This window comes from Limnohabitans sp. MMS-10A-178 (genome assembly GCF_003063375.1).
In the GTDB taxonomy this organism is placed as follows: domain Bacteria; phylum Pseudomonadota; class Gammaproteobacteria; order Burkholderiales; family Burkholderiaceae_C; genus Limnohabitans_A.
Window position 1 is genome coordinate 114,843 of sequence record NZ_NERY01000003.1, and the last position, 57,378, is coordinate 172,220.

The window sequence follows — 57,378 nt, forward strand, 5'->3', positions numbered from 1 at the left end:
CAAAAAGGCCAAAGCCTTGGTGGGTCGTTTTGAAACCATGCACGCGTCTTTGTTGCGCGACACTCCCAGTCTTTGCGCCCATGCGATCGAAACGCTTGTCAAAGCCTGAGCAAGTGAGCTTGGCCTGGAATGCGCCCGGTTTGTTGGCCGGCGTGGACGAAGCTGGGCGTGGCCCTTTGGCTGGCCCTGTGGTTGCGGCCGCTGTCATATTGGATGATCTCAAACCCATCAAAGGTTTGGCTGACTCCAAAAAATTGACCGCCAAAACACGCGACCGTTTGTTTGACGAAATACGTGCAAAAGCTTTGTGTTTTGCAATTGCCGAGGCTAGTGTTGAAGAGATCGACTCACTGAATATTTTGCAAGCAACGATGCTGGCCATGCAAAGGGCTGTGGAGTCATTGCGATTGAAGCCTACCTTGGTGTACGTGGACGGCAATCGATTGCCCATCTTGGATGTGCGCGCGGAAGCCATCGTGAAGGGCGACGAAAAAGTGCAGGAAATTTCGGCAGCCTCTATCTTGGCCAAGGTGCACCGCGACCGCATGTGCGAAGAAATGCACCGCCAGTATCCAGACTATGGATTTGATTCACACAAAGGCTACGGTACGGCGGTTCACCTGAAGGCGTTGCAATCCTTGGGGCCAACTCCCTTGCATCGCAAAACCTTTGCGCCAGTCACGCAGGCTATTCTGGCTTTGCAAAAATCATGAAGCTCATTACCTCCAAAGACAACCCTCGGCTTAAATCCATTCGCCGTTTGGCGCAAGACTCACAGGCTTATCGCAAATTGGGCTTGGTTTGGCTAGAGGGAGATCACCTTTGCCGGGCTGCACTTGCGCATGGAGTGAAGCCCGAACTGGCTATCTTTTCAGAATCCATTTGGCAAGCTTCTGAATTTGAGTGGTCGCAATGCGCCTCCGAAGTGTGGACAGTACCCGATGATTTGTTTGCAGGTTTGAGTGGGCTTGAGTCGCCAGCCAAAATGGGCTTCTTGTTGACGCTCCCTCTGGCGCCCAATTTAGACCCTCAAGCGGCTACCGTCGTTTTAGACCGGCTGCAAGATGCCGGCAATGTGGGCGCCATTTTGCGCAGTGCCTCCGCCTTTGGTTTCAAGCAAGTGCTGGCCATCAAAGGCACTGCGGGTTTGTGGTCGCCCAAGGTTTTGCGCGCTGGAATGGGCGCGCATTTTGGTCTAAGCCTGATCGAGGCAGCCAGATTGCAAGATTTGCAATCACTTCAGGTGCCTTTGCTTGGAACCGACGTCCATGAAGGCCCTTTCTTGCACGAATTGGTTCAGCAGGGCCTGTTGCCACAAAAGTGCGCTTGGGTCTTGGGCCACGAAGGGCAGGGCGTTTCACCAGATTTGATGGCCATCGTGCAGCAAAAGGTTCGCATCGCTCAGCCGGGTGGTGAGGAATCTTTGAATGTAGCCACTGCTGCTGCCATCTGCCTACACGCCAGCGCCACAGCCAAGCTTTGAGCCTCAGAACAGCTCGGTCTTTAGTACTGAAAAAATCGGCGGCTTCAAGCTCGGGTTAGGGAATACTCGCGGCTATAATGAGAGGCTTTCCCGCATCAACCTGTACGCACCCGCTCACAACAAGCCATTTCCCTTCAAAAGCAGCCAAAAAGCCAACCTTTCAAGGTAGAGCTTGAGCGTGCTGGGGCGTACCCGAACCATACCGGAGAACCCAGTGCTTTTGTCTCTTCAGGGAACCTTCCCCTTAGCCATTTTGGCGCTTGCAGACGGCACAGTCTTTGTCGGCAATTCCATTGGAGCCCCAGGCTCCACAGTGGGCGAGGTGGTTTTCAACACCTCTCTCACTGGCTATCAAGAAATCCTCACAGACCCCAGCTACTGCCAGCAGATCGTCACCCTCACGTATCCGCACATTGGCAACTACGGCGTCAACCCCGAGGATGTCGAATCCGACAAAGTCCACGCCGCTGGCTTGATCATCAAAGATCTGCCCATGGTTGCAAGCAATTTCCGCTCAACCGAAACGCTGTCGGCTTATTTGTCACGCAGTGGCACCGTAGCCATTGCCAACATCGATACTCGCAAGCTCACACGCCTTTTGCGCACCCATGGCGCCCAAAACGGCGCCATTGTGGCCCTGGCTGCTGGTCAAGCTGTCACGCCCGAACTTACCGCCCAAGCGGTGCAAGCTGCCAAAGCCGCGCCAGCCATGACGGGTTTGGATTTGGCTCAAAAAGTCACTGTCTCTGCCGCATACCCTTGGACCGAATCCGAATGGAAGCTGGGCAGCGGCTACGGCCAACAAACTGCCCCTCGTTTCCACGTGGTGGCTTACGACTTTGGCGTGAAGAAAAACATTTTGCGCATGCTGGCCGAGCGCGGCTGCAAAGTCACAGTGGTTCCGGCCAAAACGCCAGCCGCCGAAGTGCTCAAGCACAAGCCCGATGGCATCTTCTTGTCCAACGGCCCTGGCGACCCGCAGCCTTGCGACTACGCCATTGCAGCCGCCCAAGAATTGATCGAAACCGGCATTCCAACATTTGGTATTTGCTTGGGTCACCAAATCATGGCCTTGGCCAGCGGTGCTAAAACTTTCAAAATGAAGTTTGGTCACCATGGTGCCAACCACCCAGTCAAAGACCTCGACTCGGGTCGTGTGTCCATCACCAGTCAAAACCACGGTTTTGCGGTGGACGAAAAATCTTTGCCTGCCAACTTGCGCGCTACGCACGTGTCTTTGTTCGACGGCACCTTGCAAGGCTTGGCCCGCACCGACAAGCCAGCGTTCTGTTTCCAGGGTCACCCTGAGGCCTCACCGGGCCCTCACGACATTGCCTATCTCTACGATCGCTTCATCAACCTGATGGAGACCAAATAACATGCCAAAGCGCTCCGACCTAAAAAGCATTCTCATCATTGGCGCTGGCCCCATCATCATTGGCCAGGCCTGTGAGTTCGACTACTCCGGCGTGCAAGCTTGTAAAGCTTTGCGCGAAGAGGGCTACAAAGTCATCTTGATCAACAGCAACCCTGCCACGATCATGACCGACCCCGCCACAGCGGATGTCACCTACATCGAGCCCATCACATGGCAAACGGTTGAAAAGATCATTGCCAAAGAACGCCCCGATGCCATCCTGCCCACCATGGGTGGCCAAACAGCGCTCAACTGTGCGCTCGATTTGTGGCACCACGGCGTGCTCGACAAGTACAAAGTGGAGCTCATTGGGGCCACACCCGAAGCCATTGACAAAGCCGAAGACCGCTTGAAGTTCAAAGACGCCATGACCAAAATTGGTCTGGGCTCAGCTCGCTCAGGCATTGCGCACAGCATGGACGAAGCGTGGGCAGTTCAACGCACAGTGGGTTTCCCCACAGTCATTCGTCCCAGCTTTACATTGGGCGGCACAGGCGGCGGTATTGCCTACAACCCTGAAGAATTCGAGACCATTTGCAAGCGCGGCTTGGAAGCGTCTCCCACCAACGAACTCCTCATTGAAGAGTCACTGCTTGGTTGGAAAGAATACGAGATGGAAGTGGTTCGCGACAAAGCAGACAACTGCATCATTGTTTGCTCTATCGAAAACTTAGATCCGATGGGCGTGCACACCGGCGATTCCATCACGGTGGCGCCAGCACAAACCCTCACCGACAAAGAATACCAAATCATGCGCAATGCCAGCTTGGCTGTGTTGCGTGAAATTGGTGTTGATACGGGTGGCTCTAACGTTCAGTTCTCCATCAATCCTCAAGACGGCCGCATGGTGGTCATTGAGATGAACCCGCGTGTTTCGCGTTCTTCTGCGTTGGCGTCTAAAGCCACTGGTTTTCCCATTGCCAAAGTGGCAGCCAAATTGGCTGTGGGTTACACGCTCGATGAGTTGCGCAACGAAATCACGGGCGGTGCTACACCGGCCAGTTTCGAGCCCAGCATCGACTATGTGGTTACCAAAATTCCACGCTTTGCCTTCGAAAAATTCCCCACCGCCGATAGCCGTCTCACTACTCAGATGAAGTCGGTGGGTGAGGTCATGGCCATGGGCCGCACCTTCCAAGAATCCTTCCAGAAAGCCTTGCGCGGTTTGGAAGTGGGCGTAGATGGCTTGAACGAAAAAACACAAGACCGCGAAGTTCTCGAAAAAGAACTGGGCGAGCCAGGTCCCGACCGCATTTGGTATGTGGGCGATGCGTTTGCCATGGGACTGAGTGTGGATGAAGTGTTTGAACTCACCAAAATTGACCGCTGGTTCTTGGTGCAAATTGAAGACATCGTCAAGATTGAACTTGAACTCGAAACCACCAACCTCAAAGCCATCACAGCCGACGAGTTGCGCGCTTTGAAGAAAAAAGGTTTCTCAGACCGTCGTTTGGCCAAGTTGCTCAAAACAACAGAGCACGAAGTGCGCGCTCAGCGCCACGCCATGAATGTCCGCCCCGTTTACAAACGGGTGGACACTTGTGCGGCCGAGTTTTCTACCGACACCGCCTACATGTATTCCACTTATGAAGATGAGTGCGAAGCAGAACCCACCACCAACAAAAAGATCATGGTCTTGGGTGGCGGCCCGAACCGAATTGGTCAGGGCATTGAGTTTGACTACTGCTGTGTGCATGCGGCTTTGGCCATGCGCGAAGACGGTTACGAAACCATCATGGTCAACTGCAACCCCGAAACGGTTTCAACCGACTACGACACCTCCGATCGTTTGTATTTCGAGCCCCTTACCTTAGAAGACGTGCTCGAAATTGTCGACAAAGAAAAGCCAACCGGCGTGATCGTTCAATACGGTGGCCAAACACCTTTGAAATTGGCCCTCGGTTTGGAAGCCGCTGGTGTGCCCATCATCGGTACCAGCCCCGACATGATTGACGCCGCTGAAGACCGCGAGCGTTTTCAAAAGTTGTTGCACGAGTTGGGCTTGCGTCAGCCGCCCAACGCCACAGCCCGCACAGAGCCCGAAGCTTTGGAAAAAGCCGCTGCCTTGGGTTACCCCTTGGTGGTTCGCCCCAGTTACGTGCTGGGTGGTCGGGCCATGGAAATTGTTCACGAGCAACGCGACCTCGAGCGCTACATGCGCGAAGCGGTCAAGGTCAGCAACGATTCACCCGTGCTGCTCGATCGTTTCTTGAACGATGCCATTGAGTGCGATGTCGATTGTTTGCGCGATCCCGAAGGCAAAACCTTCATCGGTGGTGTGATGGAGCACATCGAACAAGCGGGCGTGCACAGTGGCGACTCAGCTTGCTCCTTGCCCCCTTACAGCTTGAGTGCTGCCACCGTAGACGAACTCAAGCGTCAATCAGCGGCCATGGCTGGTGCTCTCAATGTGGTCGGTTTGATGAACGTGCAGTTTGCCATTCAACACGTCGACGGCAAGGACGTTATTTACGTGCTCGAAGTAAACCCCCGCGCTTCGCGCACGGTGCCTTACGTATCCAAAGCCACTGGCATTCAATTGGCCAAAGTGGCGGCCCGTTGCATGGCCGGACAAACCCTGGCATCGCAAGGCATTACCAAAGAAGTGACACCCCCATATTTCAGCGTGAAAGAAGCGGTGTTCCCATTTGTCAAATTCCCTGGCGTTGACACCATCTTGGGCCCAGAAATGAAGTCCACCGGTGAAGTGATGGGCGTAGGAAAAACCTTTGGCGAAGCCTTTGTGAAGAGTCAAATGGGTGCTGGCACCAAGTTACCCCGTGAAGGCAATGTCTTCTTGACCGTTAAAAATAGCGACAAGCCACGCGCTGTGAAAGTGGCGCGCGATTTGGTGGCCATGGGTTTCAAAGTGTTTGCCACCAAGGGCACCGCAGCTGCCATTGCCGCAGAGGGCGTGGCCGTTCAAGCCATCAACAAAGTCACTGAGGGTCGCCCCCACATTGTGGACATGATCAAGAACAATGAAATTGCCTTGGTCATCAATACAGTGGAGGAGCGACGCAATGCCATTGCCGACTCGCGCGCTATCAGAACCTCGGCGCTCTTGGCGCGAGTGACCACCTTCACTACAATTGCTGGCGCTGAAGCGGCGGTTGAAGGTATGAAATATTTGGACAAACTGGATGTCATTTCTGTTCAAGAAATGCATGCCATGTTGACCGCCTAAAAGAAACTCGGAGACACCCACGTGGCAACCATTCCCATTACCCTTCGCGGTGCTGAAAAGCTGAAGGCCGAACTTCACCAATTGAAAACGGTGGAGCGACCCTCAGTGATCAATGCCATCGCTGAAGCTCGCGCCCAAGGCGATTTGAGCGAGAACGCAGAATACGATGCGGCCAAAGACCGTCAGGGGTTTGTAGAAGGTCGTATTCAAGAAATTGAAGGCAAACTTTCTGCCGCTCAAGTTATCGATCCCGCTTCAGTAGATGCGGGTGGCAAAGTGGTGTTTGGCACCACCGTTGAGTTGGAAGAGGAAAGCACCGGTGAGCAGGTCAAGTACCAAATCGTAGGCGAAGACGAAGCCGATCTCAAGTTGGGTTTGATCAATATCAGCAGCCCCATTGCGCGCGCACTCATTGGCAAGGAAGAGGGCGATGTGGCAGTGGTGCAAGCACCGGGTGGTGAGAAGCGCTACGAAATTGTGGCGGTCTCTTACATCTAACGCCTTTTTTATTCTTTCCAGTGCTCTGCCACCCAGAGTGCTGGTTTGATGAATCTGAATTTTCGATTTCGCTTGCCAGCCAAAGCGTCGGGTGGATTGCACTCGCCGTGAAAAATCACAATGCGTGCATCTTGTGGAATTTGTGGCGCATTCCAATAGTTGGTGGGCCATGCGGGAATGCTGTGGTACTTGAAACTGGGGCACCACGCCGCTGGCCAATATGCCAGCTTGCCTTGGCGGTGTAAAAAGTCAGAAAGGTAAGCCTGTTCGTTTCTGAACTGCTTGCGAATGGTATCGAAGTTATTGCGAAAATATTCCAACACTTCGGGGTGCGCGCCCAATTGATATCGATAAACCGAAGAGTTGCCGGTGATGCGCCATGGCCTTTTGTAATCGTGAATGATCATGAAGTCGCCAGGGGCTTCAAAGAAGCCATCCATGTTGCCCACAATGACCACGTCCACATCCAAGAACAAAGCGGTGCCACGCAGGCCATGCAGGTCTTGCGCAAATGAGGCCAACTTGGTCCAGCCTCGCTCAGGAATGCCTTGTGGCAAGTCCAAGGGCGGAATAGGCAAGCACTGAACTTCGCTCCTAATGCCATCGCTGTTGTCGGTAAGGCAAACCATGTTGAACTCACCCGTGAGGTGTCTGCGAACCATGGCATACAAGCGATTGACATACTCGGGGCCATATTTGGTACCCCACTTCATGCAAATGATGTGACGTTGGCTTGACTGCATGCTCACGGTAACCCGTTAGGCTTGATTGCGTTTCTTAATGGACTTTTGCTTCACTTTGGCGCGCTTGACTTGACCGCCCGATGTGAGGCGCTGGTTGCCCAAAACACGCAAAGTTTTCACTTCGGGACGCTGGCCGCCACGGCTGCTGTATTTCAAGACCTTAAAATCGCGGGGTCCGGCCATGCGATCTTCGGAAACGGTTTTTTCCTTTTCAGGCACAGGGCGCCAAAGCACCAGCAATTTGCCGATGTGCTGAATGGGGGCGGCGCTCAGGTCGTCGGCCAATTGGTTGAACATGGCTTCGCGGGCAACGCGGTCGTCCCCCAGAACACGAATTTTGATCAAACCGTGCGCCTTGAGGGCCGCGTCGGTTTCTTTGACAACGGCAGGCGTGAGGCCATCGTTGCCAACCATGACAACGGGATCGAGGTGGTGCGCTTCGGCTCTGTGAACCTTGCGTTGGGCGGGAGTCAATTGAATTTGAGGCATGGCGCTATTATCCCTGCTTGAACGGAAGAGCATGAAAGTAAAAACCAAAAGTAAAAAAGTCAACAAGTCGTGGTTGAACGACCACGTCAATGACCCCTACGTCAAATTGGCCAAAAAAGAGGGCTACAGGGCGAGGGCTGCCTACAAATTGAAGGAGATTGACGAAACCTTTGGTCTCATCAAGCCGGGCAATTTGGTGGTCGACTTGGGCTCAGCGCCGGGGGCGTGGAGCCAATATGTGCGGCGCAGGTTATCGCCTCAGGGAGCAGCAGCCGGCGATTTGAACGGCACCATTCTGGCTGTTGATCTGCTGCCCATGGAGCCCGTGGAGGGCGTTCACTTCATTCAAGGCGACTTCACGGAAGCAGATGTGTTGGCCCAACTTCAAGCCATTGTGGGCGATCGCCCTGTGGACGTGGTGGTGTCAGACATGGCGCCCAACCTGTCGGGCATTGATTCTGTGGATGCCGCTCGTATTTCGCATCTGATTGAATTGGCGGTTGAATTTGCCCAGATGCACCTCAAACCCCAGGGGGCCTTGGTGGTCAAGGTGTTCCATGGCAGCGGCTACAGCCAGTTGGTGAAGCTCTTCAAGGAGTCTTTCAAGGTGGTCAAGCCCATCAAGCCCAAAGCTTCGCGCGACAAATCTTCAGAGCAGTTTTTGGTTGGAATTGAACCCAAAAACAGGCCTGCCTTGCTTTGACTGTTGCGATAAAGGCTCTTGAGACCAAATTTCCCTGCAGATTTAAGGCCAAGTCAAGAAATTTTTAGCCCGATGGGCTTTCAAAAGCCTAGAATGAATACCAATTAGACGTTTAGATGGGAGCTCTTCTTGAACAACCCCTGGTTTTCCAAGATTGCCGTATGGCTTGTGATTGGCATGGTGCTTTTCACTGTATTCAAACAATTTGACAACCGCTCAAGTGTGGGGTCTGGCTTTATGGGTTACTCCGACTTCCTAGAAGAAGTCCGAAGCAACCGCATCAAAACCGCCACCATTCAAGAAGGTCAGGGCGGTACAGAAATTGTGGCTGTCACCACAGACGACCGCCGCATCAGAACCACGGCCACTTACCTCGATCGTGGTTTGGTGGGCGACCTCATTGCCAATGGCGTGAAGTTCGACGTCAAGCCTCGCGAAGAAGGCTCGCTCCTCATGAGCCTGCTGGTCAGCTGGGGCCCCATGCTCTTGCTCATAGGTGTCTGGATTTATTTCATGCGCCAAATGCAGGGCGGTGGCAAAGGCGGTGCCTTTAGCTTCGGAAAAAGCAAAGCCCGCATGCTTGACGAAAACGCCAATCAAGTTACCTTTGCCGATGTGGCAGGTTGCGACGAAGCCAAAGAAGAAGTGAAAGAGGTGGTCGACTTCTTGAAAGACCCCCAGCGTTTCCAAAAACTTGGCGGCAGAATTCCCAGAGGCTTGTTGTTGGTAGGCCCACCTGGTACCGGTAAAACATTGCTGGCCAAGAGCATTGCTGGCGAGGCCAAGGTGCCTTTCTTCAGTATTTCTGGTTCTGATTTCGTAGAAATGTTTGTGGGTGTGGGTGCTGCCCGTGTTCGCGACATGTTCGAGAACGCCAAGAAAAATGCGCCTTGCATTATTTTCATCGACGAAATCGACGCCGTAGGCCGCCAGCGCGGTGCTGGCTTGGGCGGCGGCAACGACGAACGCGAGCAAACTCTCAACCAGATGCTGGTCGAGATGGACGGCTTCGAAACCAATTTGGGCGTGATTGTGGTGGCTGCCACCAACCGTCCCGACATTTTGGATGCCGCTTTGTTGCGCCCAGGTCGTTTCGATCGCCAGGTTTATGTCACATTGCCCGACATTCGCGGCCGCGAACAAATCTTGGCTGTGCACATGCGCAAAATTCCAATTGGCCAAGACATGAACCCCGGCGTCATTGCCCGCGGTACACCTGGCATGAGCGGTGCCGACTTGGCCAACTTGTGCAACGAAGCTGCCCTCATGGCAGCTCGCCGCAACGCCCGCGTTGTGGAAATGCAAGACTTCGAAAAAGCCAAAGACAAAATTCTGATGGGCCCAGAGCGCAAGAGCATGGTCATGCCCGAAGAAGAGCGTCGCAACACGGCTTATCACGAGTCGGGCCACGCCCTCATTGGCAAACTTTTGCCCAAGTGCGACCCTGTTCACAAGGTCACCATCATTCCTCGCGGCCGTGCCTTGGGTGTCACCATGAGCCTGCCCGAAAAAGACCGCTACAGCTACGACAGCGAATACATGTTGAACCAAATCAGCATGTTGTTTGGTGGCCGTATTGCCGAAGAAGTGTTCATGAAGCAAATGACCACGGGTGCCAGCAACGACTTTGAGCGTGCCACCCAAATTGCCCGCGACATGGTCATGCGTTATGGCATGACCACGGCCTTGGGCCCCATGGTCTACGCTGAAAACGAAGGCGAAGTGTTCTTGGGTCGTTCTGTTACCAAGACCACCAACATGTCTGAGTCCACCATGCAAAAGGTTGATTCTGAAGTGCGCCGCATCATCGATGAGCAGTACAACTTGGCGCGTCGTTTGATTGAAGAAAACAGCGACAAGATGCACGCCATGGCCAAGGCCTTGCTAGAGTGGGAAACCATTGATGTCACGCAGTTGGACGACATCATGGCCGGCCGCGAACCCAAAGCACCCAAAGATTGGACCCCCCGCATTCCACCTTCCGGCAGCGACGATGCGGGTGCTCCACCTGCCGTCAAAGTAGATCCTGAGCCCAACGCGGCTTGATACTAAACACACACGGGGCTTCGGCCCCGTTGTTCATTTTCAAAGCCATGTCCCAGCCCATTTGGCAAACTTCCCGTTTCAAGATTGACTTGTCTCAACCCAAGGTCATGGCCATCGTCAATCTCACGCCCGACTCATTTTCCGATGGGGGTCGCCACAGTGCGCTGTCCTTGGCGCTTGAAAATGCACAAGCCCTGTTGGCGCAGGGTGCTGATATTTTGGACATTGGCGGCGAATCTTCACGTCCAGGAGCGGCACCAGTGAGTTTGGAGGAGGAGTTGAGCCGTGTCTTGCCCTTTTTGCGGGAGGCCGTCACTTGGCATGTTCCCATCTCGATCGACACCTACAAAAGCGAGGTGATGCAAGCCGCATTGGACTTGGGGGTCGACATCGTCAACGACATTTGGGCATTGCGGCAAGCTGGGTCTAGGCAAGTGGTAGCCCAACATGGCCAATGTGGAGTTTGCTTGATGCACATGCACCGAGACCCCCAAACCATGCTTGAGCAACCCATGGCGGGCGATGTGCTTGAACCCATTAAAAACTTCTTGTCGCAGCAAGTTTCTGCCTTGATGGATTGTGGTGTGCAAACCAGTCGCATAGTTTTGGATCCTGGTGTGGGCTTTGGCAAAACACTGACCCAAAATTTAAGTCTGCTTCAGCGCCAGTCTGAGCTTTTGACCTTGGGCTTTCCTGTGCTGGCTGGGTGGTCTCGCAAGGGTAGCTTGGGCAAAATGACGGCCATCCAAGGAAATGCGCCCGATGCCCAAGACAGGGTGGGTGCCAGCGTGGCTGCCGCGCTCATTGCCGTTCAAAATGGCGCTTCCGTGGTTCGTGTTCACGATGTGAAAGAAACAGTGCAGGCCTTGCGTGTTTGGCAGGCTTTGAAGAATTAAAATCGAGCCATCTTCAGAAGATCCCAAAAAGAACAACAACCATGACCAGAAAATACTTTGGAACCGATGGCATTCGCGGCACGGTCGGGCAAGCGCCCATCACGCCAGACTTTGTCATGCGATTGGCCCACGCGGTTGGACGCGTTTTGCGACAAAAAGAAGACCACCCGGTGGTGTTAATTGGCAAAGACACCCGCATCTCTGGGTACATGTTGGAGAGTGCGCTGGAATCTGGCTTTAACTCTGCAGGGGTTGACGTGGTTTTGTTGGGCCCAGTGCCAACGCCAGCAGTGGCCTACCTTACCCGCGCACAGCGTGCTTCCTTAGGCGTGGTAATCAGTGCAAGCCACAACCCCTATGACGACAACGGCATCAAATTTTTCAGTGCCAAGGGCACCAAGCTCAGTGATGCTTGGGAACTATCGGTTGAAGCCTTGGTGGACGAGCCACCAGTTTGGGTCACTTCTGCCGAACTGGGTAAGGCCAAGCGCTTAGACGATGCAGCGGGCCGATACATTGAATTTTGCAAAAGTACTTTCAGCAACGACTTCACTTTAAAGGGCATGAAGATTGTGGTGGATGGCGCCCATGGTGCTGCCTATCAAATTGCGCCCAAAGTTTTTCATGAGTTGGGCGCCGATGTCATTGCCATAGGTTGTTCGCCCGATGGCTTGAACATCAACAAGGGCGTGGGTGCAACCCACCCTGAAGCCCTGGTAGAGGCTGTCAAAGCGCATCAAGCCGACTATGGCGTTGCCCTAGATGGCGATGCCGATAGACTGCAATTGGTCGACAAATCGGGGCGTTTGTACAACGGCGATGAGTTGCTCTATTTGATGGTTACCGACCGACTCGCGCGCGATGAAGTGGTTGCGGGTGTGGTGGGCACACTCATGACCAACATGGCTGTAGAAGTTGCCCTTAAAAATAAAAACATCCCTTTCATTCGCAGCAAAGTGGGAGACCGCTACGTTCTAGAGGCTTTGCAAGAGAACAGTTGGTTGTTGGGCGGCGAGGGCTCTGGCCACTTATTGGCCCTAGACAAGCACACCACGGGCGATGGCCTGATCAGTGCCTTGCAAGTGCTGCAGGCCTGTGTGGCCACTGGCAAAACCATGGCCCAGTTGTTAAGCGATGTGGTGTTGTTTCCTCAGGTGCTCATCAATGTGCGTTTGGCCAAAGACCAAAATTGGAAAGATAGCCCCCAGTTGGCGCAAGCCTTGAAAGAAGTGGAAGCTGAGTTGGCCGATACCGGCCGCGTTCTAATTAGGCCCAGTGGCACCGAGCCATTGGTCCGTGTGATGGTGGAGGCCCGTGACATGGCAGTGGCGCAACGCAGCGCCGAAAAACTTGCCAATACATTGCGCTAATCAATAAATCAAACGCTCAGGTTTGATTTCTTGAAGAATGGTGGTGGCAATTTCCTCAATCGACTTGGTGGTGGTTGAAAGCCAGCGAATGCTAGAGCGGCGCATCATCGACTCGGCTTCGGCCACTTCATGTCGGCAGTTTTCTAAGCTGGCGTACTTGGAGTTGGGGCGTCTTTCTGAGCGAATTTCTGAAAGCCGATCGGGATGTATGGTCAGGCCAAAAATCTTTTTTCGATGGGGCACCAAGGCTGGGGGCAATTGCTTGCGCTCAAAGTCTTCGGGAATGAGGGGGTAGTTGGCTGCTTTCAAACCGTGTTGCATGGCCAAGTAAAGGCTGGTGGGCGTTTTGCCACTTCGGCTCACACCGACCAAGATCACTTCTGCCTGCTCCAAATCTCGGTTGGACTGGCCGTCGTCGTGGGCCAGTGAGAAGTTGATGGCCTCAATGCGATCGTGGTAGTCCTTGCTTTTGCTGACATCCGAAAAACGACCGACTCGGTGATGCGATTTGATGCCTAACTCTTCTTCCAGAGGGTGGACAAAGGTGCTAAACATGTCAAGCAACATGCCCTTGCAACCCTCGCGAATCACGTCAAGCACTTCCATGTTCACCAAGGTGGTGAACACAATGGGTTTGATGTTCTCAATTTCAGCGGTGTGATTGATTTGCCGCACGGCTTGGTGCGCTTTGTCTGCACTGTCAACAAAGGGCAGGCGGATGTAGCGTGTTTTCATCTCAAATTGAGCCAAGATGGCCTTGCCAAAGGTCTCGGCTGTAATTCCGGTGCCGTCGGAGATGAAAAAAACGGTTCTGTTGGGCATTGTTGAAATTTTAACCTTGTGTTGCCTGACTTGCGTCCTAAAATCTCATTCATTATCTATCGCCTGCTGGCGTCCAGAAGTCACGTCTAAAAACAATCAAGACTCTGGAAGTTGGTTCGGGCTGAAAGTGCCGCTTTTTAACTTTGGAGTTTTTATGTCTAACCTCTTTGCAAAGGACGCTTTGGTCGTGCCCTTCGAACAACTTCGGATGACCGATGTTGAGTCTGTGGGCGGTAAAAATGCCAGCTTGGGCGAGATGATTTCTCAATTGCCCAACGGTGTTCGCGTGCCTACAGGTTTTGCCACCACCGCGCATGCTTTTCGGGCATTTTTAAAGCACGATGGCTTGGTCGATCGGATCAATCAGAAGTTGGATGCTTTGGATGTGGAGGACGTTCGAGCTTTGTCGGTGGTGGGTGCTGAAATTCGGCAGATGGTGGAGGCTCAGCCTTTCCCTGCCGACCTTGAAAAAGCCATTCGAGATCAGTTTGCCGTCCTCAGCGCGGGCAATCCGCAAGCATCTTTTGCGGTTCGCTCATCAGCCACCGCCGAAGATTTGCCCGACGCTTCATTTGCCGGTCAACAAGAAACCTTCTTGAACGTGGTGGGCATTGAAGACATTTTGCACAAAATGAAAGAGGTGTTTGCCTCTTTGTACAACGACCGCGCCATCAGTTACCGCGTGCACAAAGGTTTTGCGCACGCAGAAGTGGCCTTGTCTGCCGGTGTGCAGCGCATGGTGCGTTCCGACTTAGGGGCAGCTGGCGTCATGTTCACCATTGACACCGAAACCGGTTTTGAAGAAGTGGTGTTCATCACTTCCAGTTATGGCTTGGGCGAAACGGTGGTGCAGGGCGCCGTCAACCCCGACGAGTTTTATGTGCACAAGCCCATGTTGGCTGTTGGCAAAAATGCGGTCATACGGCGCAATTTGGGCTCCAAGCTCATCCAAATGATTTTCTCAACGCCCGAGGAAAAAGCCGCCTCAGGCAAGCTGGTCAAAACCGTTGATGTGGCCATGGAGTTGCGCAACCGTTACTCGCTCACCGATGCCGACATTACCCAGCTGGCGCAATATGCCATGGTGATTGAAAAGCACTATGGCCGCCCCATGGACATTGAATGGGGCAAGGACGGCACCGATGGCCTGCTTTACATTTTGCAAGCCCGCCCAGAGACTGTGAAAAGTCAGTCTAAGGGCACAGCCGAATTGCGCTACAAGCTCAAAGGCAAGGGCACCGTTCTGGCGGAGGGCAGAGCCATTGGCCAAAAAATTGGCACTGGCCCAGTCCGTCTGGTTCACAGCATTTCCGAAATGGACCAAGTGCAGCCAGGCGATGTGCTGGTGACTGACATGACCGATCCCAATTGGGAACCGGTCATGAAGCGCGCTAGCGCCATTGTGACCAACCGAGGAGGGCGCACATGCCACGCGGCCATCATTGCTCGCGAGTTGGGCATTCCAGCTGTGGTGGGTTGTGGCAATGCCACCGAGCTTTTGAAAGACGGTACGCTGGTCACGGTCAGTTGTGCAGAGGGCGACACAGGTCGCATCTACGACGGCTTGCTAGAAACCGAAGTGACCGAGGTTATTCGCGGCACCATGCCCGATATTGCAACCAAGATCATGATGAACGTTGGCAACCCGCAGCTGGCATTTGATTTTGCCCAGCTGCCCAATCAAGGTGTGGGCCTTGCGCGCTTGGAGTTCATCATCAACAACAACATTGGTGTGCACCCCAAAGCCATTTTGGACTACCCCAACATCGATGCTGATCTGAAAAAAGCGGTGGAATCCGTTGCCCGTGGGCACGCTTCACCCAAGGCTTTTTACATCGACAAAGTAACCGAAGGCGTGGCCAGCATTGCAGCCGCGTTCTGGCCCAAGCCTGTCATTGTTCGCTTGTCAGACTTTAAGAGCAATGAATACCGCAAACTCATTGGCGGTAGCCGCTACGAGCCCGAGGAAGAAAATCCCATGCTGGGCTTTCGTGGGGCGGCGCGTTATATCAGCCAAGACTTTGGTGAAGCATTTGCCATGGAGTGCCAAGCCATCAAGCGAGTGCGAGGTGAGATGGGCCTCACCAATGTGCAGGTAATGGTTCCTTTTGTGCGCACCTTGGGACAGGCCGATCGCGTGACTCAGCTCTTGGCCAAACACGGCCTGCAACGTGGCCAAGACGACTTGAAAGTCATCATGATGTGCGAAGTGCCTAGTAACGCCATCTTGGCTGAAAAGTTTTTAGAGTTCTTTGACGGATTTTCAATCGGCTCTAACGACCTGACGCAACTCACTTTGGGCTTAGACCGAGACTCTGGTTTGGAGTTGCTTGCGGCAGATTTTGACGAGCGCGATTTGGCGGTGCAAACCTTGATTTCCCAAGCCATCCAAGCTTGCCTGAGCCAGGGCAAGTATGTGGGCATTTGCGGTCAAGGGCCCAGCGATCACCCCGACTTTGCGCGCTGGCTCATGTCACAGGGCATCAGCTCCATCTCTTTGAACCCAGACACAGTGGTTGAAACCTGGATGCAGCTAGGAAAAGCAGATTGAAGTCAGAGACATCCTTCCAGAAAAAGTATGCCGCCTACCAATGGCGCTTACATCGCAACGTTTTAATTTACGTGGTGTTGCTGCTTTTTTTGCTGGGTGTCATGGGGTGGGCGGAACATGAGGGACTTTCCAGAAATTTGATTGGCCCCATTTTCCTTTTCTCGACGGTCATGATTTATGCCCTGATAGGTGTCGCGGGGCGCACTTCAGATGCTGAAGAATATTATGTGGCTGGCAGGCGCATCCCGGCTTTTTACAACGGCATGGCCACCGCTGCCGATTGGATGAGTGCGGCATCGTTTATCAGTTTGGCTGGCGCGCTTTATTTACAAGGCTTTTCGGGCACTGGCGGTCAAGCCGGCGGCTTGGCATATGTCATGGGGTGGACAGGTGGATTTTGCTTGGTGGCTTTGCTCATCGCTCCCCATTTAAGGGCCATGAACTTGTACACCTTGCCCGATTTTTTCAGTCAACGTTTTGGCGGTCGGTGGCCAAGGCTGTTGGCGGCTTGGGCAGCCATTTTGTGTTCATTCACTTATGTGGTGGCACAAATTTATGGCATTGGCCTCATTGCGTCACGTCTCACGGGTGTGCAGTTTGAAATCGGTATTTTGCTCGGACTGGGTGGTGTTTTGCTGTGTTCTTTCTTGGGCGGAATGCGAGCCATCACTTGGACTCAAGTGGCCCAATACATCATTTTGCTCATAGCATTTTTAATTCCAGTGTCGTGGCTGGCCTACAAACAATTGGGAACGCCTTGGGCACCATTGGCGTATGGCTCGCAAATTTCTAAAATTGCAGAACTCGAGCAAAAACTCATTGCCGATCCGTCGGAGTTGGCAGTCCGCCAAGAGTATGCCCGCCGCGCAGAAGCGTTGCGCGCCAAACTTGAAAATGTTGAAGAGTCCTTGCTCAAAGAGCGGCAAAGCCTAGAGCAAAAAGTACGCGATTTGAAACTTCAAAATGCCGAGTATTCGGTCATTGCGCAAGTTCGGCGAGAGTTGCAAGCATTGCCTAAAAATGCGGCATCGGCCAAAGAGGTGTGGCAAAAAGCCTTGCAAGAGAATGTTGAGCGATCTCAAGTTTTAGGGGGCATGCCGCTTCATGGCAAGCCTTTCCAGGGGGACCCTGATGGCACCCCCCAAGAGCAAGAAATTTACCAGCACTCAAGAATCAATTTTGTGGCACTCATTTTTTGCTTGATGGCCGGTACGGCTGGCTTGCCACATTTGCTCACTCGCTTCTACACCGTCCCAAATGAGTCTGAAGCGCGCTTGTCTGTGGCTTGGTCGTTGCTGTTCATTGCCATCTTGTATTTGAGCGCGCCTGCATTGGCGGTGCTTGTGAAGTTTGAGGTCATGAATAATTTGGTGGGCAGTTCTTTTTCAGAATTACCCCATTGGCTTGCCCAGTGGGCGCGTGTCGACAGTGCTTTGGTGGAAGTGTCCGATGTCAACCGCGATGGTGTTTTGCAGTTTGGCGAGCTTAAGTTGGGGGCCGACATGATCATGCTGGCCAGTCCCGAAATGGCAGGCTTGCCTTACGTCATTTCAGGATTGGTGGCAGCAGGCGGGTTTGCCGCGGCCTTGTCTACAGCTGACGGCCTTCTTTTGACAATCAGCAATGCGTTTGTTCACGACATGCGCTTGGGTACCAAAAACGGCATTGAGACAGAAGAGGGGCGAGTGATTTTGTCGAAGTTTGCTTTGCTGGCCGTGGCCATGTGTGCCGCCATGGTGGCAGCTTGGAAGCCAGCGCAAATTTTGGCCTTGGTCTCGGCGTCTTTTTCTTTGGCGGCATCTGCCTTCTTCCCGGGCATGATCATGGGAATTTTCTGGAAAGGTGCAAGCCGAAAAGGGGTTGTTTTGGGAATGTTGCTGGGCTTGGCCACCACGCTTTGCTACATGATTCTGAACGCACCTACTGTTCGAATTGCTCTCGATTGGACCGCTGAAACTGGCCTTTTTTTAGGAATCCAGCCCATATCTGCTGGCATTTTGGGAGTGCCTGTTGGATTTTTGGCTATTTTCTTGGGAAGTTTGTTTTGGCCAGACCGCCCCGAATCGCTCGCAGGACAAGATTCACCCTCTCAAAACCCCTTCCCAGGCCTCTAATTCCTAGGCTATAATAGCGGGCTTAGCCTTGCTGCACCCCGTCCGACGCTGGGGGTAGCTTTTTTCAATACCTCAAAGGTAAAAACCCAAAAGGAGTTTCAATGCGTCATTACGAAATCATTTTGCTGATTCATCCGGATCAGAGCGAACAAGTTCCAGCCATGCTGGAGCGTTACAAAGGCATGATTGTTGCCGGCGGTGGAAAAATTCACCGTGTCGAAGACTGGGGTCGCCGCCAGTTGGCCTACCAAATTAACAAGTTGGGCAAAGCCCACTACTTGTGCGTGAACATTGAAGCTGATCAGGCTGTGATGGCCGAACTCGAACACGCCTTCAAGTTCAACGATGCCGTTTTGCGCCACATGACTGTTCTCAAGAAGAAAGCCGAAACAGGCCCATCTTCCATGATGAAACAAGTCGAGCGCGAAGAAGCTCGCAAAGCCCAACAAGCCGAGTTTGCAGGCTAATCACATTCGTTAACAGGAGTGACGGAACAAAACCACCTTGAATTAACCGCTGGTATCGCAGAGCAAAAAGCAATTCGATACACACCGGCTGGATTACCAGTCATTGACTTGGTCCTAGAGCACAGCTCTAGCATGCAAGAAGCGGGAGTTCTCAGACAGGTCAAAGCCACAGTGAAAGCTGTTGCCATCGGATCTGTTGCAGAGCGAATTCAAACCCAGCCCATTGGCAGCGTTTGGAAATTCAGCGGGTTTTTGGCCACACCCAAAAACGGAAAAAATGTGATTCTGCATATTCAAGAATTCAAGACACTTTAATTTTCAGGAGGCCCCATGGCCACTTTCAAAAAATTCAACAAAGACAAGCGCCCCAAGCGCAACACCCAGTCATTGCTGTTCAAGCGCAAGCGTTTCTGCCGCTTCACAGTCACAGGCGTGGAAGAGATTGATTACAAAGACGTCGACACATTGCGCGACTTCATCGCCGAAAACGGCAAAATCATTCCCGCTCGTTTGACAGGCACACGCGCCATTTATCAGCGCCAATTGAACACAGCCATCAAGCGCGCTCGCTTCTTGGCCATGTTGCCTTACAGCGACCAGCACAAAGTTTAAGGAGAACAACCATGCAAATCATTCTGCTCGATAAGGTTGTGAACCTTGGCAATTTGGGTGAAATCGTTAAAGTGAAAGACGGTTACGCTCGCAACTTCTTGATCCCCAGCGGTCGTGCACGTCGCGCCACTGAAGCCAACAAAGCCGAGTTTGAAGCACGCCGTGCTGAACTCGAAAAAGCCGCTGCTGCCAAATTGGCCGAAGCGCAAGCTCAAGGTGAAAAACTGGCTGGCGCAGTGGTCAAGATCACTCAGAAAGCTGGCGTTGATGGCCGTTTGTTCGGTTCCGTCACCAACCACGACATTGCGGAAGAGTTGAACAAGTCAGGCTACGCCTTGGCTAAGTCACAAATTCGCATGCCCAACGGTCCTATCAAAATGGTGAGCGAATCTTCCGTGGCTGTGGCTTTGCACACAGACGTGGTGGTTGAAGTAACTGTTTCTGTCTACGGCGAAACAGCTTAATTTCAAGCTCTCCCCCAAAGCCGCCTGTCGCATGAAGTTTGCGACAAGCGGCTTTTTAGTTTCTGGCCCCTTATTTGGTTTATGCACAAGAATTGATGCACTTACCAAGGACTTATCCACAGGCTTGTCCAATGACCAAATGGCCTGTCATGCGTAAGATCGGGGTCTACACATTGAATGTCCATGTCAGCACTTTTTTCGCCCCAATCTCTCTCTGAATCCGATCTTGGATTTAGCGCCGTTAGTCAAGATCAACAAATTGCGCAGCTGCGCGTCCCGCCGCACTCCATTGAGGCTGAGTCGAGTGTGTTGGGAGGTTTGTTGCTTGACAATTCGGCCTGGGATCGAATGGGCGACTTGCTCATTGACAACGATTTTTATCGACACGAACACAAGCTGATCTTCGGAGCCATTGCGGCTTTGATCAATGGGTCAAAGCCTGCAGATGTGATCACGGTCTACGAGCATTTGCAAAACCAAGGCAAATCCGAAGGCATGGGTGGCTTGGCTTATTTGAACTCCTTGGCCCAGTACGTGCCCAGCGCCAGCAACATTCGCCGTTATGCTGAAATTGTGCGAGAGCGATCAATTCTGCGCAAGTTGGTCACGGCCAGCGACGAAATTGCCACTAACGCATTCAGCCCACAAGGCCGCGCCGTCGAAAAAATCTTAGACGAGGCTGAACAAAAAATCTTCAACATCGGTGAAGAAGGCTCGCGCATGAAGCAGGGCTTTCAGTCGATGGACACCTTGGTGGTCGATCTCATGGACCGCGTGCAAGAGATGGCCGACAACCCCAATGACATCACGGGTGTGCCCACCGGTTTCTACGATCTAGACCGCATGACCTCAGGCTTGCAGGCCGGTGACTTGGTGGTGATCGCTGCGCGACCTTCCATGGGTAAGACGGCCTTTGCCATCAACATTGCCGAACACGTGGCGCTCAATGAAGGATTGCCAGTGGCTGTGTTTTCCATGGAGATGGGGGCTGCTCAATTGGCCGTTCGTGTGGTGGGCTCCATTGGCCGAATTGACCAGGGCCACTTGCGCACGGGCAAGCTTTCCGATGAAGAATGGCCACGCCTCACAGACGCCATTGAAAGACTTCGAACGGTGTCATTGCACATCGATGAAACACCGGGTCTGACGACCAGTGAACTGCGTGCCAACGCGCGCCGTTTGGCTCGCAAGTGTGGCAAGTTGGGTTTGATTGTGGTTGACTATTTGCAACTCATGAGCGGCTCATCAGGCTCTGATGGCGACAACCGGGCCACTGAGTTGGGCGAAATATCTCGGGGCCTCAAAATGTTGGCCAAAGAGTTGCAATGTCCAGTCATTGCTTTGTCTCAGCTCAATCGCGGTGTTGAACAAAGAACCGACAAGCGCCCCATGATGAGCGACTTGCGAGAGTCGGGTGCCATTGAGCAAGACGCCGACATCATCATGTTCATTTACCGTGATGACTATTACAACAAAGACTCCAAAGACCCAGGCGTGGCCGAGATCATCATTGGCAAGCAGCGCAATGGCCCCACGGGCGCCGTTCGCTTAACCTTCTTGAAACCACTCACTCGCTTTGAGAGCTTGGCATCGGGCAGCGACAGCGGCGACTATTGAAGTCCATCAGGGGGCGCCGCCCGCTTATCGAACGCTTATCGAACGCTTATCGCCCCCTTATCGCCCCCTTATCGCCCGCTGAGAATCAAAGCACCTCGCTGGCAAAGTCTGCCAGACGCGATCTCTCTCCGCGCGCCAGGGTGATGTGGCCACCATGTGCCCAGCCTTTGAAGCGATCAACGGCGTAAGTCAGGCCCGAAGAGCCTTCGGTGAGGTAGGGCGTATCGATTTGCGCCAAGTTGCCCATGCAAATGATCTTGGTGCCAGGGCCAGCACGTGTGATCAAGGTTTTCATCTGTTTGGGCGTTAGGTTTTGAGCTTCATCGATGATCACGTATTTGTTCATGAAGGTTCGACCCCGCATGAAGTTCATACTTTTGATTTTGATGCGGCTGCGAATCAACTCGGTGGTGGCCGCACGGCCCCATTCTCCCGCATTGCCACCATCGCCTTTGGCCAAAAACTCTAGGTTGTCGTCCAATGCGCCCATCCAAGGACCCATCTTTTCTTCTTCGGTGCCTGGCAGAAAACCAATGTCTTCGCCCACACTCACTGTGGCGCGGGTCATGATGATTTCGGTATAGCGGCGGTCGTCTAGTACTTGGGTGAGTCCTGCCGCCAAGGCCATGAGAGTCTTGCCAGTACCAGCAGTACCTGCCAAGGTGACAAAGTCAATTTCTGGGTCGGTCAGCATGTTCATGGCAAAGTTTTGTTCGCGATTGCGAGTGGTCACACCCCACACTGCATTTTTGGCATGACCAAAATCTTTGAGTGTTTTCAATACGGCTGTTTTGCCTCTGATCTCTGTCACGCGTGCATACAAGCTTGGTTCGCCAGGTGCTTCTAGGAACACAAACTGATTGATTAGCAAACTTGGGACCAAGGGACCGCTAAAACGGTAGAAGGTGTAGCTGCCTTGTTGCCAACTTTCAATGGCTTTCCCATGGCGATTCCAGAAGTCTGAAGGCAAAGCCAGGGCACCTGAGTACATCAGGTCGCCATCTTCCAGAACTTTGTCGTTTTGATAGTCTTCTGCAGCCATGCCCAAAGCCCTGGCTTTGACGCGCATGTTGATGTCTTTGGACACCAGCACCACCTCACGCGGTGCGTGCAGTTTGCCCAAGGCTTGCACCACGCCCAAAATTTGGTTGTCGGCTTTGCCTTGCGGCAAGCTCATGGGCAAGCTGACATCCATGATTTGGGTTTGGAAGAACAGCTTGCCGCTGGCTTCAATGTGGCCTGTGCCGCTGAGGGGCAGGCCCTTTTGCATGTCAGATTCAGGGGCAGCTGCTAAGGCATCGAGCGAGCGGCTGGTTTGTCTGGCATTTCGAGCCACCTCTGTCATGCCCTTTTTGTGACTGTCTAACTCTTCCAAAACAATCATGGGCAAGTAGATGTCGTGTTCTTCAAATTGGAACAGACACATGGGGTCGTGCATCAAGACGTTGGTGTCTAGCACAAACAATTTGGTGGGACCGTTGTGCTTTTTAACAGGCTTTGGTTTTTTAGCGATGACAGGCAAAGCCACACGAGTGTCCTTGCTGGCCACTGGGCTGTCGGTAGAGATGTGGGTGGGCGTTGCCACGGGCTCGTTGTCAGTCAAATAGCCAGACTGCTCAGCAGCTGATTTCTTGGTGTTTGTTTTTTTAGCTGGCGCTTGAGGCCGAGCTGAAGTTAGGGGTGGTGTTGAAGTTTTTTCAGAGCGGGGGATGTTTTTGTTGGCAAGCAAAGAAGCGCGCTGTGTTGGTGCGGGGGGCAGTGGCATAAATCAAGGCCTCAGTAGAAAAAATAAAATCGATATCGCAAAGAAAAAGCCGCCTTGAGACCGAGGCGGCTTTGTTTAAATAGGCAATGGGGCTGTTATTCAGCGGCATGTCGCCATTATGCGGCTTTTTTCAGTGCCTTGACGGCTTTTAAAACATCTTCAACGTGACCTGGTACTTTCAAACCACGCCATTCTTCTTTGACCAAGCCATCGGGGCCAATCAGGAAGGTGCTGCGCTCTATGCCTTTGACTTTTTTGCCATACATGATTTTGTTCTTGACCACGCCAAACATATGGCACATTTTTTCTTCGGTATCGGCAATGAGTTCAAAAGGAAGTTCAAGTTTGGCCTTGAAATCGTCATGTGACTTCATATTGTCACGAGAGACGCCAAAAACAGTGGCACCGGCTTTGGCAAAGTCTTTGTATTTGTCGCGAAACTGCATGGCCTCAGTGGTGCAACCAGGTGTATTGTCCTTCGGGTAGAAGTACAAAATCATGATTTTGCCGTTGTGAGATGTGTTTGAAACCTTGAGTCCGCCCGTTGCGTTTGCTTCAAATTCAGGGAGGGGTTTGTTAACAACAATCGCCATAGAACTAATCTCACGTATCAGAAATGAACCGCATGACCGACCAATCTCGGAAGGAGACCCGTCTGGCGGCAATTGGGTATTTTATCCTGAAACCTGCCGGGTTTCTCCATTGGCGTTAAATCAGTTATGTCAGTTGGGCTCAGTCTTGGTGAGGAATTAGGGCCAAAACCACATGGCGGCCTTCACCCGCCAGCACATTGAAGGTACGGCAGGCGGCGCCGTTGTCCATGGTTTCCACTCCGATTCGCTTGTGAATCAAGCCCTGAATGAGTTTGGGGGATGGAAATCGGATGCGTTTACCACTGCCAAAAAGGACCAGTTCGGGGCCGAAGGGCAGAAGTTCGTCAAAAGAGGCTTGGGAGAGGTTTTCGAAGCTGTCGGCAGACCATTTTTGGGGTCCTTGAACCGAGCATAAAAGCAAGGGGCAGATTTGGGATATTCCGTTGACGACCACGCCTTCATCGCTGTAACTTTGAATGGCGTAAGCGTTGCTGGCATCGGGATGGAGTTTCATGCGTTGGTGTTTCTTAAAAATGGCCAGTTCTGTGGTCAAATTATAGGTTTTCCCAAGCGACAACACCCCTCGGAGGGATTTTGAAAACTATCCAAAAATCAGCCAAGCTCGCCAACGTTTGTTATGACATTCGCGGCCCCATCATGGACCGTGCCAGACAAATGGAGGAAGAGGGTCACAAAATCATCAAGCTCAACATCGGCAATTTGGCCGTGTTTGGCTTCGATGCGCCCGAGGAAATTCAACAAGACATGATCCGTAACCTGCCCAATTCGGCTGGTTATTCAGACAGCAAGGGCATTTTTGGTGCTCGCAAAGCGGTGATGCATGAAACGCAAAAACAGGGCATCAAGGGCGTTACCTTAGAGGATATTTATTTGGGCAATGGCGCCAGCGAATTGATCGTGATGGCCACCAATGCCTTGTTAGACAATGGCAATGAGCTGTTGGTGCCAGCCCCCGATTACCCCCTGTGGACGGCAGCGGCCAGTTTGTCGGGCGCAATGCCAGTGCACTATTTGTGCGACGAATCTAAGGGCTGGACGCCAAATTTGGCCGACATTCAAGCCAAAATCACGCCGCAGACCAAGGGCATTGTGGTCATCAATCCCAACAACCCCACTGGCGCTTTGTACAGCGACGACATTCTGCGAGGCATCATTGACATTGCCAGAAAACACAGCTTGGTCATTTTTGCAGATGAGGTCTACGACAAAGTTTTGTACGACGGTGTCAAGCACACGCCCATTGCCAGCTTGAGTCAAGACGTTTTGACACTCACTTTCAACTCATTGTCCAAAAGTTACCGCTCCTGCGGCTATCGTGCAGGTTGGATGATTGTCAGTGGCGACAAGCGTCCAGCGAAAGATTACATTGAAGGCTTGAACATGTTGTCCAACATGCGCCTTTGTGCCAATGTTCCTGGCCAGTGGGCTATTCAAACAGCGCTGGGTGGACACCAAAGCATCAACGAATTGGTCAATGAAGGCGGCCGATTGCGCAAACAGCGAGATCTGGCCTACGAACTCATCAACGCCATTCCAGGCGTGACATGTGTCAAGCCTGTCGCGGCCCTTTACATGTTCCCAAGGCTAGATCCTAAGGTGTACCCCATCGAAGATGACCAACAATTCTTCCTTGAAATGTTGCAAGACACCAAAGTGATGTTGGTCCAAGGAACAGGCTTCAATTGGACGGCACCTGATCACTTCAGAATTGTGTTCTTGCCCCATCTGGACGATTTGCGTGAGGCCATTGGTCGGATGGCAAAGTTTTTAGAAAAAGCGCGACAGCGCTTTGGTACAGCGGTCTAAGTGAGAAAAAAATGAAACCGATTCAAGTTGGCCTGTTAGGCATGGGTACTGTGGGCAGTGGCACCTTCAATGTATTGCGCCGCAATCAAGAAGAAATCCAACGACGCGCTGGCCGTGGCATTGAAATCACCATGGTGGCCGATTTGGATGTGGCCAAAGCGCAAGCTTTGGTGGGGCCCCATATCAAAGTGGTGAGTGATGCGCGGCAAATCATTGCCAATCCCGAAATTGACATTGTGGTTGAGCTCATTGGTGGTTACGGCATTGCCAAAAGCTTGGTCATGGAGGCCATTGCAGCAGGCAAGCATGTGGTTACTGCCAACAAGGCTTTGTTGGCTGTTCATGGCACCGAAATTTTTGCAGCGGCCCATGCCAAAGGCGTGATGGTGGCCTTTGAAGCTGCAGTGGCTGGTGGCATTCCAATCATCAAAGCATTGCGGGAAGGCTTAACAGCCAACCGAATTCAATGGGTGGCTGGCATCATCAATGGCACCACCAATTTCATTCTGTCCGAAATGCGCGACAAAGGTTTGGACTTTGATGTGGTCCTCAAAGAAGCTCAGCGCTTGGGTTATGCAGAGACCGATCCCACCTTCGACATTGAAGGCGTAGATGCTGCACACAAGGCCACACTCATGAGCGCCTTGGCCTTTGGAATTCCCGTTCAGTTTGACAAGGCCTACATTGAAGGCATTACCAAATTGGGTGCTGCCGACATCAAATACGCTGAGCAGTTGGGCTATCGCATCAAATTGCTCGGCATCACAAAGCGCACTGAAGCGGGCGTTGAGCTTCGCGTTCACCCCAGCCTGGTACCCACGCAGCGTTTGATTGCCAACGTTGAAGGTGCCATGAATGCTGTGATGGTGCAAGGCGATGCGGTGGGCACCACGCTTTATTACGGCAAGGGCGCAGGCTCTGAGCCAACAGCCAGTGCTGTGGTTGCCGATTTGGTGGACATCACGCGCTTGCACACAGCTGATCCTTTAAACCGGGTGCCTCATTTGGCCTTCCAACCCGACGCCATGAGCAGCTTGAAAATCTTGCCCATGACCGATGTTGTGACCAGCTACTACCTGCGCCTGAGGGTGGCCGATGAGGCTGGCGTGCTGGCCAAACTCACAGGCTTGTTGGCAGAGGCCAACATCAGCATTGATGCTGTTTTGCAGCGTGAAGCCGACCAGGTAAGCCAAGCAGGTGAGAACCAAACAGATGTGATCATCCTCACGCACGACACGCGTGAAGGCACAATGAACGACGTGCTGGCGCAAATGCAAGCCTTGCCCACCGTGATGGCACCCATCACCAAAATTCGCAAAGAAGAGCTGAACTGATGCGCTACTTGTCCACCCGCGGTCATCCTGATCGCAAAAGGTTTTGCGAAATTTTGCTAGAAGGCTTGGCGCCAGATGGTGGCTTGTACTTGCCCGAAACCTATCCGCAGATATCACCCGCGCAGCTGGGCAATTTGCGCCAAGTTTTCAAAACCCAGGGCTATGCGGCATTGGCTTACGAAGTTTTGTCTTTGTACATCGATGACATTCCTTCCAGCGATTTGCGTGCCTTGTGCCAGAAAACATACACCGAAGCCGTCTTTGGCACGCCCGAAATTGTGCCCATCAAGCCCATTCAAACCAAGGCAGCAATGGGCGCTCAGGTTTACTTGGAAGCGCTTTCCAATGGCCCTACCTTGGCCTTCAAAGACATGGCCATGCAGTTGCTTGGCAATCTGTTTGAGTATGAGCTAACGCGTCGCAACGAAGAGCTCAACATTTTGGGCGCCACCTCAGGCGACACGGGCAGCGCCGCTGAATACGCCATGCGTGGCAAAAAAGGGGTGAGGGTTTTCATGACCAGCCCTGAGGGCCGCATGAGTCCTTTTCAGCAAGCTCAAATGTTCAGCCTGCTCGATGCCAACATTCACAACATTGCCATTCAAGGCGTGTTCGATGACTGTCAAGACATTGTGAAGGCCGTGAGCAACGATTTGGAATTCAAGCGCAAATACAAAATTGGCACTGTCAACTCCATCAACTGGGCCCGTTTGCTGGCGCAAGTGGTGTACTACTTTGCAGGCTACTTTCAAGCCACACAAGACAACACTCAAAAAGTCAGCTTCAGTGTGCCAAGCGGCAACTTTGGCAATGTGTGCGCCGGTCATGTGGCTCGCATGATGGGCTTGCCCATTGCCCATCTTGTGGTGGCCACCAACGAAAATGACGTGCTCGATGAGTTCTTTAAGACAGGTGTTTACCGCGTTCGCGGAACGGCCGATACTCACGAAACATCCAGCCCGTCCATGGACATCTCCAAGGCCAGCAACTTTGAACGGTTTGTGTTCGACCTGTTGCAGCGTGATGCAGCGCGAGTGAAAAATTTATTTCACGATCAACTGAATCAAACGGGCCAATTCAATTTGGGACAAGACCCCTTGTTTGCGAAAGCCAAATCCCAGTTTGGTTTCTTAAGCGGCAAGAGCACCCATGCCGATCGCTTGAAAACCATTCAGGAAGTTTTTGCGACCAATCAAATCATGATTGACACGCACACTGCAGATGGCCTGAAAGTGGCCGTGCCATTGGCTCAAGACCACGTACCCATGTTGGTGCTGGAGACGGCTTTGCCCATCAAGTTTGCAGCTACTTTGGTGGAGGCCTTGGGCCGTGAACCCAATCGTCCGGCCAAGTTCGAAGGCATTGAAGCCTTGCCCAAGCGGGTGACGCTCATGCCCAAATCGGTTGATGCCGTCAAGGCGTTCATCGTGCAGCATTGCGATTGAGTCCTATGACAATTGACAAGGCCATCAAGCGACCCCCACTCATGTCTTTAGACGAAGCCTTGAGCTTGGTCTTGAAAGATATGAAACCCTTGGTTCAAACCGATTGGGTCAATACCTTTGACGCCGATGGCCGTGTTTTGGCTCAAGACCTGGTGTCGCAGTTGCAAGTGCCGCCGCAAGACAATTCTTCTATGGACGGCTATGCACTGCGCATTGAAGATATCTCTCAATTCGGCTCGCGCTTAAGGGTGACACAAAGAATTCCTGCCGGCCACCATGGTCATGCCTTAGGGCAGGGGGAGGCTGCGCGAATTTTCACGGGGGCGCCTATTCCAGCAGGGGCCAATTCAGTGGTTATGCAAGAAGATACGACGGCCATCGAGGCTTCCAACTCTTCAGCCAACTTGCCAGAAGTTTTGATCAACACTCTGCCTCTAGAAGGCCAGTGGATTCGCCGCAGCGGTGAAGATGTCACCAAGGGTGCGGTGGTGCTGGCCAAGGGCACAAGGCTCGATCCGGCAGCTTTGGGTTTGGCGGCCAGCATTGGCGCTGACAAACTAGAAGTAACGAGAAAACCTCGCGTTGCCTTGTTTTCCACGGGCGATGAATTGGTCATGCCTGGCGATGTTTTGCCTGAAAACATGCGACCTGGCGCAATTTACAACTCAAACCGATTTTTCTTGCGTGCCTTGTTGGTGCGAGCAGGTTGCGAAGTCACAGACTTGGGCATCGTGCCAGACAAATTTGACGCCACATTGAAGGTGCTCCGTGATGCTGCGGCCAACCACGATTTGGTTCTGACCAGCGGCGGTGTTTCCGTGGGTGAAGAAGACCATGTGAAGCCTGCGGTAGAGGCGCTTGGCGGTTTGAACTTGTGGCAAATTTCAATGAAGCCAGGCAAGCCGTTTGCATTTGGCTTTCTGAATTCTCAGGTTTCAAATCATTCGGCTTTTTTCATGGGATTGCCCGGCAATCCTGTGTCCAGTTTTGTCACTTACCAACTCTTGGTCAGACCATTCTTGTTGGCCCTCCAAGGTGAGAGCTCATCTCAATCAGAGCCTCTTCAAATGAGAGCAGACTTCGATTTGCCCAAGCCCGACAAACGCAGAGAATTTTTGCGAGTGAAGCGAAATGCGCAGGGCGGTTTGGATTTGTTCCCCAATCAAAGCTCTGGCGTTTTGACTTCGGTGGTATGGGGCGATGGTGTGGTTGACAACCCTGGATCCAAGCCCATTCAGTCTGGCGACTGGGTACGCTTCTATCCTTTTTCTGAGTGGTTGCAATGAAAATCACGGTCCGTTACTTTGCGTCGCTGCGAGAGGCCATTGGCCAATCGCAAGAAGACCTGCACACATTGGCAAGTCATGCCGGCGAAGTGCGCGATGAGTTGCTAGCCCGAGGTGGTGCCTATGCCTGCTTGGGCCGCGATCGTTCTGTTCGATTGGCCCTCAATCAGGTCATGGTTGAAGAAGATGCGCTGCTTCAAGAGAATGCAGAGTTGGCCTTTTTTCCTCCCGTCACGGGCGGCTAAGTCATGACCGCGCGTGTTGTCATCCAAACCGAAGACTTCAGTGTCTCCAAGGTCTTGGATCAGTTGCGTGCTGGCGATTTGCGAGTTGGCGCCATTTGCAGTTTTGTAGGCACGGTGCGAGATACCCGTTTGCTGTCGGGCAACGCTGCCGATGAAATTGTTTCTATGGCACTTGAGCACTATCCCGGCATGACGGAGTCGGCCATTGAGGCCATGATTGATGAGGCGCATCAACGCTTTGATTTTTATCAAGCCCATGTCATTCACCGTGTGGGTGAATTGAAACCTTCCGATCAAATCGTTTTGGTAGCAGTCTCGTCTGCGCACCGAGGCGAAAGCTTCAAGGCCTGTGAATTTCTAATGGATTACCTCAAAACACAGGCGCCATTTTGGAAAAAAGAAGCCACACCGGAAGGTGCCAAATGGGTTGACGCCCGTGTGAGTGACGATGAAGCACTGTCGCGCTGGGGTATTCAATCGCGCAATCGCGGCTGAGTCTGAAAATTCTTTCAGTGCCTGTAGGTGGGGCGTTCAGATTGAGGCATTTCAACTTGCTCAGGGCGCTGTGAAAAATCGGGTTGCTGCCACTGCGCCTTTTTCAATGATTGCTCAATCAGATGCAACAAACCATGCAGCAATGCAGCCTGTAAATTGAATTCACAAGAAGAACCACTGGCACTGTCGCCGCTTTTGTCTTGAAACAATAGATTCAGGCTGCCGCTGTTGTGCAAATTGAGTTGCACATCGGTGACCAACATGGGGGTTTCGCCAAGAGGCAGCTTGCTATTTTCGGAAACAAACGGGGTGGAAAAATCAGCCTTGGCTAGAAAGTTTTCACGCTTCAAGTCGGCCAACATTTGCTGGGCTGTGGTGTCTGTGGCCATCACTTGAGGATCGCGAGCTTCTAAGCGAACCACAGAGGCTTGCAGGTGTGGCAACAACCTCAAGGTCATGGCGCGAGTGAGCCAAAGCCTGAATTCTTGCTTGTCCTGGTTGCTAACCCGAAGCGACAAGCGGTCTTGTCGTTCATCGTATTGGACTGACATTTGGTGAATGTTCATTTGTGTCATTTTAGGGCCAGAGACGCTTTGTCAGACTCAATTGACTGCTGCTCTTGAAAAAAAGCCAGATCGACCCCATGTCCTGATCAATAGGAGATTCAGATGCGAATTGACAAACTCACCACGAAGTTTCAAGAAGCGCTGGGCGATGCTCAGACCTTGGCCTTAGGCAAAGACCACGCTTACATCGATCCTGCCCACGTGTTGCTGGCCATGTTGCAGCAGCAAGACGGCCCGAAGGCGCTGCTGCAAAGGGCTGGCGTCAACATGACCTCTTTGATGACCGCTGCCAATGCAGCAGTTGAGCGTTTGCCACAGGTTACAGGGCAAGAACAAGTTCAGGTGGGTCCCGAATTGGTCAAGTTGATGCAGGCCGCTGAAAAGGAGTCTCTTAAACGAGGCGACACTTTCATTGCCAGTGAACTTTTTTTGTTGGCCTTGGCCGATGGCAAGTCTGAGTTGTCTCGAACCGTCAAAGCGGCGGGCCTGAGTCGTCAAAGTCTAGAAACAGCCGTGAATGCTGTTCGAGGCGGGCAAAACGTGAACAGCGCTGAATCTGAGGGGCAGCGCGAGTCTCTTAAAAAATACTGCTTAGACCTCACCGAACGGGCGCGCATGGGCAAGCTCGACCCCGTCATTGGTCGAGATGATGAAATTCGACGCGCCATTCAGGTTTTGCAACGGCGGACCAAGAACAACCCGGTCCTCATTGGTGAGCCTGGCGTGGGCAAGACGGCCATTGTTGAAGGCCTGGCTCAGCGCATTGTGGCTGGAGAGGTGCCCGATTCATTGAAGGGCAAGCGGGTCTTGTCACTGGACATGGCTTCCTTGCTTGCCGGTGCCAAGTTTCGAGGTGAATTTGAAGAGCGTCTCAAGTCTGTGCTCAGTGAATTGGCCAAAGACGAAGGTCAGACCATTGTGTTCATTGATGAACTGCACACCATGGTGGGCGCAGGCAAAGCCGAAGGTGCCATGGATGCGGGAAACATGCTGAAACCCGCTTTGGCACGGGGTGAGTTGCATTGCGTTGGCGCCACCACCTTAGATGAATACCGCAAATACATTGAAAAAGATGCCGCCCTTGAGCGTCGTTTTCAAAAGATTTTGGTGGGCGAACCCAGTGTCGAAGCCACCATTGCCATCTTGCGCGGATTGCAAGAAAAATATGAAATTCACCATGGCGTTGACATCACCGACCCCGCCATTGTGGCCGCGGCTGAGCTCAGTCACCGGTACATCACCGATCGGTTTTTGCCCGACAAAGCCATTGATTTGATTGACGAGGCAGCTTCCAAAATCAAAATTGAAATTGACTCCAAGCCAGAGGTGATTGACAAGCTCGACAGACGTTTGATTCAACTCCAAATTGAACGCGAGGCAGTAAAAAAAGAAACCGATGAAGCTTCGCAAAAACGTTTGAGCCTGATTGAAGAAGAAATCGTCAGCTTGAAAAAAGAAGCCGCCGATTTGGAAGAAATTTGGAAGACTGAAAAAGCGCAAGCTCAGGGCAGTCAAAACGTGCGCGAGAAGATCGACCACCTGCGCCAACAAATTGAAGAACTGACTCGCAAAGGCGATTTCAACAAAGTGGCTGAGTTGCAATACGGTAAGTTGCCAGAGCTTGAAAAACTTTTGAAAGAAACTCAGGCCAACGAACTCAACCCAGCCGCAGGCTCTGCGCCGCGTTTGCTCCGCACCCAAGTGGGTGCCGAAGAAATTGCCGAAGTGGTCAGCCGTGCCACCGGTATTCCAGTGTCCAAAATGATGCAAGGTGAACGCGAAAAACTGCTTCAAATGGAAGTTAAATTGCACGAGCGGGTGGTGGGCCAAGATGAAGCCATTGCCGCTGTGTCGCATGCCATTCGCCGCTCGCGTTCTGGGTTGTCAGACCCCCAAAGGCCAACAGGTTCGTTTTTATTTCTCGGCCCCACTGGCGTGGGTAAAACGGAGTTGTGCAAAGCACTTGCGGGTTTCTTGTTCGACAGCGAAGACCACCTCATTCGCATCGACATGAGTGAGTTCATGGAAAAGCATTCGGTGGCTCGCTTAATTGGTGCGCCCCCGGGCTATGTGGGTTATGAAGAGGGCGGTTACTTGACCGAGGCTGTTCGCCGCAAGCCTTATTCCGTGTTGCTTTTGGATGAGGTTGAGAAAGCCCATCCCGATGTTTTCAATGTGCTCTTGCAGGTGTTGGACGATGGCCGCCTCACCGACGGCCAAGGCCGCACGGTGGACTTCAAAAATACCGTGATTGTGATGACCTCCAACATCGGCTCGCACCTGATACAAGCCATGGTGGGTGCGCCCAATGAGGACATCAAAGACGCGGTTTGGGGAGAGCTCAAGAACCACTTTCGGCCCGAATTTTTAAACCGAATTGACGAAACGGTGGTGTTCCACAGTTTGGATGCCAAGCACATTGAGTCGATTGCCAAAATTCAATTGAAAATTTTGGAAGCTCGTTTGGCCAAGATGGATCTGCACTTAGAGGTGTCAGCCTCCGCTTTGGCCGAGTTGGCCAAGGTGGGTTTTGATCCTGTCTTTGGTGCCCGGCCCCTCAAGCGCGCCGTTCAGCAGAGAATCGAAAACCCGTTGTCAAAGATGTTGTTAGAGGGCAAGTTTTTGCCCAAATCGATCATTCCGGTCGATGTCGACCCTGTCAAGGAGCCGGGCGTCTTTAAATTCGATCGGGTTATGAACTAAAGACGCACGTACAAGCTGACTCTCATGGCGCTTTGAAAGTATCATGCGGCCTTCACTCCAAGAGGCTGTATGAGCAATCAAAACGTCAATCACAATGAAGTTGTCAAACCTACCCAAATGGGCGGCCACCTTTTGGTCGAGTGCCTCATTGCTCAGGGCGTCACCCATGCGTTTGGGGTCCCCGGCGAAAGCTACTTGGCGGTCTTGGATGGTTTTCACAAGTATCAAGATCAAATTCAATTTGTCACTTGCCGGCAAGAGGGCGGAGCAGCGTTCATGGCCGACGCCCAAGGCCGCTTAACGGGCCGCCCTGGCGTTTGTTTTGTCACACGAGGGCCAGGTGCCACCAACGCCTCGATTGGCGTTCATACGGCGTTTCAAGACTCAACCCCCATGGTTTTGTTTGTGGGTGATGTGGCCTCAGACACCCGCGACCGAGAAGCCTTTCAAGAAGTCGACTTTTGCGCCTTCTTTGGCCCTAGCACCAAGGGCATGGCCAAACGCGTTGAAAGAATTGACGATGCCAAGCGCATTCCCGAGTATGTTGCGCGTGCATTTGCCACTGCCATGAATGGGCGTCCGGGTCCTGTGGTGCTGGTTTTGCCAGAGGACATGCTGACCCACGAAGTGGCCTGCAGGCCTTTGCCGAAATTGGAGCCAGTTGAGGCATGGAGCGATCCGGGCAGCTTGCGCCAGCTTCGTGAGATGTTGCTGTCTGCGCAAAAGCCATTTGTGATTGCAGGTGGCGGAGCTTGGACCACTCAGTCTGCCCAAGCCCTTCAAAGGTTTGCCGAGAATTGGCAGTTGCCGGTTGGCAATGCTTTTCGCTTTCAAGACACCTTTGACAATTTCCACCCCCTTTATGCGGGTGACGTCGGCATTGGCATCAATCCCAAACTTGCTCAGCGCATTAAAGAAAGCGACTTGATCATTGCCATTGGACCGCGCTTGGGAGAGATGACCACCAGTGGCTATACCTTGCTTGAAGTTCCCAAGCCCAAGCAAAAGCTGGTGCATATCCATGCCAGCGCAGAAGAGCTCAACCGGGTGTACCACGCCGATTTGGCGATTTGCGCCACCATGAATGCAGCTGCCAGAAGTTTGGAAGTCTTGACGGCGCCCCCAAGCGTGCCTTGGACCGATTGGGCGCAGCAAGCCAATGCCGACTACGTGGCCAATACACAAGCGCAGGCGCTTGCTGGCTTGCCAACCGACTCTGCCAACGGTCTTGTCAACATGCCTGAAGTGGTGGTCGCCTTGCAACGTCATTTGCCGGCAGATGCCGTGCTCACCAACGGCGCGGGAAATTTCGCCAGTTGGGTTCACCGTTATTACAAACACCATGGCTTGAGCAAGGGTTACAAAACACAATTGGCGCCCACCGTGGGTGCCATGGGCTACGGTGTACCTGCAGGCGTTGCCGCTTCAGTGCTCACGGGGCGGGTGGCGTTTACCATTGCAGGCGATGGTGATTTTCTGATGAATGGGCAGGAATTGGCCACGGCTACGCAGCATGGTGCCAAATCAATTGTGGTGCTTCTGAACAATGGCATGTATGGCACGATCAGAATGCATCAGGAAAGAGACTTTCCAACTCACAACATGGGCTCCAACTTGAACAACCCTCACTTTGCCAACCTGGCCAAAGCCTACGGCTACGAGGGCATTCGAATTTCAAAAACGGAAGAGTTCGAACCTGCCTTGATTGCAGCATTGGCGCGCAATCAAGGCACCTTGATTGAGATCATGCTTGACCCAGAAGTTATCACCACACGAGGTACTTTGTCAGCCATCACTCAGAATGCTTTGAAGAACAAGTGAGTTGCTGAGAGCGCATGAAAAAAGCCGGTCTAAGCCGGCTTTTTTCGTTGGAAAAGCACTGAATTACTTCAGGTGCTTGCCAATCAAGCCAGCCAATTCGAACATGGTGACTTGTGCTTTGCCAAACACTGCTTTGAGTTTGTCATCAGCGTTAATGTTGCGCTTGTTGACTTTGTCTTGCAGGCCGTGCTTCTTGATGTAGACCCACAGCTTGCTCACGACTTCTGTGCGTGGCAGTGGAGCTGCACCCACCACAGCAGCCAATGCGGCGCTAGGTGTCAAAGCCTTCATGAAAGCAGCATTTGGGGTGCGCTTTTTAGCGGGGGCTTTTTTTGCTGCTGGCTTTTTAGCTGGAGCAGCTTTCTTGGCTGGAGCAGCTTTTTTAGCTGGAGCAGCTTTTTTAGCTGGAGCAGCCTTCTTAGCAGGAGCAGCTTTTTTAGCTGCGGGTTTCTTGGCGGGTGCTGCCTTCTTTGCAGGAGCAGCTTTTTTTGCCGGGGTCTTTTTTGCAGTTGCCATTTTTAAAATTCCTTAAGTCGGAAGTTGGTTCGCAGCCGGAAACTTATTTATCCGGCTGAGCGCATGCTACTGGAGAAACACGCTGTTTCCAAGGGGAGAAGAAGATTTTTTCCCCTTGTTGTTGTAGATATCCCTCTAGTGGCGAATTCAAATTTGACAGACACGTGCGCTTGCCGTTTTGAAACTTTGCTGTTGGCGGTGAATGAAGTTGAAATTTAATTTCACTATGCGGAAATTAGCTTTGTTGCATTGCATCAATTTTTCTCAATATGAGAGATGAAATTTCTCAATGAGAAATATTGTTTGTAACTATATGATTTATATATTAAAAATATTTGTCTTATATAAGACATAAGTATTTTTGTAGTCTTCTATAAGACTTAGAATTTCCATCAGTGCCAATGATTTCATGGAGTCATTTGGCCTCAACCTCAACCACACTGAAGGAAATTGCAATGCCACAAAATATCGTTGAACAACTGAGCCGAGAACAACAAATTGCCGCTCTTGAAAAAGATTGGGCCACCAACCCCCGTTGGAAGGGCATCAAGCGAGGCTATTCCGCTGCAGACGTCGTGCGCCTGCGCGGCTCATTTCCCATTGAGCACACACTGGCCCGCCGCGGTGCAGAAAAGCTCTGGGACTTGCTTCACACCGAAGACTATGTCAATTGTTTGGGCGCGCTCACAGGTGGGCAAGCCATGCAACAAGTGAAGGCTGGCATCAAGGCCATTTATTTGTCTGGCTGGCAAGTGGCTGCCGACAACAACTCCTACGCGTCAATGTATCCCGACCAATCTTTGTATCCCGTCGACTCTGTGCCCAAGGTTGTCGAGCGCATCAACAACAGCTTCCGCCGTGCTGACGAAATTCAATGGTCCAAAGGCACCAACCCTGGCGATAAAGATTACACAGATTACTTCGCGCCCATCGTGGCCGACGCTGAGGCCGGTTTCGGTGGCGTGTTGAATGCCTTCGAATTGATGAAGGCCATGATTGGCGCCGGCGCTGGCGGTGTTCACTTTGAAGACCAATTGGCTTCCGTTAAAAAGTGCGGCCACATGGGCGGCAAAGTGCTTGTGCCAACCATTGAGGCATGCCAAAAACTGATCGCAGCCCGCATGGCTGCTGACGTTTGCGGTGTTCCCACTTTGGTCATTGCACGCACCGATGCAGAAGCGGCTGACTTGCTCACCAGCGATTACGACGAAAACGACAAGCCTTTCCTCACAGGCGAGCGCACTGCAGAAGGTTTTTATAAAACCAAGAAAGGCATGGAGCAAGCCATCAGCCGCGCAGTGGCCTATGCCGAATACGCCGATTTGGTTTGGTGTGAAACGGGTACCCCTGATTTGGAATTTGCTCGCAAATTTGCAGAAGCAGTTCACAAGAAACACCCCGGTAAATTGTTGGCCTACAACTGCTCACCCTCTTTCAACTGGAAGAAAAACCTCGACGATGCCACCATCGCCAAATTCCAAAAAGAACTCGGCGCCATGGGCTACAAATACCAGTTCATCACATTGGCTGGCATTCACTCCATGTGGTACAACATGTTCGACTTGGCGCAAGCCTACGTTCAGCGCGGCATGTCTGCCTATGTGGAAAAGGTGCAAGAGCCCGAATTCGCAGCGCGCGATCGCGGCTACTCTTTCGTCTCGCACCAACAAGAAGTGGGTACCGGTTATTTCGACGAAGTGACCACCGTCATTCAAGGTGGCCGCTCAAGCGTGACGGCTTTGACCGGCTCTACCGAAGAAGAACAGTTCCACTGATCGAAAAACACCTCAGGCACAGCGTAAAATCTGGCCTGAGCGTTTGAAGACGCGGCCAATGCCGCGTTTTTCATGTCTGGCGCCTTTAGGGCGCCTTCCTTTTTTTCTAGTTCGAACATGGTTCAGATCACACTTCCAGACGGTTCTTTGCGTGAGTTTCCCGGTCCCGTGACTGTGGCAGAGGTTGCCGCCTCCATTGGCGCGGGCTTGGCCAAAGCTGCTTTGGCTGGCAAGGTAGACGGAAAAGTGGTGGACACGAGTTTCACCATGGCAAGCAATGCCCAACTGGCCATCATCACTGCCAAAGACGCAGACGGCTTGGAAGTGGTGCGTCACTCAACGGCCCACTTGCTGGCCTATGCCGTGAAGGATTTGTACCCTGATGCGCAGGTCACCATTGGCCCCGTTATCGAAAACGGTTTCTATTACGATTTCTCCTACAGCCGTCCGTTCACGCTGGACGATTTGGCGGCCATTGAAAAACGCATGACCGAATTGGCCAACAAAGACGAGCCTGTGGTTCGTCGCGTCTTGCCACGTGATGAAGCTGTCACGTACTTCAAAGGCCTGGGTGAACACTACAAAGCCGAAATCATTGGCAGCATTCCTTCCAACGAAGATGTGAGTTTGTACAAAGAGGGCGCATTTGAAGATTTGTGCCGCGGGCCCCACGTCCCTAGCACTGGCAAGCTCAAACATTTCAAACTCATGAAAGTGGCCGGTGCTTACTGGCGGGGCGACAGTAAAAACGAAATGTTGCAACGCATTTACGGCACTGCATGGACCAGCAAAGACGATTTGCAAAACTACCTCACCCAATTGGAAGAAGCAGAAAAACGCGACCACCGCAAGTTAGGCCGTGAACTCGATCTGTTTCACATTGATGAGCACGCGCCTGGCTTGGTGTTCTGGCATCCCAAGGGATGGTCGGTTTGGCAAAAGGTTGAGCAGTACATGCGTGCTGTCTACCAAGACAACGGTTACCAAGAAGTCAAGGGCCCGCAAATCATTGACAAATCTTTGTGGGAGAAAACAGGTCACTGGGACAAGTACCGTGACAACATGTTCACCACCGAGTCTGAAAAGCGCGACTACGCTTTGAAGCCCATGAACTGCCCAGGCCACATCTTGATTTTCAAGCAAGGCATGAAGAGCTACCGCGATTTGCCATTGCGTTATGGTGAGTTTGGTCAATGCCACCGCAACGAGCCTACAGGCGGCTTGCACGGCATCATGCGTGTGCGCGGCTTTACCCAAGACGATGGCCACATCTTTTGTACCGAAGATCAAATCTTGGCTGAAAGCGTTAACTTCACCACGCTCTTGCAAAAGGTTTACAAAGATTTTGGCTTTACCGACATCATTTACAAAGTGGCCACTCGACCTGCGCAGCGCATTGGCTCCGATGAAATTTGGGACAAAGCTGAGCATGCGCTCATGGAAAGCCTTCGTGCCTCGAACTGCGATTTTGAAATTGCCCCGGGTGACGGCGCTTTTTATGGCCCCAAAATCGAATACACCCTTAAAGACGCCATTGGCCGCCAGTGGCAGTGCGGCACCATTCAGGTCGACTTCTCTATGGCTGAGCGCTTAGATGCTGAGTATGTGGGCGAGGATGGCAACCGTCATCGCCCCGTCATGTTGCACCGCGCCATCGTGGGCAGCATGGAGCGTTTCATTGGAATTTTGATAGAACAACACGCCGGCGCCCTACCAGTTTGGCTGGCCCCAATCCAGGTGGTGGTGTGCAACATTACCGATGCGCAGGGCGATTACTGTCGTGAAATTGCCCAAAAAATGCAAAAACTGGCGGGAAATCAAGGCCTTAGGGTCGATTTAGACCTCCGAAACGAGAAAATCACGTATAAAATACGCGAGCATTCATTGCAGAAGCCGCCTTACATCCTTGTCGCTGGCGACAAAGAAAAGGCTGCGGGTACTGTCGCAGTCCGCGCCCGAGGTAACAAAGACCTCGGTGTGATGTCTGTTGATGCGTTCATAGAACTCATCCAATCAGACATCCACTCTAAAGTTTGAAGGTATTTTCCGATTGCTTTAGCTTGACGCTTGCTCGTCGGTTTGGGCTGCCTTGTGCAGTTTTTTATTAAAGGATTTGAACCATCGCTACCACCGAATTTCGTGACCGCCGTCAGCGCGAAGAGCGTAAGCATCGCCTGAACCGTGAAATCACTTTCCCTGAGGTCCGTTTGTCCGGACCCGAGAACGAACCCCTCGGAATCGTTTCTTTGGCAGATGCATTGCGCATGGCAGGAGAGTTGGATGTTGACTTGGTTGAAATTGCAGCCACAGCCACACCCCCGGTTTGTCGTTTGATGGACTACGGCAAGTTCAAATACCAAGAACAAAAACGTGCTGCTGAAGCCAAAGCCAAGCAGACGGTCATTGAGATCAAGGAAATCAAATTCCGACCCGGTACCGATGACGGTGACTACAACATCAAGATGCGCAACATCCGCCGCTTTTTGGCCGATGGTGACAAGTGCAAAGTGACCCTGCGTTTTCGCGGTCGCGAAATTACCCACCAAGAGTTGGGCATGGCACTGTTGCAGCGTATTCGCGATGACTTGGGCGATCTGATTGTGGTTGAGCAGTTTCCAAAGTTGGAAGGCCGCCAAATGATCATGATGATTGCACCAGGGCGCAAAAAACCGGCTGGTAAATCAGCCAACGAAGCCGCTCCGGCAGCTTCAGAGTGAGTTTGAAGAGTTCCTTCGGGAGCTCTAAAAAATGAGGTTTGAAAAAACCTCGCACAGTCAAACACGAAAGTGAATGGCTGATTAAAAGTGGCTCGGGGCCAACAAGGCTGCAAGGAGTTTGCAGACGCCTCACGAGCACAAAATAAGGAGCAGTCAAATGCCCAAAATGAAGACCAAAAGTAGCGCCAAAAAGCGCTTCCGTGTTCGTCCTGGTGGTACCGTTAAACGCGGTCAAGCCTTCAAGCGTCACATCTTGACGAAGAAGACAACCAAGAACAAACGTCACCTCCGTGGCCCAGTAGGCGTGCATGAGACCAACATGGGTCACATGGCACAAATGCTGCCATCGGCTGGCCTGTAATTCACTGACGAACAAGGAGAAAATATGCCTCGCGTAAAACGTGGTGTTACGGCACGAGCCCGTCACAAAAAAGTATTGGCCCTGGCCAAAGGTTTCCGCGGTCGCCGCGGTAATGTCTTCCGCATCGCTAAACAAGCGGTGATGAAGGCCGGTCAGTACGCATACCGTGACCGTCGTGCTAAGAAGCGTGTGTTCCGTCAGTTGTGGATCGCGCGTATCAACGCAGCGGCCCGTGAATGCGGTCTCACCTACAGCCAATTTGCCAACGGCCTGAAAAAGGCTGCTATCGAAATCGACCGTAAAGTGTTGGCGGACATCGCCGTGCACGACAAGGCCGCTTTTGCTGGCATCGTGAACCAAGTCAAGGCCAAGTTGGCCGCAGCTTAAGTACTCACGCAGTCAATCAAAGGGGTTGAGGCTTGCGAAGGCTTCAATCCTTTTTTCATTTTGAATTTAAGTTCCTTTTAAAGTTGCCACCATGACCGAGTTGGACAGTTTGGTTGAAGCGGCTCGCAGCAGTTTTGCGCAAGCCCAAACCCCCGCCGATCTTGAGAATGCCAAGGCCCTGTATTTGGGCAAGTCAGGCCGCATCACCGAAATGATGAAGGGCATGGCTTCTTTGAGCGTTGAAGAGAAGAAAACCTTTGGCGCAGCGGTTAACGTTGCCAAGCAGGGCATTGAAGCTGCGCTCACAGCACGCCGCCAAGCTTTGGCCGATGCCGAGTTGGCTGTTCAACTGAAAGCAGAAGCTTTTGATGTCACCTTACCAGGTCGCCCCCTCACACAAGGCGGCCTGCATCCTGTGTCTCTCACCTTAGAACGCATCGAGCAAATTTTTGGCTCGATGGGTTTTGAAGTGGCACAGGGCCCCGAAATTGAAACCGACTGGTTCAACTTCACAGCCCTCAACACACCCGAAGATCACCCCGCACGCTCCATGCACGACACCTTCTATGTTGAAGGCGGTCATTTGCTGCGCACACACACCAGCCCCATGCAAATTCGACATGCGGTACAACACGTCAAGCGTTACAAAGCACAATTGGAAGCAGGGAAGGGCATGCCCGAAATTCGCGTCATTGCACCTGGGCGCACCTACCGTGTCGACAGCGATGCCACGCATTCGCCCATGTTCCACCAGTGCGAAGGGCTGTGGATTGGCGAGAACGTCAGCTTCAAAGATTTGAAGGTGGTGTTCACAGATTTTTGCCGCACATTTTTTGAAAGCGACGACTTGGTCTTGCGCTTCCGCCCTAGCTTCTTCCCATTCACAGAACCCAGCGCAGAAATAGACATTCAATTTCAAACCGGTCCTTTGGCGGGTCGTTGGTTGGAAGTGGCGGGCTCTGGTCAAGTGCACCCCAACGTGGTTCGCAACATGGGCCTCGACCCCGAAAAATTCATTGGCTTTGCTTTCGGTATGGGCCCCGACCGTCTCACCATGCTCCGATATGGCGTGAATGATTTGCGCTTGTTCTTCGACGGTGACGTTCGCTTCTTGAGTCAATTTCAATAATTAAAGACCATGCAATTTCCTGAATCCTGGCTGCGTGAGTTTTGCAACCCGCCCCTCACGACAGAACAACTCGCCGAAACACTCACCATGGCTGGTCTTGAAGTTGAAGAACTTCAACCAGTGGCGCCACCTTTTTCCAATGTGGTCATTGGTGAAATTAAAAGCGCGGAGCAGCACCCCAATGCAGACCGCTTGCGCGTTTGCCAAGTGGATGTGGGTCAAGCTAGCTTGCTCAATATTGTCTGTGGTGCGCCCAATGCCCGCGTTGGTATTCGAATTCCTTGCGCCATGGTGGGCGCAGAGTTGCCACCTGGCGAAGACGGTAAACCCTTCCTCATCAAGGTGGGCAAGTTGCGCGGCGTTGAAAGCCAAGGCATGCTGTGCTCTGCCAAAGAATTGAAGATTGCTGACGATCATGGCGGCTTACTAGAGTTGCCAGCGGACGCGCCCTTGGGCCAAAGTATTCGCACCTATTTGAAGCTAGACGACACGTTGTTCACACTCAAACTCACGCCCAATTTGGCGCATTGCTTGAGTGTGTATGGCATTGCTCGTGAAGTGTCTGCATTAACCAGCACTCCCTTGAAGGCGCCCGTGTTCAATGCATTGAAGGCTCAAGTTCAAGACAGATTGGCAGTTAAAGTGGAAGCTACCGATTTGTGCGGTCGCTTCAGTGGCAGGGTGGTGAAGGGCGTCAATCCCAAAGCGCAAACACCCGCTTGGATGGTAGACCGCTTGGCACGATGCGGCCAACGCAGTGTGAGTCCTTTGGTCGATATTTCAAACTATGTGATGTTTGAATTGGGGCGGCCTTCGCATATTTTCGATCTCGACAAAATCCATGGTGGTTTGCAAGTTCGTTGGGGTCGTGCTGAAGAATCATTGAAGTTGCTCAATGGCAACACAGTTACCGTCGATGACAAAGTAGGTGTGATTGCAGACGATGCCCAAGTTGAGTCATTGGCAGGCATCATGGGGGGTGACGCCACTGCAGTGTCTGATGACACTCAGAATATTTACATTGAAGCTGCTTTCTGGTGGCCCAAAGCCATTGCTGGTCGTTCACGCCGTTACAACTTTTCTACCGATGCCGGACATCGCTTTGAACGTGGCGTAGATCCCGACAGCACGGTTGACCACATTGAGCGTATCACCCAATTGGTCATAGACATTTGCAGCACGCCCACCACGCAAATTGGACCTGTTGACGATCAAAAGCTCAACATGCCGGTTCGCAAACCCGTCACACTCCGAGTGGCACGTGCTGTCAAAGTGATTGGCATGGCGCTGTCACAAACACAGTGTGCCGACGCTTTGCGCGGTTTGGGTTTTGAGGTGACCGAGGCGGAAGGACTGATCACAGTCAACCCACCAAGCTGGCGATTCGATTTGGAAATTGAAGAAGACCTGATTGAGGAAGTGGCTCGCATGGTGGGTTACACCCAGCTGCCAACCACACCCCCATTGGCACCGATCACTGCCAAGATCAGGAAAGAAAGTGAGCGCGGCCCGTTTGCGGTGCGCCGCAGTTTGGCGGCTTTGGGTTACCAAGAAACCATCAATTTTAGTTTTGTAGAAGAACGCTGGGAACATGAGTTGGCGGGCAACCCCAATCCTCTGAAATTGTTGAATCCCATTGCCAGCCAGATGAGTGTGATGCGGACCAGTTTGTTGGGCTCTCTCTTGCAGGTGGTGAAGTTCAATCTCGATCGCAAGGCCGAACGCGTCCGTGTCTTTGAGTTGGGCCGGGTGTTCTTGCGCGATGCAACTGTCAAAAATACAGACACCACCGTCGAAGGTTTGAGTCAACCGATGCGTGTGTCTGCCGTGGCATACGGTCCTGTGACCTCAACCTCTTGGGGCGGCAAAGTTCGCCATGTTGATTTCTTTGATGTCAAAGGTGAAATAGAAGCACTGATGGCGCCTGCCAAGCCTGAGTTTGAAGCGGCAGAGCACCCAGCCATGCACCCTGGTCGTTGCGCCAGCGTCAAGTTGAATGGCCATGTAGTGGGTTATGTAGGAGAGTTGCATCCCCGCTGGCGTCAGTCGTGGGATTTGCAGCATGCTCCCATCCTTTTCGAGCTCGATTTAGAGGCTGTGCTACAACGCGAAGTCCCGGTTGCTCAGGGTGTGGCACGCTTTCAAGCGGTTGAGCGCGACATTGCGGTGGTGGTGGCAGAGAAAGTCACACATGCCGATTTGATGGCTGCAGTTTATGAAGCACCCACCGCAGGATTGTTGCGCAGTGCTATCTTGTTTGACGTGTTTCGTCCGCAGGCCACTCTGGGCATTGAGAAAAGTTTGGCTGTCAGGTTGAGCATGTACAGCGATGAAGCCACATTGACAGAGATTCAAATTGAATCCACAGTCAAGGCTGTGTTGGATCATTTGTCTCTGAAACTGTCAGCGCGCTTGCGTTCTTAATGGCGAAAGGAAGTTGATATGGATTTTTCTGTTGAAAGTCTCGAAACGCCTGCGCTGACCAAAGCGCATTTGGCAGATTTGTTGTTTGAGCAAATTGGTTTGAACAAGCGCGAGTCCAAAGACATGGTCGACTCATTCTTTGATTTGATCGCCACACAATTGGTTCAAGGCACCGATGTCAAAATTTCTGGATTTGGAAATTTCCAAATTCGCGAAAAAGCGCCCAGGCCAGGCCGCAATCCACGCACTGGAGAATTGATTCCCATCGAGGCCAGACGCGTGGCAACTTTCCACGCCAGTCACAAGCTGAAGGCAGTGATTCAAGGCGATGAAAAATCTGATGGCTAATTTTCAGTATTTGAATTTCTAGATTCATCAAATTTTATTAAATGGGTCTTTACGTAGACCCCATGCTTAGAGTAAGCTTGTTAATTCCCCCAGCAAGTTAGTGATTCCAATGGAGAACTCCCTCCCATCTATTCCAGCCAAGCGCTACTTCACCATTGGTGAGGTTGGTGAGCTTTGTGGTGTGAAGCCACACGTGCTTCGCTATTGGGAGCAGGAATTCACGCAGCTGCGGCCCATCAAGCGCCGAGGCAATCGCCGCTACTACCAGCACCATGAAGTGCTCATGATTCGCAGAATTCGCGATTTGCTTTATGAGCAGGGTTTCACCATCAGCGGTGCGCGAAACAAAATGCAGGAACTGGCCCAAGCTCAAAAAGGGTTGAAAAAAGACCTCATTGAAAACGGCTCATTGGACGATGAGTTGTTGGATGATTTTGATGAAGATGGCACACCTTCTGAAGCGCTTGAAAAAGCTTCTATGGCCATGGAAAGTGCACAAAGAGCCAGTAGCCTGCAAGTCACCAGCAGCCTTCCAACGCTGCGCCGTGAATTGATGGATATTCGAGATTTACTCTCAAACTGAGTGCATTCTCGGGCTATAATTTAAAGCTTGTCGGCGTGTAGCGCAGCCTGGTAGCGCACTTGCATGGGGTGCAAGGGGTCGCGAGTTCGAATCCCGCCACGCCGACCATTCAATTTGAATCAAGCTCTTGAGAATTTATTCTCAGGAGCTTTTTTCTGGGTGTACTAAAGTCTCGATGGGCTTTCAAGAACTTGGTTCGGTACTTTGTTCGGCCTGAATGTTGATGGCCATTGGGCCTTTGGGGCCCTCAGCCAATTCAAAACTCACCCTCGAACCTTCCTTGAGACTCTTAAAGCCTTCCATGGTGATGGCTGAAAAGTGCGCAAAAGCGTCTGGCCCGCCACCATCGGGTTGAATAAACCCAAATCCCTTGGCGTCATTGAACCATTTGACTGTTCCACTGGGCATGCCTGTCTCCATCAGTTTTGTTCTGTAAGGAACATTTAATTCACTGATATGTGAGTTGTCAATTCAAGGTTTACCCGACTGATGATAAATTGCTGCGTTGCGTCATAAGGACTTTTCTGGCGAGTCAAGCAGAAGAGGGCCTAGCCTCTATAGAATGAAAACATGGCAACCGAGAAACCTCCAAAACCAAATTTACCCAAACCACCAGGATCTGTTGGTGAACCCGGACGTTCACCAGGAAATAGTGATTCTGTGGTTTTAGAAAGACGCCCTGCCAAAGTCGGGCCGCCTCAGATGTACCAGGTAGTGATGTTGAACGACGACTACACTCCCATGGAATTCGTTGTTTTGGTTCTTCAAGAGTTTTTTAACAAGGACCGCGAAGCCGCCACTCAAATCATGCTGAAAATTCATTTGGACGGCAAAGGTGTTTGTGGCGTATTCACCCGTGACGTGGCGGCCACCAAGGTGGACCAGGTACTAGATGCAGCCAACCAAGCAGGTCACCCACTTCAGTGTGTGAGTGAGCCTGTGGCATGAATCGCACAAAAATCGAGCAAGAATGTGGCATAAAGCAGTTGAAATTCAACAAATTTGCCCAACCTATTATTTTTCACCTCCGCAAGGCATTTAAGGAAATCACATGATTGCCCAAGAATTGGAAGTCAGTTTGCACATGGCCTTCGTTGAGGCGCGTCAGCAGCGTCACGAGTTCATTACCGTGGAACATTTGCTGTTGGCATTGCTGGACAACCCCAGCGCAGCAGAAGTATTGCGTGCGTGTTCAGCGCAAGTAGACGATTTGCGTCAATCGCTGTCGTCGTTTATCAAGGACAACACACCTCAAGTAGCAGGTACCGAAGAGGTTGATACACAGCCGACCTTGGGTTTTCAGCGGGTCATTCAGCGCGCCATCATGCATGTCCAATCGACTGGCAGTGGCAAGAAAGAAGTGACTGGAGCCAATGTGTTGGTAGCCATTTTTGGCGAAAAAGATTCGCACGCCGTTTACTATTTGCACCAGCAAGGCATCACCCGTTTGGATGTTGTGAACTTCATTGCACATGGCATTCGCAAGAGCGATCCACCCGAAGCCTCCAAAGGCAGCGATTCTGCGCCAGTACCCGAAAGCGAAGAAAGCAGTGGTGGCAGCGAGCGCAATGAAAAAGCCTCTCCTTTGGAGCAGTTCACACAGAACCTGAACCAGATGGCCAAAGAAGGCAAGATCGATCCGCTCATCGGTCGTGAATACGAAGTTGAGCGCACCATTCAAATTTTGTGCCGTCGCCGTAAAAACAATCCCTTGTTGGTGGGCGAGGCCGGTGTGGGCAAAACCGCCATTGCCGAAGGTTTGGCATGGCGCATCACGCAAGGCAGCGTGCCAGAAATTTTGGCTGAGGCCGTGGTCTATTCACTCGACATGGGTGCATTGTTGGCCGGCACCAAATACCGCGGTGATTTTGAACAGCGTCTGAAAGGTGTTTTGAAAGCCCTGAAAGACAAGCCTCATGCCGTTTTGTTCATCGACGAAATTCACACCTTGATTGGCGCAGGTGCCGCTTCTGGTGGCACTTTGGATGCTTCCAACTTGCTCAAGCCTGCCTTGTCTAGCGGCCAATTGAAGTGCATTGGCGCCACCACCTTCACGGAATACCGTGGCATCTTCGAAAAAGACGCCGCCTTGTCACGTCGCTTCCAAAAGGTTGATGTGGTTGAGCCCACTGTGGCCGAAACAGTGGATATTTTGAAGGGTCTGAAATCGCGCTTCGAAGAACACCACAGCGTGAAGTACGCCAATGCGGCGCTGCAAGCTGCTGCCGAGTTGTCTGCCAAGTTCATCAACGACCGTCAATTGCCCGACAAAGCCATCGACGTGATTGACGAAGCCGGTGCTGCACAGCGCATCTTGCCGCCGTCTAAGCGCAAGAAGACCATTGGCAAAACCGAGATTGAGGATATTGTGGCCAAGATTGCGCGCATTCCGCCAGCCAATGTGTCGAATGACGATCGCAGCAAACTGCAAACCATTGAGCGCGATTTGAAGAGTGTGGTGTTTGGTCAAGACAAAGCCCTCGAGGTGTTAGCTTCTGCTGTCAAAATGGCACGTTCTGGTTTGGGTAAAACCGACAAGCCCATTGGCTCATTCTTGTTCAGTGGCCCAACCGGTGTTGGTAAAACAGAAGCCGCCAAGCAGCTGGCCTACATCATGGGCATCGAACTCATTCGCTTTGACATGTCCGAGTACATGGAGCGTCATGCGGTGAGTCGCCTCATTGGCGCGCCTCCAGGCTATGTAGGCTTTGACCAAGGTGGTTTGCTGACCGAGGCCGTTACCAAGAAGCCACATTGCGTCTTGCTGCTCGATGAAATTGAAAAAGCGCACCCCGACATTTTCAATGTGTTGCTGCAAGTGATGGACCATGGCACATTGACGGACAACAACGGCCGCAAAGCCGACTTCCGCAACGTGATCATCATCATGACCACCAATGCCGGTGCCGAAACCATGAACAAGGCCACCATTGGCTTCACCAACCCGCGTCAAGCAGGCGATGAAATGGGCGACATCAAACGCTTGTTCACCCCTGAGTTCCGCAACCGGCTGGATGCCATGGTCAGCTTCAAAGCTTTGGATGAGCAAATCATCATGCGCGTGGTCGACAAGTTCTTGTTGCAACTGGAAACACAGTTGTCAGAGAAGAAAGTGGACGTTACTTTCAGCGACAAGTTGCGCAAATTCTTGGCCAAAAAAGGGTTCGATCCGCTCATGGGCGCGCGCCCTATGCAGCGTTTGATACAAGACACCATTCGGAAGGCTTTGGCCGACGAGTTGCTGTTTGGTCGTTTGATCGATGGCGGTCGCTTGAGCGTCGACCTGGACGACAAAGACGAGGTGTTGCTCGACATTCAGCCTTTGCCCAAGAAGGAAGGCCGAAACTCCAAATCGGAACCGCACGAGCCTGAAGAGGCCACAGCCAATTAAGGCAACTTAAAAAAAGCCGGATTGATCCGGCTTTTTTTCTATCTTCTTCGGCCACCCAAAATACCCCCCAAGACCCCTCGAACAATTTCTCGTCCCACACTGGAGCCAATGGTTCGAACCGCTGACTTGACCATGGCTTGGGCCAAGCCGTCTTGTTTGGCACCCCTAGGTCCAGTGCGACCAAATAAAACGTCGCCAAGGCCGCCTAAAAGGCCGTTATCGCCTGTTTCATTGGAAGAGGGCACCGAACTGTTGTTGGCAGACGATGTGCCATTTGAGCCAGCGGCTGAAGTTGGCTGCGCTCCCTTGAGAGTCTCGTAAGCAGACTCACGGTCAATGGCTTTTTCATAAACACCCGCCACCAAGGAGTTGTCGAGCAAGGCTTTGCGCTGCTCGGGCGTAATCGGGCCCAGTTGGCTACCTGGCAGCATGACAAAGGCCTGCTGGGTGATGCCAGGTCGGCCTTTCTCGTCAAGGAAACTCACCAAGGCTTCTCCTACTGCCAATTCTGTGATGGCCTTCTCAATGTCCAAAGACGGATTGGCACGCATGGTTTGAGCGCTGGCTTTGACTGCTTTTTGGTCGCGTGGTGTAAACGCTCTCAGCGCATGCTGTACCCGATTGCCCAATTGGCCCAATACCGTTTCAGGTACATCCAGCGGATTTTGCGTGACGAAATAAACGCCTACGCCTTTAGAGCGAATGAGGCGCACCAACAACTCCATCCGTTCAATCAGGACCTTGGGTGCTTCATTGAACAGCAGGTGCGCTTCATCAAAGAAAAAGACAAGCTTTGGTTTCTCGGGGTCGCCAATTTCTGGCAATTGCTCAAAAAGTTCAGACAAGAGCCAAAGCAAGAAAGTGCCATAAAGCCGAGGAGCATTCATGAGTTCGCTGGCACACAGCAAGTTGATCACGCCTTTTCCCTTGGCATCCGTTTGTAAAAAGTCTTGGATATTGAGCATGGGTTCGCCAAAAAACTTGTCAGCGCCTTGGCTTTCAATTTCAAGCAAACCGCGCTGAATGGCGCCCACGCTGGCGGCACTCACGTTGCCATATTCTGTGGTGAATTGCCTCGCGTTTTCGCCCACATGCTGAAGCATGGCCCGCAGGTCTTTGAGGTCTAAAAGCAGCAATCCCTGGTCATCTGCAATTTTGAAGACCAAATTCAAGACACCTGCTTGGGTCTCATTGAGGTTCAGCATGCGGCCTAGGAGCAATGGCCCCATGTCAGAAATGGTGGCCCTGACAGGGTGTCCCTGTTTGCCAAACACGTCCCACAGGGTGGTGGGGCAGCTTTGGGCACTGGGCTCATCGAGCCTGCGCTCTTTCAAAACACCCTTGATTTTCTCGCTCAGGTGACCGGCTTGGCTAATGCCGACCAAATCACCCTTGACGTCGGCCATGAAGACCGGAACCCCTTGGTTGGAGAAATTTTCGGCCAAAGTTTGCAAACTGACCGTTTTTCCAGTGCCTGTGGCGCCTGTGATCAGGCCATGGCGGTTGGCCATCCCCATCAAAATGTGGCAATCTGTGGTTTGATTGCGGGCAATCAAGAGTTGATTTGGCATGAAAAAGGGTCCCCCCAACTAGAAAAGTAAAATCTCACCCAGTAGATTAAATCAACAACAAGGATTTTCAGATGGCTGGCCACAGTAAATGGGCAAATATTCAGCACCGCAAGGGCAGACAAGACGAAAAACGCCAGCGCATTTGGACCCGCGTGGTCCGAGAAATCATGGTGGCGGCCAGAACGGGCGGCGGCGATCCGTCGGCCAACCCCCGTTTGCGCTTGGCCATCGAAAAAGCCAAAGCCGCCAACATGCCGGCTGACACCGTCAAACGCAACATTGACAAGGCTACGGGTAACTTAGAAGGCGTGACCTACGAAGAAATTCGATACGAAGGCTATGGCATTGGCGGCGCGGCCATCATTGTCGACACCATGACAGACAACCGCGTGCGCACAGTGGCCGAAGTACGCCATGCCTTTAGTAAGCATGGTGGCAACATGGGCACCGAAGGCTCCGTGGCTTTTCAGTTCAAGCATTGTGGTCAATTGATTTTTGCGCCTGGCACGTCGGAAGACAAAGTGATGGAGGTGGCGCTGGAAGCGGGTGCTGAAGATGTGGTGACGGATGAAGAAGGCGCCATTGAGGTGCTGACCGCCCCAGCAGACTTTGAAGCTGTTAAAAATGCCCTCGAAGCGGCCGGCTTGACAGCTGACATGGCTGAAGTGACCATGCGTGCAGAAAACAGCATTGACTTGGCGGCTGACGATGCTGCCAGAATGCAAAAACTCATAGATGTTTTGGAAGATTTAGACGATGTGCAAAACGTTTTTCACAACGCAAGCATTTCTGAATAAGGTTTGATCGATGAAAGTATTGGTTGTAGGTGGAGGTGGACGCGAACATGCGTTGGCCTGGAAGTTGTCTCAATCTGAACGCATTCAGAAAGTGTTTGTAGCCCCAGGCAATGGCGGTACAGCGCGTGATCCCAACTTGATAGATGTGCCCATCACGGATGTGAATGCGCTGCTGGCGTGGGCGCAACAAGAAAAAATTGATCTCACGGTGGTGGGGCCAGAAGCGCCATTGGCAGCAGGTGTGGTCGATGTGTTCAGAGCGCATGGCATGCGAATCTTTGGACCCACACAAGCCGCTGCGCAATTGGAAAGTTCCAAAGCATTTTCAAAAGCTTTCATGAAGCGGCATGGCATACCCACAGCGGTCTATGAAACTTTCACAGACCCTGCTTTGGCGCATGCCTACATTGACAAAATGGGCGCGCCCATTGTGGTCAAGGCAGATGGTTTGGCTGCGGGCAAAGGTGTGGTGGTGGCCATGAGCGCTGAAGAGGCGCATGCGGCCATCGACTTTATGTTGTTAGACAACACATTGGGCGTGGTTCACAACACAGGTGCAGACGGTGCTGCGTTGCCCCGCGTGGTCATTGAAGAATTTTTGCAGGGCGAAGAGGCTAGCTTCATTGTGATGTGCGATGGCAAAAATGTGCTGGCCTTGGCCACCAGTCAAGATCACAAACGATTGCTCGATAAAGATGAAGGCCCCAACACCGGCGGCATGGGGGCCTACTCTCCAGCACCAGTGGTCAGCGCTCAAGTGCATGCCCGAGCTATGCGCGAAGTGATCATGCCTACCATCAAGGGCATGGAAAAAGATGGTATTCCTTACACAGGCTTTCTGTATGCTGGCTTGATGATTGACGACCAAGGTTATCCCAAAACATTGGAGTTCAATTGCCGCATGGGAGACCCCGAAACGCAAGCCATCATGATGCGTTTGAAGAGCGATTTTGTGGAAGTGATGCTGGCTGCAACCAGCGAAAAGTTAGATGCCGTTGAGTTGGTGTGGGACCGCCGCACCGCACTGGGTGTGGTAATGGCTGCCGCAGGCTATCCGGAGAGTCCGCGCAAAGGTGATGTGGTTTCTGGTTTGCCCAAAGATGAACTCGATGCCATGGTCTTTCATGCAGGCACCGAAGCCAAAGACGGGCAAACATTGACATCGGGTGGGCGCGTGCTTTGTGTCACAGTGTTGGCTGATTCCGTGAAGCAAGCGCAGCAAAAGGCTTATGAAGTGGCCCAAGGCATTCATTTTGATGGGCAACAGTATCGAAGGGATATTGGTTTTAGGGCGATCAAATCGTGAACCCCGTGGTAGATCAAAAACTTTCTGAGCCTGTGTTAATTCCAGGTCCCTTTCCGGTTCAGTTCAAAGGCCAGGCCTGGGCCTCGTGGGTGCTCAAACTCATTGGGTGGCGCGTTGATTTTCAGGGGCTTCCGACGTTGCAAGGTGTGGCCATTGTTTACCCCCACACCAGCAATTGGGATTTCATGACGGCCATGTTGTGCAAGTGGACCATGGGATTGCCAGTGCACTTCTGGGGCAAAGACTCCTTGTTCAAAGTTCCACTTTTTGGTCGTTGGGTGAGCTGGATCGGTGGCGTGCCCATTGATCGTTCATCTCCGCGGGGTGTGGTGGGCGAAATGCTTGAAGTTTTTGCCGAGCACCAACGCGCCAACAAATTCATGTGGTTGGGTTTGTCCCCTGAAGGTACGCGAAAACGCACCGAGGGTTGGAAGAGTGGTTTCTACCAACTTGCGCTCAAATCCAAGTTGCCTTTGGGAGTGGTGAGGTTGGATTACAAAAAGAAAGAGCTCAAATTTGAAGGTTTTATTCAACTCACCGGAGATGTCGAAACCGATTACGCTTATTTGAGAAAAATGTATGAAGGCGTGGAAGGCTTTCACATCGACAATGCAGCGCCTATTAGACCGTTGCCCGCCAAAGACCCCAACACCAAAGCGTCTCCATCAGGGATTCAATGACAGCTGACAAGGCTACAGACAGAAAGACCCAGCATGCAAGTTAGTCAAGCACAAACTGTTCGAGAGTTTTTAATCCAACTGCAATCGCGAATCACTCAGGCCCTACACGACCTAGACGGTACGGCGTTTGTGGTGGATGCTTGGCGCAAGCCTGAAGGTGAGATGTTGCAGGGCGACGGCATCACTCAAATTTTGGAGGGTGGCCCAGTGTTCGAAAGGGCAGGGTGTGGTTTTTCGCATGTCACAGGACCCAAGCTGCCTCCCTCTGCCACTCAACATCGCCCCGAATTGTCGGGTGCTCCGTTTGAGGCCATGGGTTTGTCGCTGGTTTTTCACCCGCGCAACCCTTACGTACCCACGGTTCACATGAATGTGCGAATGATTGTGGCCAAGCCTGAGGGGCAAGCACCGGTGGCTTGGTTTGGTGGTGGCATGGATTTGACGCCTTACTATGGCTTTGAAGAAGATGCCGTGCATTTTCACCAAGTCTGCAAAGAAGCAGTTCAGCCCTATGGCGCTGACTTGCATCCCAAGTTTAAAAAATGGTGCGATGACTATTTCTTTTTAAAGCACCGCAATGAAGCGCGCGGTATAGGTGGCATTTTTTACGATGACTTTTCAGAACTCGGATTTGAAAAAGGCTTTGCCATGATGCAAGACGTTGGCAACGGTTTGCTCAAAGCCTATTTGCCTTTGGTCTTGCGCCGCAAAGACACTCCCTACGGTGAGCGTGAAAGAGATTTCCAGTTGTACCGCAGAGGCCGCTATGTGGAGTTCAATTTGGTCTGGGACAGAGGCACACATTTTGGTTTGCAATCGGGTGGCCGCACCGAATCAATTTTGTTGTCGATGCCCTCGCTGGTGAGCTGGTCCTACAACCGTGTAGATGCACCCGATTCTGCCGAGGCGCAATTGAGCACTCGGTATTTAAAGCCCAGGGATTGGGTTTGATGCCACAGCGTATTGGCATCTTGGGGGGGGCTTTTGATCCGCCTCACAATGCCCATGTGGCCATGGCCGAAGCGGCTATTGCTCAATTTGGTTTGGATGCGCTGCGTGTCATCCCAACGGGAGACGCATGGCACAAACCCAGAGACTTGAGCAGCGGGGCTCACAGGGCCGAAATGGCGCGGCTGGCTTTTGCTCATCTGAGCAAAGTCAGCATTGATGAGACTGAATTGCTCCGCCAGGGCCCCAGTTACACCATCGACACCCTCAGAGCGCTCCAAAAGCAAACACCCGAGGCGCAATTCTTCTTGTTCATTGGTGAAGATCAGGGCAAAGCCCTCGGGACATGGCGCGAAATCGAAGAAATTGCCCAGAGAGCTATAATTTGCGTCGCTGAACGCGAGATGCCTGGCATGTCAGTGCCAGACGTTCCTAACCACGATATTCCCACCCAAGTCCTGAAGTTGCCCCATTTGCCACACAGTGCAACGCAAGTTCGAGAACGGGTGGCCCAAGGGCAAGCCATTGACAATTTGGTCCCTGAGCCCGTTGCGCTGTATATTCAACGCCATCACCTTTACCTGCCTGACCGATGACCGAAACCTCTGCCAAAAAAGACACCCAAAAACTTCAACGCGTCATTGTGGATGCGCTAGAAGATGTGAAAGCACAAGAAATTGTGGTGTTCGACACGGAAGAGATGTCAGCCCTTTTTGAGCGCGTCATCATTGCCTCCGGCACCTCCAACCGGCAAACCAAGGCCTTGGCCGCCAGTGTGCGCGACAAGGTGCGCGAAGCGGGTTATCCCAAGCCTCGCATTGAGGGCGAAGACAACGGTGAGTGGATCATTGTCGATTGTGGCAGTGCTGTGGCGCACATCATGCAGCCCACCATTCGCTCTTACTACAACCTCGAAGAAATTTGGGGCGACAAACCGGTTCGCCTTAAGTTGGGTGCCCCCAAGCCTGCCGAGCCAGTGCGCAAGCCAGTGGCAAAAAAGAAAGCCAACGTCAGCGCTGGCCGCACGCCTACACGCCGCGATTCAGTGCCTGTGGGCCCTATGGGTTCTGAAGCTTTGAAACCGACTCGCAAAGCACCTGCAAAATCCGCTGGTAAGCCTGCTGCCAAAGCGGCCGGTAAAACTGCTAGCAAAACTGCTAGCAAGGCCCCAAAATCTTCTGCAAAAACGGTGGCCAAACCAGCTGTCAAACCAGCTGTCAAATCTAGCGCCAAGGCCAAGCCCAAGGCCTGAGTTCCATGAAGCTGCTGATTGTGGCAGTGGGACAGCGTGTCCCAGATTGGGCGCAAACTGCTTGGGATGATTACGCCAAGCGTTTCCCCCCTGAACTGAAAGTAGAGCTCAAGGCGGTCAAGACCGAGCCCCGCGGTTCCAAAACATACGACACTTTGGTGGCTGCTGAGCGTCAACGCATTGAGGCCGTCATTCCGCGCGGCACACGCGTGGTGGTGCTGGATGAGCGCGGTACCCCTTTGCGCACCACTGCATTGGCCCAGCGTTTGAAAGATTGGCAACTTGGCGGCGATGATGTGGCGTTGATCATTGGCGGCCCCGATGGACTAGAGCCTGCTTTTCGCGAAGCTGCCCATGAACGCATTCGTTTGTCGGACCTCACATTGCCCCACGCGATGGCGCGCGTGCTGCTCATAGAACAGTTGTACCGTGCTTGGTCCATCAACGCCAACCACCCTTATCACCGAGAATAAAGCGCTCATGAAAGACTTTGTTTACTTGGCATCGCAAAGCCCTAGACGCAGGCAGTTGCTCGAACAGATGGGTGTTCGGTACGAGCTGCTGCTGGCAACACCCGATGAGGATACCGAATTGTTGGAACGCGTCATGCCGGGTGAAGCGCCTCTCACCTACGTGAAGAGGGTGACGCAATTGAAACTGGAAGCGGCCGTTCTGCGCATGCAAAAAAGGCAACTGCCGCTTGCGCCTGTGTTGTGCGCCGACACCACGGTGGCATTAGGGCGAAACATTTTGGGCAAACCTGAAAATGAACAGGACGCCTTGCGCATTCTCAAAACCTTGTCGGGTCAAACGCACCGCGTTTTAACGGCGGTGGCTGTGGCCTCAGGCCGCCGCAGACTTTTGAGTGTGTCTGTTTCTAAAGTGAGATTTGCACCTATGAAGCTTTCGGAAATCAAAGCCTATGTGGCCACAGGTGAGCCGTTTGGGAAAGCTGGCGCCTATGGCATTCAAGGCTTGGCGGCTTGTCATATTTCAGCCATTCAGGGCTCATATACCGGCATCATGGGGCTGCCGATTTTTGAAACAGCTGAGTTGTTGAAACAACTTTAATGCTTATACGCATGTCTTGACTCAAGGCAAAATACAGCCATGACTTCGATTGAGACTGAAACTGAAACGGGAACTGAAACCAAGTACCTCACGGCTGCTTTTTACAAGTTCGTTGATTTGCCAGACTATGCAGACCGGCGTGCACCTTTGTTGGCCTTTTGCGAAGCTCACAACGTCAAGGGCTTGATTTTGTTGGCGCGTGAGGGCATTAACAGCACCATTGCAGGCCAGCCACAAGACGTGCATGCCGTGTTGGCTTATTTGCGACAAACAAGCCAACTGGCTGATCTCGAGCACAAAGAATCTTGGACATTCAAAGCGCCGTTTCACCGCATGAAAGTCCGGTTGAAAAAAGAAATTGTCACATTGGGGGTGGACGGTATCAGCCCGATCAAGCGGGTGGGGCAGTATGTCAAACCCGAAGACTGGAACGACTTGATTTCATCGCCCGATGTGGTCCTGATTGATACACGCAACGATTATGAAGTTGAAATTGGCACATTCAAGGGTGCCATCGATCCGCAGATTCAAAGCTTTTCACAATTGCCAAGTTGGGTTGAAAA

55 protein-coding genes and 1 tRNA gene (2 of these 56 running past the window's edge) are annotated in these 57,378 nt (G+C 52.3%); 46 read left to right on the top strand and 10 right to left on the bottom strand.

Annotation, left to right across the window (positions count from 1 at the left end):
- The 6 genes from lpxB to greA all read left to right on the top strand — a co-directional run.
- On the top strand, positions 1-109 hold the end of the coding sequence (lpxB, locus tag B9Z32_RS12270; RefSeq protein ID WP_108421887.1) for a lipid-A-disaccharide synthase. Its footprint begins 1,007 nt before the window's first position; only the last 109 of its 1,116 coding nucleotides appear in the window; its start codon lies off the left edge, out of view; the stop codon is at positions 107-109.
- The gene (gene rnhB, locus B9Z32_RS12275) at positions 81-713 is read left to right on the top strand and encodes a ribonuclease HII (RefSeq protein WP_108421723.1); all 633 of its coding nucleotides are present in this window, start codon (positions 81-83) and stop codon (positions 711-713) included. Before lpxB ends, rnhB begins: the two co-directional genes overlap by 29 nt.
- Positions 710-1,483: an RNA methyltransferase gene (locus B9Z32_RS12280; RefSeq protein WP_108421724.1), complete on the top strand. Its 774-nt coding sequence runs from the start codon at positions 710-712 to the stop codon at positions 1,481-1,483. The genes rnhB and B9Z32_RS12280 overlap by 4 nt, the downstream gene beginning before the upstream one ends.
- Positions 1,484-1,697: 214 nt before the next feature.
- Positions 1,698-2,861 (top strand): glutamine-hydrolyzing carbamoyl-phosphate synthase small subunit, encoded by a 1,164-nt coding sequence (gene carA, locus B9Z32_RS12285; protein WP_199220001.1) that lies wholly within the window; start codon positions 1,698-1,700, stop codon positions 2,859-2,861.
- 1 nt (position 2,862) lies between these two features.
- On the top strand, positions 2,863-6,087 hold the full coding sequence (gene carB / locus B9Z32_RS12290) for a carbamoyl-phosphate synthase large subunit (RefSeq protein ID WP_108421725.1): 3,225 nt from the start codon (positions 2,863-2,865) through the stop codon (positions 6,085-6,087).
- A 21-nt stretch (positions 6,088-6,108) separates the two neighbouring features.
- On the top strand, positions 6,109-6,585 hold the full coding sequence (gene greA, locus B9Z32_RS12295) for a transcription elongation factor GreA (protein WP_108421726.1): 477 nt from the start codon (positions 6,109-6,111) through the stop codon (positions 6,583-6,585).
- An 8-nt stretch (positions 6,586-6,593) separates the two neighbouring features.
- Here greA and B9Z32_RS12300 read toward each other — a convergent pair whose 3' ends face one another.
- Both B9Z32_RS12300 and B9Z32_RS12305 read right to left on the bottom strand, forming a co-directional pair.
- Positions 6,594-7,328: a glycosyltransferase gene (locus B9Z32_RS12300; RefSeq protein ID WP_108421727.1), complete on the bottom strand. Its 735-nt coding sequence runs from the start codon at positions 7,326-7,328 to the stop codon at positions 6,594-6,596.
- A 15-nt stretch (positions 7,329-7,343) separates the two neighbouring features.
- Positions 7,344-7,817, bottom strand: coding sequence for a YhbY family RNA-binding protein (locus B9Z32_RS12305; protein ID WP_108421728.1), 474 nt, complete (start codon positions 7,815-7,817; stop codon positions 7,344-7,346).
- A gap of 31 nt (positions 7,818-7,848) precedes the next feature.
- On the opposite strand from B9Z32_RS12305, the gene B9Z32_RS12310 reads away from it, so the two are divergent.
- From B9Z32_RS12310 to glmM, 4 genes are all read left to right on the top strand, one after another.
- Positions 7,849-8,520: an RlmE family RNA methyltransferase gene (locus B9Z32_RS12310; protein WP_108421729.1), complete on the top strand. Its 672-nt coding sequence runs from the start codon at positions 7,849-7,851 to the stop codon at positions 8,518-8,520.
- Positions 8,521-8,649: 129 nt separating this feature from the next.
- A complete protein-coding gene (gene ftsH, locus B9Z32_RS12315; RefSeq protein WP_108421730.1) occupies positions 8,650-10,566 on the top strand; it encodes an ATP-dependent zinc metalloprotease FtsH in 1,917 nt (638 codons plus the stop codon).
- Between the two features lie 47 nt (positions 10,567-10,613).
- Positions 10,614-11,462, top strand: a complete 849-nt coding sequence (folP, locus tag B9Z32_RS12320) for a dihydropteroate synthase (RefSeq protein ID WP_108421889.1) — start codon at positions 10,614-10,616, stop codon at positions 11,460-11,462.
- A gap of 41 nt (positions 11,463-11,503) precedes the next feature.
- Positions 11,504-12,832 carry a phosphoglucosamine mutase gene (glmM, locus tag B9Z32_RS12325; protein WP_108421731.1) on the top strand — a complete coding sequence of 443 codons (1,329 nt, stop codon included), beginning with the start codon at positions 11,504-11,506 and terminating at the stop codon, positions 12,830-12,832.
- On the opposite strand, the gene B9Z32_RS12330 is transcribed toward glmM, so the two are convergent.
- Positions 12,833-13,654 (bottom strand): pyruvate, water dikinase regulatory protein, encoded by an 822-nt coding sequence (locus B9Z32_RS12330; protein WP_108421732.1) that lies wholly within the window; start codon positions 13,652-13,654, stop codon positions 12,833-12,835.
- A gap of 154 nt (positions 13,655-13,808) precedes the next feature.
- Between B9Z32_RS12330 and ppsA the strand changes: the two genes are divergently transcribed.
- From ppsA to dnaB, 7 genes are all read left to right on the top strand, one after another.
- Complete coding sequence (gene ppsA, locus B9Z32_RS12335) at positions 13,809-16,205, top strand: phosphoenolpyruvate synthase (protein WP_108421733.1); 2,397 nt, start codon at positions 13,809-13,811, stop codon at positions 16,203-16,205.
- The gene (locus B9Z32_RS12340) at positions 16,202-18,319 is read left to right on the top strand and encodes a VC_2705 family sodium/solute symporter (protein ID WP_233248311.1); all 2,118 of its coding nucleotides are present in this window, start codon (positions 16,202-16,204) and stop codon (positions 18,317-18,319) included. The genes ppsA and B9Z32_RS12340 overlap by 4 nt, the downstream gene beginning before the upstream one ends.
- Before the next feature lie 101 nt (positions 18,320-18,420).
- Positions 18,421-18,786, top strand: a complete 366-nt coding sequence (gene rpsF / locus B9Z32_RS12345) for a 30S ribosomal protein S6 (protein WP_055360982.1) — start codon at positions 18,421-18,423, stop codon at positions 18,784-18,786.
- Between the two features lie 18 nt (positions 18,787-18,804).
- Positions 18,805-19,101, top strand: a complete 297-nt coding sequence (gene priB, locus B9Z32_RS12350) for a primosomal replication protein N (RefSeq protein WP_108421734.1) — start codon at positions 18,805-18,807, stop codon at positions 19,099-19,101.
- Between the two features lie 15 nt (positions 19,102-19,116).
- A complete protein-coding gene (gene rpsR / locus B9Z32_RS12355; protein ID WP_055360980.1) occupies positions 19,117-19,398 on the top strand; it encodes a 30S ribosomal protein S18 in 282 nt (93 codons plus the stop codon).
- Positions 19,399-19,409: 11 nt separating this feature from the next.
- Entirely contained in the window at positions 19,410-19,862 is a 453-nt protein-coding gene (rplI, locus tag B9Z32_RS12360; protein WP_108421735.1) for a 50S ribosomal protein L9, read from the top strand.
- Between the two features lie 183 nt (positions 19,863-20,045).
- Positions 20,046-21,479, top strand: coding sequence for a replicative DNA helicase (dnaB, locus tag B9Z32_RS12365; RefSeq protein ID WP_108421736.1), 1,434 nt, complete (start codon positions 20,046-20,048; stop codon positions 21,477-21,479).
- A gap of 85 nt (positions 21,480-21,564) precedes the next feature.
- Here dnaB and B9Z32_RS12370 read toward each other — a convergent pair whose 3' ends face one another.
- The 3 genes from B9Z32_RS12370 to B9Z32_RS12380 form a co-directional block, all read right to left on the bottom strand.
- Positions 21,565-23,244, bottom strand: coding sequence for a PhoH family protein (locus B9Z32_RS12370; RefSeq protein WP_108421737.1), 1,680 nt, complete (start codon positions 23,242-23,244; stop codon positions 21,565-21,567).
- A 116-nt stretch (positions 23,245-23,360) separates the two neighbouring features.
- A complete protein-coding gene (locus tag B9Z32_RS12375) occupies positions 23,361-23,837 on the bottom strand; it encodes a peroxiredoxin (protein ID WP_108421738.1) in 477 nt (158 codons plus the stop codon).
- 139 nt (positions 23,838-23,976) lie between these two features.
- Complete coding sequence (locus B9Z32_RS12380; protein ID WP_108421891.1) at positions 23,977-24,351, bottom strand: Mth938-like domain-containing protein; 375 nt, start codon at positions 24,349-24,351, stop codon at positions 23,977-23,979.
- Positions 24,352-24,431: 80 nt separating this feature from the next.
- Between B9Z32_RS12380 and B9Z32_RS12385 the strand changes: the two genes are divergently transcribed.
- The 6 genes from B9Z32_RS12385 to B9Z32_RS12410 are packed head-to-tail and all read left to right on the top strand — an operon-like array spanning position 24,432 to position 30,469.
- Positions 24,432-25,664 carry a pyridoxal phosphate-dependent aminotransferase gene (locus tag B9Z32_RS12385; protein ID WP_108421739.1) on the top strand — a complete coding sequence of 411 codons (1,233 nt, stop codon included), beginning with the start codon at positions 24,432-24,434 and terminating at the stop codon, positions 25,662-25,664.
- Between the two features lie 11 nt (positions 25,665-25,675).
- Positions 25,676-26,998, top strand: coding sequence for a homoserine dehydrogenase (locus tag B9Z32_RS12390; protein WP_108421740.1), 1,323 nt, complete (start codon positions 25,676-25,678; stop codon positions 26,996-26,998).
- Positions 26,998-28,443 (top strand): threonine synthase, encoded by a 1,446-nt coding sequence (gene thrC / locus B9Z32_RS12395; protein ID WP_108421741.1) that lies wholly within the window; start codon positions 26,998-27,000, stop codon positions 28,441-28,443. The genes B9Z32_RS12390 and thrC overlap by 1 nt, the downstream gene beginning before the upstream one ends.
- Positions 28,444-28,448: 5 nt before the next feature.
- Positions 28,449-29,729, top strand: a complete 1,281-nt coding sequence (gene glp / locus B9Z32_RS12400; RefSeq protein WP_108421742.1) for a gephyrin-like molybdotransferase Glp — start codon at positions 28,449-28,451, stop codon at positions 29,727-29,729.
- Positions 29,726-29,974: a MoaD/ThiS family protein gene (locus B9Z32_RS12405; RefSeq protein WP_108421743.1), complete on the top strand. Its 249-nt coding sequence runs from the start codon at positions 29,726-29,728 to the stop codon at positions 29,972-29,974. The genes glp and B9Z32_RS12405 overlap by 4 nt, the downstream gene beginning before the upstream one ends.
- Before the next feature lie 3 nt (positions 29,975-29,977).
- Positions 29,978-30,469, top strand: a complete 492-nt coding sequence (locus tag B9Z32_RS12410) for a molybdenum cofactor biosynthesis protein MoaE (protein ID WP_108421744.1) — start codon at positions 29,978-29,980, stop codon at positions 30,467-30,469.
- 14 nt (positions 30,470-30,483) lie between these two features.
- On the opposite strand, the gene B9Z32_RS12415 is transcribed toward B9Z32_RS12410, so the two are convergent.
- Positions 30,484-31,035 carry a hypothetical protein gene (locus B9Z32_RS12415; RefSeq protein ID WP_108421892.1) on the bottom strand — a complete coding sequence of 184 codons (552 nt, stop codon included), beginning with the start codon at positions 31,033-31,035 and terminating at the stop codon, positions 30,484-30,486.
- Positions 31,036-31,137: 102 nt separating this feature from the next.
- Between B9Z32_RS12415 and clpB the strand changes: the two genes are divergently transcribed.
- On the top strand, positions 31,138-33,738 hold the full coding sequence (clpB, locus tag B9Z32_RS12420; RefSeq protein ID WP_108421745.1) for an ATP-dependent chaperone ClpB: 2,601 nt from the start codon (positions 31,138-31,140) through the stop codon (positions 33,736-33,738).
- A gap of 69 nt (positions 33,739-33,807) precedes the next feature.
- Entirely contained in the window at positions 33,808-35,559 is a 1,752-nt protein-coding gene (locus B9Z32_RS12425) for a thiamine pyrophosphate-binding protein (protein WP_108421746.1), read from the top strand.
- A gap of 63 nt (positions 35,560-35,622) precedes the next feature.
- On the opposite strand, the gene B9Z32_RS12430 is transcribed toward B9Z32_RS12425, so the two are convergent.
- Positions 35,623-36,075: an SWIB/MDM2 domain-containing protein gene (locus tag B9Z32_RS12430; RefSeq protein WP_108421747.1), complete on the bottom strand. Its 453-nt coding sequence runs from the start codon at positions 36,073-36,075 to the stop codon at positions 35,623-35,625.
- Positions 36,076-36,530: 455 nt separating this feature from the next.
- Here B9Z32_RS12430 and aceA point away from each other — a divergent pair, with 455 nt between their 5' ends.
- The 10 genes from aceA to B9Z32_RS12480 all read left to right on the top strand — a co-directional run bounded on the left by aceA (position 36,531) and on the right by B9Z32_RS12480 (position 45,907).
- The gene (gene aceA, locus B9Z32_RS12435; RefSeq protein WP_108421893.1) at positions 36,531-37,850 is read left to right on the top strand and encodes an isocitrate lyase; all 1,320 of its coding nucleotides are present in this window, start codon (positions 36,531-36,533) and stop codon (positions 37,848-37,850) included.
- Positions 37,851-37,967: 117 nt separating this feature from the next.
- Positions 37,968-39,887 (top strand): threonine--tRNA ligase, encoded by a 1,920-nt coding sequence (thrS, locus tag B9Z32_RS12440; RefSeq protein ID WP_108421894.1) that lies wholly within the window; start codon positions 37,968-37,970, stop codon positions 39,885-39,887.
- A gap of 83 nt (positions 39,888-39,970) precedes the next feature.
- Entirely contained in the window at positions 39,971-40,567 is a 597-nt protein-coding gene (gene infC / locus B9Z32_RS12445; protein WP_090128906.1) for a translation initiation factor IF-3, read from the top strand.
- 157 nt (positions 40,568-40,724) lie between these two features.
- Positions 40,725-40,928, top strand: coding sequence for a 50S ribosomal protein L35 (gene rpmI, locus B9Z32_RS12450; protein WP_055360962.1), 204 nt, complete (start codon positions 40,725-40,727; stop codon positions 40,926-40,928).
- Positions 40,929-40,952: 24 nt separating this feature from the next.
- Positions 40,953-41,315 carry a 50S ribosomal protein L20 gene (gene rplT / locus B9Z32_RS12455; RefSeq protein ID WP_055360961.1) on the top strand — a complete coding sequence of 121 codons (363 nt, stop codon included), beginning with the start codon at positions 40,953-40,955 and terminating at the stop codon, positions 41,313-41,315.
- Between the two features lie 91 nt (positions 41,316-41,406).
- The gene (pheS, locus tag B9Z32_RS12460) at positions 41,407-42,444 is read left to right on the top strand and encodes a phenylalanine--tRNA ligase subunit alpha (protein WP_108421748.1); all 1,038 of its coding nucleotides are present in this window, start codon (positions 41,407-41,409) and stop codon (positions 42,442-42,444) included.
- Between the two features lie 9 nt (positions 42,445-42,453).
- A complete protein-coding gene (gene pheT, locus B9Z32_RS12465) occupies positions 42,454-44,868 on the top strand; it encodes a phenylalanine--tRNA ligase subunit beta (protein ID WP_108421749.1) in 2,415 nt (804 codons plus the stop codon).
- A gap of 18 nt (positions 44,869-44,886) precedes the next feature.
- Complete coding sequence (locus B9Z32_RS12470; protein ID WP_108421750.1) at positions 44,887-45,216, top strand: integration host factor subunit alpha; 330 nt, start codon at positions 44,887-44,889, stop codon at positions 45,214-45,216.
- Positions 45,217-45,325: 109 nt separating this feature from the next.
- On the top strand, positions 45,326-45,799 hold the full coding sequence (locus tag B9Z32_RS12475; protein WP_108421751.1) for a MerR family transcriptional regulator: 474 nt from the start codon (positions 45,326-45,328) through the stop codon (positions 45,797-45,799).
- Positions 45,800-45,830: 31 nt separating this feature from the next.
- A tRNA-Pro gene (locus B9Z32_RS12480) sits at positions 45,831-45,907 on the top strand.
- A gap of 75 nt (positions 45,908-45,982) precedes the next feature.
- Here the strand turns inward: B9Z32_RS12480 and B9Z32_RS12485 are convergent.
- The gene (locus B9Z32_RS12485; RefSeq protein WP_108421895.1) at positions 45,983-46,207 is read right to left on the bottom strand and encodes a cold-shock protein; all 225 of its coding nucleotides are present in this window, start codon (positions 46,205-46,207) and stop codon (positions 45,983-45,985) included.
- Between the two features lie 162 nt (positions 46,208-46,369).
- Between B9Z32_RS12485 and clpS the strand changes: the two genes are divergently transcribed.
- Entirely contained in the window at positions 46,370-46,747 is a 378-nt protein-coding gene (clpS, locus tag B9Z32_RS12490) for an ATP-dependent Clp protease adapter ClpS (protein WP_108421752.1), read from the top strand.
- Between the two features lie 103 nt (positions 46,748-46,850).
- Positions 46,851-49,190, top strand: a complete 2,340-nt coding sequence (gene clpA / locus B9Z32_RS12495; RefSeq protein WP_108421753.1) for an ATP-dependent Clp protease ATP-binding subunit ClpA — start codon at positions 46,851-46,853, stop codon at positions 49,188-49,190.
- Positions 49,191-49,228: 38 nt separating this feature from the next.
- Here clpA and B9Z32_RS12500 read toward each other — a convergent pair whose 3' ends face one another.
- Positions 49,229-50,761, bottom strand: a complete 1,533-nt coding sequence (locus tag B9Z32_RS12500) for a helicase HerA-like domain-containing protein (protein ID WP_108421754.1) — start codon at positions 50,759-50,761, stop codon at positions 49,229-49,231.
- Between the two features lie 71 nt (positions 50,762-50,832).
- On the opposite strand from B9Z32_RS12500, the gene B9Z32_RS12505 reads away from it, so the two are divergent.
- The 9 genes in view from B9Z32_RS12505 to B9Z32_RS14310 are tightly spaced (at most 39 nt apart) and all read left to right on the top strand, a layout consistent with a single transcriptional unit that may run on beyond the window.
- A complete protein-coding gene (locus B9Z32_RS12505) occupies positions 50,833-51,558 on the top strand; it encodes a YebC/PmpR family DNA-binding transcriptional regulator (protein ID WP_108421755.1) in 726 nt (241 codons plus the stop codon).
- 10 nt (positions 51,559-51,568) lie between these two features.
- Positions 51,569-52,864, top strand: coding sequence for a phosphoribosylamine--glycine ligase (gene purD / locus B9Z32_RS12510; RefSeq protein ID WP_108421756.1), 1,296 nt, complete (start codon positions 51,569-51,571; stop codon positions 52,862-52,864).
- A complete protein-coding gene (locus B9Z32_RS12515; RefSeq protein WP_158268213.1) occupies positions 52,861-53,544 on the top strand; it encodes a 1-acyl-sn-glycerol-3-phosphate acyltransferase in 684 nt (227 codons plus the stop codon). Before purD ends, B9Z32_RS12515 begins: the two co-directional genes overlap by 4 nt.
- Before the next feature lie 33 nt (positions 53,545-53,577).
- Positions 53,578-54,495 (top strand): oxygen-dependent coproporphyrinogen oxidase, encoded by a 918-nt coding sequence (gene hemF, locus B9Z32_RS12520; RefSeq protein WP_108421758.1) that lies wholly within the window; start codon positions 53,578-53,580, stop codon positions 54,493-54,495.
- Positions 54,495-55,088, top strand: a complete 594-nt coding sequence (gene nadD, locus B9Z32_RS12525) for a nicotinate-nucleotide adenylyltransferase (protein WP_108421759.1) — start codon at positions 54,495-54,497, stop codon at positions 55,086-55,088. The genes hemF and nadD overlap by 1 nt, the downstream gene beginning before the upstream one ends.
- Positions 55,085-55,744, top strand: coding sequence for a ribosome silencing factor (rsfS, locus tag B9Z32_RS12530; protein WP_108421760.1), 660 nt, complete (start codon positions 55,085-55,087; stop codon positions 55,742-55,744). The genes nadD and rsfS overlap by 4 nt, the downstream gene beginning before the upstream one ends.
- Before the next feature lie 5 nt (positions 55,745-55,749).
- Positions 55,750-56,217 (top strand): 23S rRNA (pseudouridine(1915)-N(3))-methyltransferase RlmH, encoded by a 468-nt coding sequence (gene rlmH / locus B9Z32_RS12535; RefSeq protein WP_108421761.1) that lies wholly within the window; start codon positions 55,750-55,752, stop codon positions 56,215-56,217.
- A 7-nt stretch (positions 56,218-56,224) separates the two neighbouring features.
- Positions 56,225-56,815 carry a nucleoside triphosphate pyrophosphatase gene (locus B9Z32_RS12540; protein WP_108421762.1) on the top strand — a complete coding sequence of 197 codons (591 nt, stop codon included), beginning with the start codon at positions 56,225-56,227 and terminating at the stop codon, positions 56,813-56,815.
- Between the two features lie 39 nt (positions 56,816-56,854).
- Positions 56,855-57,378: the 5' end (the start) of a rhodanese-related sulfurtransferase gene (locus tag B9Z32_RS14310; protein ID WP_108421763.1), read on the top strand. Its footprint extends 1,117 nt past the window's final position; 524 of the gene's 1,641 nt are visible here — the first part of the coding sequence; it begins with the start codon at positions 56,855-56,857; its stop codon lies off the right edge, out of view.

Excerpts from the sequence above, each read along its gene's own strand:
- B9Z32_RS12305 (WP_108421728.1), bottom strand. The coding sequence starts at position 7,817 with ATGCCTCAAATTCAATTGACTCCCGCCCAACGCAAGGTTCACAGAGCC.
- rpmI (WP_055360962.1), top strand. The coding sequence starts at position 40,725 with ATGCCCAAAATGAAGACCAAAAGTAGCGCCAAAAAGCGCTTCCGTGTT.
- glmM (WP_108421731.1), top strand. The coding sequence starts at position 11,504 with ATGACCAGAAAATACTTTGGAACCGATGGCATTCGCGGCACGGTCGGG.
- dnaB (WP_108421736.1), top strand. The coding sequence starts at position 20,046 with ATGTCAGCACTTTTTTCGCCCCAATCTCTCTCTGAATCCGATCTTGGA.
- B9Z32_RS12280 (WP_108421724.1), top strand. The coding sequence starts at position 710 with ATGAAGCTCATTACCTCCAAAGACAACCCTCGGCTTAAATCCATTCGC.
- B9Z32_RS12425 (WP_108421746.1), top strand. The coding sequence starts at position 33,808 with ATGAGCAATCAAAACGTCAATCACAATGAAGTTGTCAAACCTACCCAA.
- rplT (WP_055360961.1), top strand. The coding sequence starts at position 40,953 with ATGCCTCGCGTAAAACGTGGTGTTACGGCACGAGCCCGTCACAAAAAA.
- rpsR (WP_055360980.1), top strand. The coding sequence starts at position 19,117 with ATGGCCACTTTCAAAAAATTCAACAAAGACAAGCGCCCCAAGCGCAAC.
- ppsA (WP_108421733.1), top strand. The coding sequence starts at position 13,809 with ATGTCTAACCTCTTTGCAAAGGACGCTTTGGTCGTGCCCTTCGAACAA.
- thrS (WP_108421894.1), top strand. The coding sequence starts at position 37,968 with ATGGTTCAGATCACACTTCCAGACGGTTCTTTGCGTGAGTTTCCCGGT.
- carB (WP_108421725.1), top strand. The coding sequence starts at position 2,863 with ATGCCAAAGCGCTCCGACCTAAAAAGCATTCTCATCATTGGCGCTGGC.
- B9Z32_RS12505 (WP_108421755.1), top strand. The coding sequence starts at position 50,833 with ATGGCTGGCCACAGTAAATGGGCAAATATTCAGCACCGCAAGGGCAGA.
- B9Z32_RS12310 (WP_108421729.1), top strand. The coding sequence starts at position 7,849 with ATGAAAGTAAAAACCAAAAGTAAAAAAGTCAACAAGTCGTGGTTGAAC.
- B9Z32_RS12485 (WP_108421895.1), bottom strand. The coding sequence starts at position 46,207 with ATGCCCAGTGGAACAGTCAAATGGTTCAATGACGCCAAGGGATTTGGG.
- pheT (WP_108421749.1), top strand. The coding sequence starts at position 42,454 with ATGCAATTTCCTGAATCCTGGCTGCGTGAGTTTTGCAACCCGCCCCTC.
- rsfS (WP_108421760.1), top strand. The coding sequence starts at position 55,085 with ATGACCGAAACCTCTGCCAAAAAAGACACCCAAAAACTTCAACGCGTC.
- B9Z32_RS12300 (WP_108421727.1), bottom strand. The coding sequence starts at position 7,328 with ATGCAGTCAAGCCAACGTCACATCATTTGCATGAAGTGGGGTACCAAA.
- aceA (WP_108421893.1), top strand. The coding sequence starts at position 36,531 with ATGCCACAAAATATCGTTGAACAACTGAGCCGAGAACAACAAATTGCC.
- B9Z32_RS12330 (WP_108421732.1), bottom strand. The coding sequence starts at position 13,654 with ATGCCCAACAGAACCGTTTTTTTCATCTCCGACGGCACCGGAATTACA.
- B9Z32_RS12410 (WP_108421744.1), top strand. The coding sequence starts at position 29,978 with ATGACCGCGCGTGTTGTCATCCAAACCGAAGACTTCAGTGTCTCCAAG.
- B9Z32_RS12380 (WP_108421891.1), bottom strand. The coding sequence starts at position 24,351 with ATGAAACTCCATCCCGATGCCAGCAACGCTTACGCCATTCAAAGTTAC.
- B9Z32_RS12500 (WP_108421754.1), bottom strand. The coding sequence starts at position 50,761 with ATGCCAAATCAACTCTTGATTGCCCGCAATCAAACCACAGATTGCCAC.
- B9Z32_RS12375 (WP_108421738.1), bottom strand. The coding sequence starts at position 23,837 with ATGGCGATTGTTGTTAACAAACCCCTCCCTGAATTTGAAGCAAACGCA.
- B9Z32_RS12540 (WP_108421762.1), top strand. The coding sequence starts at position 56,225 with ATGAAAGACTTTGTTTACTTGGCATCGCAAAGCCCTAGACGCAGGCAG.
- clpB (WP_108421745.1), top strand. The coding sequence starts at position 31,138 with ATGCGAATTGACAAACTCACCACGAAGTTTCAAGAAGCGCTGGGCGAT.
- thrC (WP_108421741.1), top strand. The coding sequence starts at position 26,998 with ATGCGCTACTTGTCCACCCGCGGTCATCCTGATCGCAAAAGGTTTTGC.
- B9Z32_RS12475 (WP_108421751.1), top strand. The coding sequence starts at position 45,326 with ATGGAGAACTCCCTCCCATCTATTCCAGCCAAGCGCTACTTCACCATT.
- rlmH (WP_108421761.1), top strand. The coding sequence starts at position 55,750 with ATGAAGCTGCTGATTGTGGCAGTGGGACAGCGTGTCCCAGATTGGGCG.
- clpS (WP_108421752.1), top strand. The coding sequence starts at position 46,370 with ATGGCAACCGAGAAACCTCCAAAACCAAATTTACCCAAACCACCAGGA.
- rplI (WP_108421735.1), top strand. The coding sequence starts at position 19,410 with ATGCAAATCATTCTGCTCGATAAGGTTGTGAACCTTGGCAATTTGGGT.
- hemF (WP_108421758.1), top strand. The coding sequence starts at position 53,578 with ATGCAAGTTAGTCAAGCACAAACTGTTCGAGAGTTTTTAATCCAACTG.
- rpsF (WP_055360982.1), top strand. The coding sequence starts at position 18,421 with ATGCGTCATTACGAAATCATTTTGCTGATTCATCCGGATCAGAGCGAA.
- nadD (WP_108421759.1), top strand. The coding sequence starts at position 54,495 with ATGCCACAGCGTATTGGCATCTTGGGGGGGGCTTTTGATCCGCCTCAC.
- B9Z32_RS12405 (WP_108421743.1), top strand. The coding sequence starts at position 29,726 with ATGAAAATCACGGTCCGTTACTTTGCGTCGCTGCGAGAGGCCATTGGC.
- glp (WP_108421742.1), top strand. The coding sequence starts at position 28,449 with ATGACAATTGACAAGGCCATCAAGCGACCCCCACTCATGTCTTTAGAC.
- rnhB (WP_108421723.1), top strand. The coding sequence starts at position 81 with ATGCGATCGAAACGCTTGTCAAAGCCTGAGCAAGTGAGCTTGGCCTGG.
- B9Z32_RS12370 (WP_108421737.1), bottom strand. The coding sequence starts at position 23,244 with ATGCCACTGCCCCCCGCACCAACACAGCGCGCTTCTTTGCTTGCCAAC.
- purD (WP_108421756.1), top strand. The coding sequence starts at position 51,569 with ATGAAAGTATTGGTTGTAGGTGGAGGTGGACGCGAACATGCGTTGGCC.
- B9Z32_RS12390 (WP_108421740.1), top strand. The coding sequence starts at position 25,676 with ATGAAACCGATTCAAGTTGGCCTGTTAGGCATGGGTACTGTGGGCAGT.
- B9Z32_RS12430 (WP_108421747.1), bottom strand. The coding sequence starts at position 36,075 with ATGGCAACTGCAAAAAAGACCCCGGCAAAAAAAGCTGCTCCTGCAAAG.
- B9Z32_RS12470 (WP_108421750.1), top strand. The coding sequence starts at position 44,887 with ATGGATTTTTCTGTTGAAAGTCTCGAAACGCCTGCGCTGACCAAAGCG.
- clpA (WP_108421753.1), top strand. The coding sequence starts at position 46,851 with ATGATTGCCCAAGAATTGGAAGTCAGTTTGCACATGGCCTTCGTTGAG.
- pheS (WP_108421748.1), top strand. The coding sequence starts at position 41,407 with ATGACCGAGTTGGACAGTTTGGTTGAAGCGGCTCGCAGCAGTTTTGCG.
- B9Z32_RS12415 (WP_108421892.1), bottom strand. The coding sequence starts at position 31,035 with ATGAACATTCACCAAATGTCAGTCCAATACGATGAACGACAAGACCGC.
- folP (WP_108421889.1), top strand. The coding sequence starts at position 10,614 with ATGTCCCAGCCCATTTGGCAAACTTCCCGTTTCAAGATTGACTTGTCT.